Source organism: Ruminococcus sp. 1001136sp1_2201st1_G3_2201SCRN_220225 (genome assembly GCF_040924365.1).
Classification (GTDB): Bacteria; Bacillota; Clostridia; order Lachnospirales; family Lachnospiraceae; genus Blautia_A; species Blautia_A faecis.
In genome coordinates this window covers 26,663-84,333 of sequence record NZ_JBCOME010000002.1, presented here as the reverse complement: position 1 = coordinate 84,333, position 57,671 = coordinate 26,663, and the positions used below count along the sequence as shown (strand labels likewise).

Genomic DNA, 57,671 nt, shown 5'->3' with positions numbered 1-57,671 from the left:
GGACCGAAGACAGAGGTCTGGACAGGATATATTTTCGCAGCAATGTCGGTTGCTGCTTTTTATGCAACATACCGGTTGAAGGTACACACCAGTGTGCTTGTCTGCAGTGGTCTGCAGCTGGCATGGGTGATTGTGTTTGTTATTCTCTATGGATGGGACTGCGGTATTCAGCATCTGATGTTTGAGATGCTGGTACTGGTATATTTTGCTGTCTACAATTCTCTTGTGTATAAGATCAGCTATACAGTAGTTCTGTTTGCAGTACGATTCAGTCTGTTTTTGTACTGCAGGGTAAATATTTCTGTTTTTGCCCTGACAGAAACGGCTACAGTTGTATTACAGATCATAAATACCATTGTGACGTTTGTGCTTATGGCTGTAGCGTGCAGTATGTTCAGCTCCAATGTGGAATCTGCGGAGAAGAAGCTGGTGTTGTATAATGAGCAGCTGAAGAAACAGGCAGGGACCGATCCGCTGACAGGTTTGTGGAACCGCCGTCAGATGATGCAGTATATTACGGAGAAGCACAGGAAAGAGCCTGCTATGGCGTTTACCATTGGTATGGGCGATATTGATTTCTTTAAGAGGATCAATGACCACTGGGGACATGACTGCGGAGATGCGGTACTGGTATGGATCACACAGCATATGAGCCGGGAATTGGGTGAGCATGCCAAATTGTGCCGCTGGGGAGGCGAAGAATTCATCTTCTTTTTCCCGGACATGAACGGAGACGAAGTATGCCTTATGCTCAACACTCTTCGCATGAAGCTGGACAATGATCAGTTTGACTGGAGGGGAGAATGGATTCCGGTTACCATGACGTTTGGAGTGGAAGAGAATGATTTCAAGTCCAATATAGACACCTTGCTGAAAAATGTGGATGCGAAACTTTATATGGGCAAAGAACAGGGAAGAGACCGGGTGATCTATTAAACTCACCGGGTCTTTTGTCGAATTAACAACAGTAATAAGCAGGAGAATAAAACTTGTATGTATACAGTTGAAGAAATAAAAAATAAAGTAAAAACAGGAACCTGGACAAAAGAGGATGTGGCACGCTGTGTGGAGGAGCTGAAGCAGATATCGGATTTTACTGTTTATACAGAAGAAATCTATTATATAAGTTATGGGATTTTTGCCTATAATTTTCGGGAATATGCTTATCCTCTGATCGAAATCTGCCGGGAGGCCGGAGTTCACATGGAGCGTTCCAAGGAGAAATCCAGACTTTATCTTGCCCTGGTAAGACTTTATTTCTGCCTTGGTTTTCCCCCGAAGATTGTGGAATATGGCCTGAAATATGCCAATTCCGGATTTACCTTAAGATCCCCTCTGAAATCCGTTTATAACACTATCGTAGCCGCTTTTTCAGACTGTGGGCTGTTTTTGGAGGCAGATTTTTATCTGGAGAAAATGCTGGATATTTCCAGACTGGATCCCTGTGACAGCAGTGTGGATTTCTGGAATTCGGATACTTTAAATGAGCTGGTCTATTATGACAGCAAGGTTTACGTGAAGCTGGGCATGGGAGATGTTGCAGGCGCGGAGCAGGCGGCAGTGGATATGCAGGCGATTCTTACAGAACGGGAGATTCCTGAAGATGGCAGAGCCTTTTTCCTGCTTCAGAAGGAATTTACGGACTTGTATCTTCGCCTTTACCAGCAAAAAGACAAGGCGGTCATTGCGGAAGAATTTAACAGCTATATGAAGAAAATGGAAGCCGGGGAGGGTGCCAGGGATACCTTAAGCTTCTGCGTCTGCTATTTCGGAGAGTTCCTTCAGGTAATGGCGGAGGAAGAACGCTGGGACGACATTATACGTATTGGAAACTACATTAAAAATGCCCGGAATTTCAGCGGAAGCTTCTGCCCGGTTTACAAGCTTATGCGCACTGCTGCATGCAGAAGTGACCGGGAAGAGCTTCGGAGACAGATACCGGAATTCGAGAGAATGTATCTGGAGGCTCTGGAGAAGGAGAAGGAGAATTACGACCAGATGGTACGTCTCCTTACCAGGGAGGAGCTTCGGATTGAACGCCTGAAAGAGTCCATGGAGAAGGACGCCCTTACCGGATGTCTGAACCGTGCGGCTTTTGACCGCAACAGCAAGCGCTTTATGAAGAATCATAAGAAGGGCAGCCTTGTATTTATCGACCTGGATTATCTGAAGCTGATCAATGACTGTTATGGTCATGAAAACGGAGACCGTTACCTGGTGTGCTTTGCAGAGAATATGAAGTGTGCTATGGACAGGCAGGATCTTCTGTACCGGTATGCAGGAGATGAGTTCCTTATTTTGTCTGCACTGGAGCCGGAGCAGATCCAGGAACGGTTAAACGAAATTCTGGAAAAGAGCCCGATCCATTTTGATATTAACGGAGAAAGCCGCAACATCAGCTTTTCCTATGGCGTTGTGGCATTTGAGGAAAAAAAGGGAAAAATCGCAGATCTGGTGAAGGAAGCGGATCAAAGAATGTATCAGTGCAAGAGCCGGAATCATGAGCGTATTTCCAAAAGAGGTGCGGCGGAATGATCACGCGGGAAAATATTATTCATTTTTACACCAAATACAAAGAAAATCTGAAGACGGAAGATCAGATTCAGGAGAATCTGCTGAAGGCAGAAGACCAGGAGGCGTGGATCGAAAATCTGAAGAACAAATCCAGAATGATGCGCAGGCTTTACATTGAGAATGAGGTACTTCTGAATCTGTATATCCGCCCCTTCCTTGACGGGGAGGCGAGCCTGAACGAGGAACTGGCGAGAGAATTTCTACATCAGATCCGCATGGCTGATGATGAGGGTTATGAGGATAACCTTGCCATGTTGGAAATTCTGGAGCTTCTGGATGGATATTTTCAGAAAAGTGATGATCTGGATTCTTATATCTGGACCCTGAACCTTCTGGGAAATTTTTACAACCGTTCTTTCAGTGATGAAGATGGAAAGAAAGGAGCCATGTATTTTGACAGACTGCGGGCACTTTCTTCCAGATATTTTGAGATTGAGGATTTTGACGTAAGGAAGCGAATCCTTTTTTCTTATTATAATTTTCCGGTAGTGTTGATGAACTTTAATTTTGACACGTCCAGGAAGCTTTTGCAGTACATTGATGAGGCACTGGAATTTTATAATGATGAGAAAGTTCGGGAATTAGACGAAGAGCGGTTTGATTTTGATGAACTGATCGAAGAACTGAATTATGATCTTCTTGGAAATTCAGTCCTGAGATTTACCGTGAGGGAGATTGATCCGGAGCTTCTTTCCAGAGCATCCCGGGTTCTGGAAGAATATTATCAGCGTGAGCTTGAGAAGAATCCGGAGCCCTACGAAATGCTGGATGAAATATACTGTAATTATAAGTCCTGTCTGTTCTATCAGGGTAAGATAACCTGCACAGAGCTTCTGGAGGATTACCGGAAATTCTGTGAACACAGTATGGAGCATGACGATCTGGACAGCCAGGAGGGAGTGCCTTTTTCTGACAGCCGCTATTTTCAGGTTGCGATCAACCATCTGCCGACGATTTTGGAATTGTTGGAGAAATATGCGGATGAATATCACGGAGCACCAGATCTCCGTGATTTTTGTGTATCCAATTATGTGCATGCTATTCGCAGGCTGTCCAGGACAGAAAACGATACCTTTGTGAATGATGTAGTATGGCGTTCTCTCAGGGATGTGTTGAAATATATTACCGGAGATGAAATAAACACCCTGGTTCTTATGCAGATCATGGTAAGCCGGGATGAAGGCACTGCCATGCACAGTGCAATGGTGGAGCAGATTGCCAGGCGAATTCTGAATGTAGTGATGAAAAAGCGGCCGGAGCTTCTGATTGGAACATTTGGTTATGAGAATGTGGTGGAAGTGCTGGAAAATCAGGAGACGATTCTGGACTATGTTTCCCAGTCTGCACAGCTTCTGGATATTGGAATGATCAGACTTGCATCTATTGTGAACAAGCAGTCACGGCAGCTGACACAAAGGGAAAAGAATGGTATTCTCAGCCATCCCTGTGAAGGGGCTAAATTCGTCGAGGAGATTCCGGCTCTTCGCAAATATCGGGATGCTGTTCTGGGACATCACAAATCCTGGGATGGGAAAATAGGATATCCGGCAGATTTTGACAATACCAGGTCAAATGTGCGTTTCCTTATTGAAATACTGCATATCAGCGATTGTCTGGATGCAGCCACTGACTTTTTGGGACGAAGCTATAAGAATGCCAAGAAGCTGGAACAGGTAGCGGAGGAGTTTTCCTGGGGAAAGGGTTCTGTTTATTGTCCGGAGCTGGTGGAGCTTCTGGAAGAGGATAAAGAACTGCAGGCAGATCTCAGATATCTGCTGGGAGCGGGACGCATCCGTACTTGTTATTCGATATATGGCAAGGCAGTAGATCAAAATGAAATAGAAGAAAGCAGGTTGTTCACAGATATTGAAAACTGGGAAGCCAGCAGCCGGAAGCAAAGTGATGAAGAGGGGGATACGATTCTCGATTTCCTTCACAAAAGCGGAAACGAGAGCCGTCAGCTTCTTGGAGCACTGGCAAGGAATTCTCTGATCATTTTGTATGTGGATATGATGTCCGGCGAATATAAGGTATACTACCGCGGAAACCAGAGACTTCTGGATAAAAAGATTCCGGACGGTTATTACGGAGACTTCCTGAAAAAATATCTGGCGCCAAACTGCGAACCGGGTGATTGGGAAAAAGTACGACTGAAAATCAGACTGTCAGAGCTTTCCCATATATTTCTGGAGCAGGAGGGCAGCTATGAGTGTGAAGCCCGGATCCGGGCAAAAGATGCTTACCGCTGGGTGCGGTTCCAGTTTATCTGCCTGGACGAGGAAAATGTTATGCCAGGCATGATGACTCTGATCGCAACAGACGTTCAGGAAAGCCACAGCAGAAATGAACAGCTGATGAACAGTCTGAAGGAGGCATATCAGTCTGCAGAAGAGGCAAACAAGGCAAAAAGCGTTTTTCTCAGCAGTATGTCCCATGACATCCGCACTCCTATGAATGGAATCCTTGGTATGACCCAGATCGCCATGAACCATCTGAACGATCCGGCACGTATTCTGGATTGTCTTCAGAAGATTGACGATTCTTCCAGACACCTTCTTGAGCTGATCAATGAGGTTCTGGATATGTCGAAAATTGAGAGTGGAGATACGACGTTTCATGAGGAACCACTGTACCTGAGCAAAACCATGAAAATTGTGGATGGAGTATGCCGTCAGGCAGCTGTTGACAAACACCAGATTTTTGATCTGGATATAGAAGAAATCCGGGACGATCATGTGCTGGCAGATCCGGTAAGACTCAGGCGGGTTTTGATCAATCTGATTTCCAATGGAGTGAAGTACACGCCTGAGCATGGATGTGTGCAGGTAAAGGTTACCCAGGGCAATAGCTTTGCAGAGGGAAAAGCAAGCTATTCTTTTGTGGTGAAGGACAACGGAATCGGAATGTCGGAAGAATTTCAGAAGAAGCTGTTTGAGCCTTTTTCACGCGAAGATAACAGTATGACAAATGCTACCCAGGGAACAGGACTGGGACTTTCTATTGCCAAGTCTATCATTGCGCAGATGGGTGGAAGTATTGAGGTAAAGAGCATTCAGGGAGAAGGTACGACTTTTTTTGTGCGGCTGGACCTGAAGCTTGTGGAAGAAGAGAAGGAGGCTGATCAGGCCTTACTGGCAGCAGAGGCTGGTGAAGAGAAGGAAAAGGATCCGGGCTTTTTGAAGGGACGCAGGATCATGCTGGTGGAGGACAATGAGCTGAACCGGGAGATTGCGTACGAGCTTTTGTCCGAATCCGGTCTGATCGTGGATGTGGCAGAGAATGGGCAGGAGGCGATCAAGCTTCTTGGAATCAGGCCGGAGAATTATTATGAACTGATCTTCATGGATATTCAGATGCCGGTGATGAATGGGTATGAGGCCACGGCAAATATCCGTGCAGGAGAGAGTGACTACTGGAAAACTATTCCGGTGATCGCCATGACCGCAAATGTGTTCCAGGAGGATGAGAGCCGGGCGGCAGAGTGTGGAATGAGTGATTATGTGACTAAGCCAATTGACATGAATGTGATTTATTCTGTCCTTGAAAAATGGCTTCGAGGACAGAAAGGATGATGTGAGCCAGTACCTGCCAGAGCTTTTTATATACTCTGGCGGCAGACCGGAAGGGGCTTCCGGTGGTGCTGGCATATGGATGAGGGAGCGATAGAGTTGAGTAAGAATAAGTACGAAATAGATATGTGTAACGGAACCATTATGGACAAGCTGGTTTCTTTTGCCATTCCGCTGATGGTTTCCGGAATTCTGCAGCTGATGTTCAATGCTGTGGATATTATTGTGGTGGGACGGTTTTCCGGCAGCCAGGCCCTGGCAGCAGTTGGATCTACTACCGCTTTGATCAATGTGTTTACCAATCTTTTTATTGGTGTTTCACTGGGAGCTAATGTACTGGCTGCCAGGTTCTATGCGGCAGGTAAGGCGAAGGAGATGTCGGAAACGGTACATACGTCTGTTACACTGGCTTTGGTCAGTGGTGTGGCGATGGCTGCTGTAGGACTTGTTTTTTCAAGATGGGCACTGGAGATTATGGGAACCCCTGCTGATGTTATTGACCAGTCCACCCTGTATATGAGGATTTATTTCCTGGGAATGCCGTTTTTTATGCTTTATAACTATGGCGCAGCTATTCTGCGTGCGGTAGGGGATACCAGACGTCCGCTGCTGTTCCTGGTTGTGGCTGGTGTGACCAACGCGGTGCTGAATATGATTCTGGTGATCGTGTTTCATCTGGGTGTTGCAGGTGTTGCCATTGCGACCATTATTTCCCAGCTGATTTCCTGTATTCTGGTTCTTAGATGTCTGTATATGACGGACAGCAGTTATCAGCTTCGGTTTTCCAGATTGTGTATGAAGAAATTTTATCTGGTACAGATTTTTCAGGTGGGAATACCGGCAGGAGTGCAGAGTACGGTTATTAACATTTCCAATGCGCTTTTGCAGTCTTCTGTAAATTCCTTTGGTTCCACTGCCATGGCTGGTTATACGGCGGCGAATAATATTCTGGGATTTTTATATGCGTCTGTAAATGCGGTCACTCAGGCCTGTATGAGCTTTACCAGCCAGAATTATGGCGTTGGGAAATATAAACGTATGGACAGAGTGCTGCTGGACTGCGGAATCCTGTCTTTTGTGATTGCCCTTGTGCTGGGATGCGGCTCTTACATGTGTGGCGGTGAGATCCTGAAGGTTTACACAGAGGATCCGGAGGTTATCCGATGCGGTGTGGAGATTCTTTCCATCACCACAGTGCCTTATTTCTTATGTGGAATCATGGATCTTTTTCCTGGCGCTCTCCGGGGAATGGGACATTCCGGTGTGCCTATGATCCTTTCTATTATCGGTACGGTTGGTACTAGAATTGTGTGGATCTTCTGGATATTCCCACAGCACAGAAGCCTGTACACCTTGTTTATTTCCTATCCGGCATCCTGGTTCATTACCATTGTGCTGCAGGTGATCTGCTTTGTGTTTGTGAGACAGACGGTGCATGGACAGCTGAAAGGTACCGGGAAAGCGGCGTGATGGAAAGAAAGAAGAGAAATGTTATAATATGTTTCTGAAACGGGTAAGAGCCAGGGAAAGCGAAACGCTTCCCTGGCTCGTTTTTAGCTTCCGTTCCCTCTGAGCTTCACGAAAGATAATAATGGAAAATGACATAATTGGGTAAGTGTGAATGATTTAATAATTCGGCTGGGCTAACTTCCTCCCATTAAAGTTAGTGCAGGCGATTATTTGTGTGGGCATTTGGCGTAAGTTGTTGTGCTTACGTAGTCCATGATGACAAGATGATTGCATTTTTGACAAATTTTTGCAGTATAGCGTTTTACTTCACAACCACCATTACTTTTGGGATAATGTCTATCCGCGTATCCCTCTTTAAAATCATGTGTGCATATAAGGGCACGTGTTTCTAAATCGGAAGAAGTAACTGGAACTGAAAAATGATCTTCTGTTTCAAAATATATATCTGAGTTTGAAAACTGAGAATCTAAAGTGTTCACTTCTTCAAAAGAAATAGAGGATTCAGTAATTGGAGAAAATACTGGTGCTTCCGTTGTCTGCATCGGCGCATACCCAAACACCGTAGTCCCGCTCAAAAATACAGATGCCAATATCGCAGCAGCAGTACCAATTTTACTGGCTTTCTTATTCTTCATCATAATAAATTCCACTCTCCTTTTCATCGTATGTTTGGCCCCCAATAAGTTGTTTTTCCAGACTACAGGAACCTGTCTGTTTCTTGCGGAAAGAGTTACGAGAGCAATTGCGTAGGCTTTTTTCTCCTCCGTGGTGAAACCTTCGGTGGCGGCTTGATCTGCAATGTTTTCGGAAAAGCTGGTGTAAAGCAGAAGCGTAAGCAATGTTAACGGGTTATAAAAATGAAGGCAAATGGCTAACAGGCAGAGCAGCTTTACAGCTGAGTCATGACGGCGCAGGTGTGAATATTCATGCCGCATAATCATTTCTGACAATCTGGAATCCTCAAGGCTCTCCGGCGCGACAATGAAAGGCTTCAGGAAACCTATAGTATAGGGAGAACCAATAAGGGGAGAAATACGGTATTCTACATCCCCGATTCCAGGTAAGAAACAAGTTCTTTTCTCAGTAATCTTTTTCAGCTTTCGCGTGAGCCGGTGATACTTTATGATTTCGTAAACACTGAAGCCTGAGATTAAAAATAGCCAGCATAATCCAATCATAAGAATCCAGTCGGACATCCATAATGAAATTCCGTGATAAGAAATTGCTCCTTTGTCGTCAAAATTGATGTAATAAGAGATGTTTGCAAGAGCGTCTGTTCTTATCAAAACATCTGTTGGCATCAGATATTTAACCACCTGAAACGGTATCAAATACCCCGCCAGACTCAGAAACACCAGGTTCCGGCCAAGCCGGTATGAAAATTTTTTCCTTTGGAGAAGCAATAGCAGGAGACAGATGATCAGTGGCACTGTTCCTGCTATGCTCATACAGATTAAAAGCATGCAAGTCCCTCACTTAAAATTTGTCAATAAAATCCAGCAAGTCCTTCTGATCTTCTTCGCTGAGATCGGAATCTTCGGCAAAGGCACAGAACAGACAGGTAAGTGAATTTTTAAAGCTCTGGAAATCAGAATCTCCAGAATCCCTGCAGCTGGTCTGGCGATTTTTTATCAGCTCCTTCATCGCATTCCGGAACAACAGGTTCTTCTTATCAAGCTTTCGTCTAAGCTGCAAACAGTGTACGAAGAGACCTAAGGTTACCAGAGGAAGGCTAAAGGATAACAGAATTGCTTTCGCCAGGTAAAAGGCAGCAGCCGGCTGATCCAAATTCGGAATTCCGTTCATCATGCAGATCAGCAGCGAGCATCCGGTGACGATCACAAAGAGAACGCCGGATAAGGTTAAAATTATTTTTTTCATTGAGTACCTCCTCATTCTACGTAGAGCGGGAATTCAGAAATAATTTTGTTTTCTGCTCCCTTCACTATATATACGAAAACCAGAGAAAGAAATAACACGAAATCTGAAAAAATTTTTGGAAATTTTTCAGATAAGATAAATTTATGGTATACTTACAGAGAGATTGAGAAAAATTACAGGTCTGATATCATATCAGATATTGAAAAGACACTTCCTGACAGTGTGTAAAAATCAACGCTTCGTTAGGAAACTGTCAAATAATCATAGAAGGAGAACAATTATGCCCAAATTTCTGATCATCGACGGCTCCTCCATGCTGTCCACATCCTATTACGGAAATCTTCCCAAATCTATCCTTTTCGCAAAGACAGACGAGGAAAAAGAGAGACACTATCCGGAAATCCTGCACACCTCCGATGGAAAATACACAAATGCCATGTTCACCATGCTTCGCACCCTTCTGGCTGTCTATAAGAAGGTAAAGCCGGAATACGTGGCATTTACCTTTGACATGACAAGAGATACTTTCCGCCGCACCCAGCTTGGCGCCGATTTTTACAAAGCCAATCGCAAGGAGACTGCCCAGCCATTAAAAGAACAGTTTATCCAGATGGAAGAGCTTCTGAAAGCAATCGGCTGTCCGGTATTTATGAGCCAGGACTATGAGGCTGACGATTATGCGGCATCTCTTGTGGAGAAATTCCAGGGCCCGGATCTGCAGACTTATGTGCTTACCAAGGATCACGATTATTTTCAGCTGGTAAGCGAATATACCCGCATGTGGCGTGTTGTTACGAAGGATAAGCTGGAGAATTTAAAGGATGCATATGGCCTGTTTGGAAAAGAGGCTTACGAGGAACTCCCTTCTAATGTATTTGAATATACACCGGAAATTGTCTGTTCTGAGGAAGGGGTATATCCGGAACAGATTCCTGTGCTTCTGGCGATCACTGGAGATCCAGGCGATGGAATTCCAGGCTGTAAGGGCGTTTCCTCAGCAGCAGCGCCGCTTGTAGCAGAATATAAAACCCTGGACGCGATCTATGAAGCAATTGAGGACTGCGAAGACGTGGCAAAGAAAGAAAAGGAACTGAATACTTTCTGGAAAGAAAACCTTGGAATAGGCAGAAGCCCTCTGAAAGCACTGAAAACAAATAAAGAGATGGTATACTTAAGCGAACAGCTGGCAACTATGAAACATGACATTGAGATAAAAGAAAGCCTGGAAGATATGCGGCTTCATATTAATGCAGAAGAACTGATCAGACAGTTAAAGCGCTACGAAATGAACAGTATTTTGACGGAATATGAAAAAACACTAAAATTGTCAAAATATAAAGAAAACACTTAATTGTCAGAAAAAAGAGAAAATATCAGAAAAAATACAAATGGGTGTGGGTAATGTGTGCTTATTTGCACAAAATACATAAATTATTCACAAAACACTTGCCTAAAACGGAGTAATACGCTATAATTTCCCCATACTACTTATTGATCAATTTCAATAAATTTAATTCATGGAGGGAAATGTATGAAGAAAGATTTGAAAACACTCAATAAGTCTGTTGCCATTGCAATTGCAGCGGCAATGACCGCAACTTCCGCACCGACACCACTTCTGGCGTCAGATTTTACAGATGGAGGAGATTTCGTATCTGAGTCTCCGGCAGCGGAAGCGGACACCACAGAGGAAGCTGCTGTAGAGGCAGATGGCTTCGGAGATGAAGCCGCAGTGGCAGCTGTTACAGAGGATGGCTTCGGTGACAGTGAGGCAGTTGCAGACGCAGAAGAGAGCGGAAGCACCGACGAGGTTGCTGCTTTTGATGCAGAGGCACCTGGCAAGATCGGACATGTTGCATTTGATGAGGAGGATAAGAATGTTCTTACCTGGTATGCAGACCAGAAGGCAGATGAATACCAGATCCGTGTAACAGACGGAGAGTACACTTACCGCTACTATTATAATGCAAGCGAGCCAGAGACCGGTTATCCGTCCATAGTCAACTTAAGCTATAGTCTTACAAATCTTACCATGCAGCCGTTCAAGGTTGACGCAGAAGGAAACCTTGTATACAAACCAGATGGTAAAAACGGATATATTGCAGGTCTTGAGAATGGCAAGACATACAAGGTTTCCGTTCGCGCCGTAAACCGTAACAGCGCAGATGGAACTGTTGCATATGGTGAATGGTCTGACGCTGTAGATTATACCTACGCAAAGAAGGTCGCTGAGCCGAAGAGTGTGACAATTTATGCAGCTGAAAGAAAGAATCAGATTCAGGTATCCGGCGAGAACCAGAACCTCGAGGTTTCCATTAAGGATGAAGCTGGAAATGAATATTATTCTTATGCATACGGAGCAAAGGAACCCTCCTATGTAACTACTTCAGGTAACTGGCTCAATTTCTATGAGAATTACGGTTATCTGCTTAAAAAGAACGACACCACAGGTCTTTATGAAGTCGCTTCTGATGCAGACGGAAAATATATCGGTGCTTTCCAGAAAGGCAAGAAATATACCGTTAAAGTCCGTGCATATACAGGCTCCGGCGATGAGAAGAAGGTAGGCGACTGGTCCAATGAACTGGTTGTAGAAGCAGACGACAGCGGCAGTCTTGTACCAGAGAAGACCGGTAATTTCAAATACAACGATGAATATGAATATGTAAGCTGGAACCGTATCCAGAATACATATGTATCCCAGTACGAAGTTGAAGTAGATGGAAAAGTTGCCTTTACAACAGATTCCAATTATTCCTATCCAAACTTCTATTTAGGAAGAACCTACGGAGAGTTCAAATTTGAAAGAGGTAAAACCTATACCATCCGTGTCCGCGGAATTAATTACAGATATGAGAATGGTGCAAACAAGAAGCAGGAAGGTGAATGGTCTGACGCTTATACAGTAACTTATAAAGCTGTAGATACAAGCCTGAAGAAAATCTCCGGTGTAACAGCATCTTCTTATGTTCTCAGCTGGAATCCGGATAAGAATGCAGACAGCTATGAGATTAAGATTACAGACGAAGCTGGACGTGAGTACTTTGAGTCACTGGCATCCGATCGGAAGAGTGGCAGGTATACCAGAGTAAGCGGCACCAGATATTCCTTTGATGAGTCTGATTATAGAACTTATACAAGCGTAGACGGAGTTCTGGAACCTGTTATTTATCCGGCTACCGGTCAGCCTGTTTATGCATTTGAAGACGGAAAGACCTATAATCTTTCTGTTCGTGCCGTTAAGATCGGAGAGGATGGTAAGGAAGTATACGGAGACTGGTCCAATGCATTTGCATACAAAGTAACCGCTTCAGATGCAGGTACCAGTGAGAAGCCTGCAGCTGTTTCCGGTGTAAATGTAAACACAGAGGCTAGTGAGCCAACCTTGCGTTGGAACGCACTTGACAATGTAAACCGCTATGAAATCCTTGTAAAAGATTCTGCCGGCCGTGAATACGTGAGCTCAGCTTCTCTGAAGGATGACGGAACTGTTGATAAGACCTACTACAGCGTCGGACGCGGTAATTTCCCAAGTGTTTCCCTGTCAGAGCTTAAAGATGAAGATCTGTATACATATACAACAGATCCTAAGGTTTCATTTGACCGTGTAAGAGATGAGAATGGCGATCCGATCAAGGCAATGGCTCCTGGAGAATCCTATACTTTCCAGGTACGTGCAGTACGCACTTATACCGTTGATATAGACGGAAAGAAAGTCACAAAGACCGTAGAAGGCGACTGGTCAGCACCGTCCGCTGCATTTACAGTAGATGCTCTTCAGCCGATCACAGATCTTCAGTATGTGAAAGCTGACGACAATTACTATTATTTCACATACAGTGCAAAGGTTGATTTAGACAGCGTATGGTATCAGATCGCAACAGGCACAGAATTTACTACTGCAACTATGGTAAGTGACTGGAGCAGCTTCTATTATGATGGCTCAGCTGGTTCCGCGAAACTGAAGATCAGCAAAAACAACAGTAATCTGGAAGCAGGAAAAACCTATTATGTTCGTGCAGTGAGCAGTGCAGACAGACCGGAAGAGGAAGAGGTTGCAAAACTGAAACCTGCAGCAGTCTCCTTCACTACAGATGCAGAAAAGGCACCTAAGAATGTAACTGGCTTAGAGATGTATAAAGAATCTGAAAACAGCTTCGAATTCCGTTTTGATGCTGTTCTGGAAGATGGCGACTCTTATGAGCTCCAGTACACTGATAAGGCACAGCCTTCCGAAGAGGACTGGGTAACAGCTTCTTCCAGTGGTTACTATGATGAAGATGAAGATGAGTACTATGAGGATGATGATGCACTTACATTGAGAAAATCCTTATTAAAAGAAGGAGCAACCTATGTAAGAGTTGTCGCTTATGTAAAAGACAAGAGCGGAAACAAGAAATACGGTACTCCTTCCAATGTAGTAGCTGTCAATGTCTCCAAAGCCACTTCAGCGATCAGCAACCTGAAGCTGGTTGAGAAAACACCGGATGGTTATGTATTCTCCTATGACGGAACTGTAAGAAAAGAAGAAGATGTAGAATTCTGGTATTCCGAATCACCTGAATTTGTAAATGATTACAAGGTTACAGATTGTATTTCTGGTGAGAATAATAAGGCAACACTTTACTTTGAATCACTTACACCAGGCAAGACCTATTATGTGCGTGCCCGTGTAAAAAATGATAAGGCAGCTACACTTGCACAGAAATACAGTGCATACACAAATACAGCATCATTTAACGCTGGTATGCCGAATATATCTGTAACAAATGTTATCACAGCTAAGACCGTTACCTTAAAGATGAGCGCTGAAAGCGGATCAGAAAGCTGGCTTACCGGCTATCAGATCCAGAGAAAGAATGGCAAGAAATATAAAACAATTGCCAAAACTACAGACAGCGTTTATAAGAACACCAAACTGAAAGCAGATACTACCTATACTTACAGAGTAAGACCATATTATTATGATTCCGAAACAGGCAAGACCACTTATGGAGCATGGGCTTATAATAAGGTTACTACCTGGGGCGGTGCGCTGAAGCTGAAAGCAACACCTAAGAGCACAACTTCTGTAAAACTGTCCTGGACCAAGATCAAAGGTGCTAAGGGATATGAGATTTACAGATGTGAAGGATCTTCTATTGGAGATACTGTAGCAGCTGGCATGACCAACAATTTTGCTAAGTATAAACTGATCAAGACTACAAGTGCAAAGGCTTCCAGTTATACAGACAAGAAGCTTCAGAGCGGTATGGATTATTACTATCTTGTAAGAGCATACAAGACTGTAGGAAACAGCAAGTATTACATTGATGAAGGTGTATATGCAAATCTTAGCTTCGAGATGACTACCGTTAACAGAATTTCTTATGCAAACGGTAAGATGAAGTTAAGCTGGCAGCCGGTATATGCAGGAAAGGGTTATCTGGTTGAGAAGAGAAATGAAGAGACTGGTGCATGGGAAACCTATAAGACACTGAAAGCTTCCACATCTTCCATTACATTCCCGGCAGCAGATACGGAAACAACCTATCGTGTACGTGCATACAGAGGACAGGAATACAGCAATGAAATCAGAGCAACAGTTAATCCTGTTTTAGCAACTCCTGGCAATGTAAAAGCTGTTGCAAACAAAGCAGATGGAAGTATTACTGTAACATGGAATCCGGTAGCAGGTGCTGATTACTATCGTGTATACAGAACCACCTCTTCCTGGAACAGATATAACAAAGACAGCAATTCTTACAGCTATAGTTACGGTTCCAGTGCAACTGTCCCGAATTATGTTGCTGATTCCACAACAGTCAGCGGATACAAATTCGTTAGTGAACTGAAGGAAACGACTATTACAGATCGCGAGATCAAGTACACCTATAATGGTGCAACAAGCACAGAGTACAAAGGACCGAAAGCAGGAGTAAAATATTACTATTATGTAATTGCTTACAAGAATGGTAAGTCCTATGAGTACAAAGATTCTGCTGATGAAACATATACAAGTGGTGCAAGCAAATCTGCAAGTGCTATAGTTTCCACAGCAAAGATCGCGAAGCCAACCAGTCCAAAAGCGAAAGCAACAAAGGGCAAGATTACTGTCAGCTGGAAGAAAGTAACAGGAGCTACCGGATATCAGGTATACCGTTCCACTAAGAAAGGTTCCGGATACAAACTGGTAGGAACTATTACAAAAGGCTCCAAAGTGAAATATGTTGACAAGAGCTCCAAGAAAGCTGGAACCAAGTATTATTACAAAGTACGCGCCGTTGGAAACAACGAAGCAGGTGTTCCAATCTATTCTTCTTACAGCACACCAAAATATGCGAAAGCAAAATAAATAAAGTGTAATAAAATCCCCCTCCTGTTAGACAGGAGGGGGATTTTTGGTTACCCAGATGTAAAAACTTATGCAACTATTTGAATGCAGATATAAGAAAAGAAGACCCGTATCACAGGCCTTCTTTAATAAGCTTACCATCTTTTAAATGCAGAATTCGCTGATTGCTGCTCCCTCTGAACTGAAGGGAGAGGTTTTTCAATTCCTGAATAAACTCTCCGTCTACCAGAACGTCGATGCAGGAAAGCATCCGGTCTGTAAAAGGAGTGTAGATCTTACCTCCGGGAACCATATCTTTGTCAAAAAGATATCCACTGTAACACCAGATGGATTTATCCGGAAAGGTACGCCTGATCTCTTCCAGAAGCTCTGTCAGAACAGGCTGATTCTCTGGCTCGAATGGCTCGCCGCCGAGTAGGGAGAAGCCCTCTATATAAGACGGAGCAAGCAGCTCCAGGAGCTTATCCTGAGTCTCCCGGGTAAATGGCTTACCGTAGTTAAAATCCCACGTAGGTGCGTTAAAACAGCCCTTACAGTGGTGCCTGCAGCCAGATACGAACAGGCTTACACGCACGCCTGTGCCGTCTGCTATGTCGTAGGATTTAATGTTTCCGTAGTTCATAACTGATTCCTCTTTTCCTTCTGTGCTTGATAATCAAATGCACACATCTTGCAGAAAGCCTTTTTCAAACACGATTCAGGACTTTCATAGTAAAATACCATTATGCAAAAAAATCCGGACAGAAATCAAAATTATGAAATTCAGAAAACTGTCCGGAGTGTTATGTTCAGTGGTAACCTTATATAAGGTTCTGTAAACGTAGTTCACAGAAAACCCGGGAACCATTACTTATTACAGATGTAATACACGATCCTTGATCTCCTGGGTACGTCCCTGGTTCCAGAACTGGGTACCGATGTATCCGCAGGTTCTTCTGGCAACGCTCATCTTGTCCTGATTGCGGTTACCGCAGTTCGGGCATTCCCAGATCAGCTTGCCGTTCTCGTCTTCTTTGATCTGGATCTCTCCGTCATATCCGCAGACATCACAGAAATCACTCTTGGTATTCAGCTCTGCATACATGATGTTATCATAGATAAACTTCATAACAGAGAGAACTGCCGGAATATTCTGCTTCATATTCGGAACTTCCACGTAGCTGATGGCTCCTCCTGGAGAAAGCTTCTGGAATTCAGACTCGAATTTCAGCTTGGAGAATGCGTCGATCTCCTCAGTAACGTGAACGTGATAGCTGTTTGTAATATAATTCTTATCCGTAACTCCTGGAATGATGCCAAAACGCTTCTGGAGACATTTGGAAAACTTGTATGTGGTGGATTCCATCGGAGTGCCATATACAGAGTAGCTGATGTTCTCAGCTGCCTTCCACTGGGCACATTTGTCATTGAGGCGCTGCATAACCTTCAGCGCAAACGGACGAACCTCAGGGTCTGTATGAGGCTTTCCGTACATTCTCATGCACATCTCATGGAGACCTGCATATCCAAGTGAGATCGTAGAATAGCCGTCATAAAGAAGCTTGTCAATGGTCTCACCCTTCTTAAGCCGTGCAAGAGCACCATACTGCCACAGGATCGGGGCAACATCGGAAACTGTGCCAAGAAGACGCTCATGTCTGCAGCGGAGTGCTCTGTGGCAAAGCTCCAGGCGCTCCTCCAGAATCTCCCAGAACTTATCAAAATCGCCGTCTGAGGAGCAGGCTACATCTACAAGGTTAATGGTAACAACACCCTGGTTAAAACGACCGTAGAACTTGTAGGAACCGTCCGGGTTCTTCTGTTTCTCCTCAACGGTAAGGAAGGAACGGCATCCCATGCAGGTGTAAACATTGCCGTTTTTTAACTGGCGCATGATCTTGGCTGAGATGTAATCCGGAACCATACGCTTGGCAGTACATTTCGCTGCAAGCTCTGTGAGGTACCAATATTTGGAATCCTCGTGGATGTTATCCTCATCCAGCACATAGATCAGCTTCGGGAATGCAGGTGTGATCCACGCACCGCGCTCGTTCTTAACACCCTGCATACGCTGCTTCATAACTTCCTCGATGATCAGTGCAAGGTCATCACGGGTGCGTCCCTCCGGAACTTCATCAAGATACATGAAAATCGTTACAAATGGTGCCTGTCCGTTACAGGTCATAAGAGTGATCAGCTGGTACTGGATCGTCTGGATACCACTCTGGATCTCATCCTTCAGTCTGCGTTCCGATACCTTCTGGATGATCTCATCATCAAGAGGCTCACCGCAAGCCTTACGTTCCTCGATTACCTTGTTACGGATCTTCTGGCGGCTGATGTCTACAAAAGGAGCCAGATGGGCGAGAGAGAAGGACTGTCCGCCGTACTGATTGCTGGCTACCTGTGCGACGATCTGTGTGGTAACGTTACATGCGGTAAAGAAGCTGTGAGGCTTCTCAATCAGTGTCTGGCTGATAACCGTGCCGTTCTGGAGCATATCCTGCAGATTGATCAGGTCACAGTTATGCTCACGCTGTGCGTAGTAATCGGAATCATGGAAATGAATGATTCCCTCGTCGTGAGCCTTTACGATCTCCTCAGGAAGAAGAACACGCATGGTCAGGTCCTTGCTGACCTCGCCTGCCATGTAATCACGCTGGGTAGAGTTAATAGTAGGGTTCTTATTGGAGTTCTCCTGCTTGGCATTCTCATTAATCTGGTCAAGAAGAGCAAGGATGCTGTCGTCTGTGGTATTGGACTTGCGGGTAAGCTCTCTCTTGTAGCGATAGCGCACATACTTCTGTGCAACCTCATAACCGCGCATCTCCATAATGCCGGTCTCTACCATATCCTGAATATCTTCCACATTGACAGCGTGGGAGGATTCAAGGGCACGGGTGGCAATCATATCAGCAAGCGCTGTGATCTGGTAATGACTCAGCCTGTGAAGCTTAGAAACCTCCTCATTCGCTTTTTCAACGGCGTTGATGATCTTCGCCTTATCAAAAATAACTTCCACGCCATTTCGTTTAATGACGTTTGCATTGACCTCAGTACTCATTCTTTCAAATCCCTCCATATATTGTGCTTAAATCTTTGATTACATACTAGATGTTGTGCACTATCAATATTACAGTATTCTACAGAAAAGTCAAGGTCAAAACCATTGATTTTAAAAATCTGTGAAATGTGCTGAATTTTCGTCAGCAGGACAGAAGAATCATTCGGTGATCTCCGGTATAGAGTTCCTGAAATGTGCGGAATCATCGGGGTTATTCCGTATGTGAAATTTTACCGTACACAATAAAACAGTTACTGGATGACCAGTAACATGCTTTGTATGATTTCGCGCCGCAGCTGTGAACAATGTTCACAAAAACACCTGGCGGAATACTGCCTTCTGAATAGTTATGGGGCATGAACAAAGGGCTGCCCTGGGCAACCCTTTCTCGCGTCCGCATCTTCCTCTATTATACTTGGAAAAAAATAAAAATCAACCCTTGACACCACCAGAAGTGAGTCCTCCAACCAGATTTTTTTCGATTCCGACGAACAGAATCACAACTGGAACAATTGCATAGAGGGAAGCAGCAAACAGATACTGCCACTCGATCATATTGTAACCGTTGAAAATATTGATACCAACGGTGAGAGGCTTGAAGGTATCAGTGGAGATCAGTGTCAGTGCCACTGTATATTCGTTCCAGGCGTTGATAAATACGAAAATAAGCGCTGTAACGATACCAGGTGCAGCAACAGGCAGAAGGATCCTTAAAAGGGCATGTACGCGGTTACAGCCGTCAATAGTGGCAGCCTGCTCCATCTCAGGGGAGATGCTCAGGAAAGTACCGCGGAGCAGCCAGATAGCAAATGCCTGGTTAAATGCTGCGTTGATAAAGATCAGGCCGATAATGCTGTTGGTAAGATGGAACGCCATCATAACCTTGTAGATACCGATGAGAAGTACAACCGGTGCGAACATCTGGGAGACAATAACAAATCCCAGAAAAGCAGTCTGGCCTTTGAATTTCATTCTGGACAGGGCATAAGCAGCTGGGATACCGCAGACCATAGCCAGAAGAGTGGAGCCTCCTGCGATCACAATGGAGTTCATCATGTAATTGCTCATGGGAGCCAGCTTCCATACGTCTGTGAAGTTGGACCAGATGGCCTCAACAGGGAAAATAGTTCCATTCATGGAAAAGATTTCCGCGCGGCTTTTAAGAGCAGTACATACAGTTACAAAATATGGGTATAAAGTTATCAGACAGATGGCGATGATCACTACATAGAGCAATACACGTAAAACTGTGTTTCTGGTATTTTTTTTCTTAACTGAAGCATTGGTGTTTGCCATATTATTCGTCTCCTTTCTTCAGTACGGAAACCATGTACAGGCTGGCGCAGAAAAGAAGAATCAGGAAGCCGATAACAGATACGGCTGCTGCCTGTCCCTGTTTGCCGTTGTAGAAGGCCAGTTTGTACAGATAGGTAACCAGGGTGTCGGTACGGTTAGCAGGGTCACCCTTGGTTATGGTCCATATGATCGGAAAAGAGTTAAATACGTAGATAATGTTCAGGATGGTACTGATGGTAAGATTCGGACGTACCAGCGGGATGGTGATCTGGAACATTTTCTGCCAGTAACTGGCTCCGTCTACGGCTGCTGCCTCATAGTAGCTGGCATCAATACTCTGCAGACCGGAAAGTACGGTAAAGGTTACAAATGGAATGGTAACAAAAATACCGCAGGCAATTTCCCAGGCGAAATAAGCACCGGCAGTAGGAGTCCAGTTCACAGCGTGGTCAATAATGCCAAGCTTCATCAACAGTGTATTTAAGGTACCGTAATCTGTGTCGATGATGAATTTCCAGATACTTGCCTGAACGATCAGGGTTGTGGCCCATGGGAAAACAACAACGGCACGTGCAAGCTTACGGCCTTTAAATTCATTGTTGAGGAGGATCGCAAGGATAAATCCAAGGAGTGTGGAGATGCCGACTACGGCAACGGTCCACACAAGGGTGTTTTTCAGCACCATGGCAAAAACAGGGCTGCTTGTTACCTTGCGGAAATTTTCAAATCCGGCGAAGCCTTTGATCAGACCAGCTTTGCTGACGTCGCTTAAGGCCATACGGAATACAAAGATAATAGGAACCAGGATGAAAATTGCCATGAGAAGGACACTTGGCAGGATCCATACATATGGTTCCACTTTTTTGAATTTTTTCTTCACAGGGATACCTCTCTTTTTATAAAAATAGCGTTGACGCTGCGCAGACAAGCACAGAAAACGGCGTTTGTTACGCAGAAAAACAGAACCTTCTTGTGACAAATACAAGAAGCAGCGTTTGCTTCGCAAAAAGGTGGAACCTTCTTGTGCCTGGCACAAGAAGTAGCGTTTGCTTCGCAAACTTAAAAATGGACCGGACCCGTAAGTCCGGCCCATTATCTTCCTCGTAATGGGAAAAACAGTGGATTAAGATCAGCCAGCGATTTCTGCCTGAAGGTCATCCAGTAATTCCTGAACGTCGCCGCCAAGAAGAGCATTCTGCTCTACGTTGATAACGCCCTGTTTTACATCTGCCCATTCTGCTTTCGCTGTTGGATAGAATTTACAGCTGTCTAAGATATCAATCCAGCTTGCCATATCTTCGTTAGCTGCTGCGAGAGCCTCGCCGCCGGACTTGGTTGCCGGAAGGAATCCCTCCATGTCAACCCACTCTGTATAACGGGCATCATCATAGAAATAATCAAAGAATGTGGAGATAGCAGCTTTCTCATCATCTGAGTAGTCGTTATCGAAGCACATGAAGCGGTCCATAACACCTGCAGATACAGACTCGCCTGTATTGGAAGGAATGGAAGCAACGCCGTAGTTTACTTCATTTCCGCCTGTAGCAATGTAGGTAGGTAAGCTGTTCGGTGCGATGAGCATAGCAACCTTACCTGCGCCGAACATATCCTGCAGATCGTAACGGGTATCGTTAGCAGGATCGGTGTTTGTGTAACCGGAATTTACAAGATCGATTGCGTACTGGATTGCTTCAACGTTCTGCTCACTGTTCAGTGTCCAGTTACCTTCATCGTCAACAAATCCGCCGCCGTTGTTCCAGGTGTAGTATGCGAATGCTGCCTGACCTTCGTCAGTAGTCATATCGATACCCCATGGATAAATGCTGTCATCATAAGCCTTAAGAGCTTCACAAGCAGCTTTCAGCTCATCCCATGTAGTAGGAACTTCTACGCCTGCTGCATCAAGGATGTCTTTGTTATAGTACATAGCACGTGCAGATGCAAGATCCGGGATAGCCCATACAGTTCCGTCTACTTCAGACTGTGCAAGGAATGCATCGTACATCTTGCTGTAGGTCTCTTCAGAAACAACGTCCTGGATCGGAAGAAGGAGATCATCTGCCTGATAATCTGCGAATACGTCGATATTCAGGACATCAGGAGCTTCGCCATTGGCGATACGGGTATTTACTACGGTGTAGATATCGTTCCAGGAAACAACCTCTACGTTCAGGTTAATGTCCGGGTTTGCTTCATTAAATTCTGTCACGAAGTTCGCCCACCAGTCAGCAGTCTGCTGGCCATACTGTGCAGCAATGACGTTTATGTCTACTTTGTCTGCGGCGGATGCGGTGACCGGAGCCATGGAGAGAGCCATTGATAAAGCTGCGCCTGTTGCTAAAACCTGTTTCATTTTCATAAGTATTACCTCCCTTTAGATACGAGTTGAGGCATTCCATAGATACATCCTTGTACCAAATGGAGTGCCTCTCTGTAGAAAATAGCATACAACAAAAACAGTCAGATGTCAACAGAAATTGGTGAAAAAAACAATGAAAAATATCAAAAACAAAGAAAAACACAACGAAATACACAAAAGAAAAAACAAAAAACCACAAAAGCCATGGAAAAAATGTAGAGAGCAGAATAAAATAACAGATAAGTTATAAAATAATATACAAAATACGAGAAGTATGGTACGAAATCATACAAATCAGGATTTCTTTGATCACGAAGAAATTACGATAACCAGAACGTGTTTGAAAAATCATTCCCGCAATCTGCACGCCCCACGTTGTGGGAGATTTTGTAGAAAGTCTTTTTCAAACACGCTCTGGTTCGTGACAGGTAAGCAGGATTTGGTTAAAATGTGGTTTGACATTTCAGGGGCGGATATTATACAATCATATTTAATCGAAAAAAATTCAGGAAAGGAGTATGCGGCAGTCAAAAAGAACTGAGAGGGTAAGCCCTGATGGCATGCACTGCTGCAGAACATAAAATGGAAGAATTATACGCTGCAATTGAGAAAAAAATCAAAGCTTCCGGTTATCCGCGTGAGATTTCCGGTGCAGATGTGTATGATGATATCTGCGACCAGATCGAGGGAAAAGAGAACGGAAGCTATATTCTGCTGTCCAAGTTTGAGGATGATGTAATCTTTGAGTATCATATCACGGTAATGGATGATGATTTTAATCTCGGGGTTCTTACCATGCGTACGCCTGAGGGAGTATTTGAGACCGATTTTGATGAATAAAAGAACTATTCAGACACGCTCTGGCAGAAGAGTTTGCCATACGAAATATCCTGTAAGGTAAGAAATCAGGAAGAGTCTGGATTAAGAAATACCAAAATACAATATTAAGAAATACATAGAAAGTGTGCATAGAATGAAAGTATTGGAAATTATTTTGCCCGTACTGGTGATGATTCTTCTGGGCATGGCCTGCAAGCGGCTGAAACTGCTGGATCAGAATGGAATTAACAATATGAAGCTTCTGGTGACCCAGATCATGCTTCCTGTGGCAATTTTCCATGCCCTTGCTACGTCAGAATATAATAAAGAAACCGGAATTCTGGTTGGAATCATGTTTGTAATGCTGGTTGTTTCCTTTAGCATCGGTTTTTTACTCCGCCCGCTTATGCCGGCAGAGCGTTACCAGAAATATCTGCCCTTTATGGTCAGTGTATACGAAGGCGGTTCCATGGCCTATCCTTTATATACCAGCCTTTGCGGAGCGGAGAATCTTTCCCAGATCGCTGTGCTGGATATTGCAGGTCTTCTGTTTGGCTTTAGTGTCTATATGGGAATGCTCGGACAGGTGGAAAACGGGGAAAAGATCGATCCGGGAAAACTGTTTTCCAGTGCAATACGTACACCGGCGTTTATTGCAAGTGTGCTGGGAATCATTGCCGGACTTACCGGTGTGGTGCAGAAGCTTCTTGCCGGACCGTTTGCAGGTACCTATACAAGTGTGGAGAACATTCTCACCACTTCCATAACCTCAGTTATTCTGCTGGTGGTAGGATTCAGCATTGAATTTGATAAGAAACTTCTTTCCCCATGTATCAGGACCATTGTACTTCGTATTCTTCTTCAGGCAGTCATGATCGGGGGAGTGCTGCTGGCAATACATTACATAGTGGGGGATCATCTGCTTTTGAACCTTGCAGTGATCAGCTACATGTCCGCTCCAGCCACATTCAGTATGCAGACCTTCCTGAAGAGTGAGGATGGAAGCGCTTATGTTTCCACCACCAATTCTCTGTATTGCCTGATATCCATACTGGTGTATGTGGTCATGGCATTTGTAGTTTATTGATGCAGAAAAAGAAAGCTTCAGACAGTATCATTTCTGATATTGTTCTGCAGCTTTCTTTTTTTGTTGGATTCGGGGAAAATATACCGCAAAGTGGGGCGTGCAGATTGCGGGAATGATTTTTTCGACACGTTCCAGAGCGTGTCTGCATGAAACCTCTCTGCTTTGGTTATGGATGGGAAACGGCTGTTTTCTGTATGCGCAGCATAATTTTTGCAGTAAAAACACCATTTTCATAAGTGAAGCTGCTGTCTCCTCCGTTTTTTTCTGCAATGTGGCGGACAGACTGGATTCCCACTCCGTTTCCGGGACGCTTGGACGACTGGAAAATATGATTTTTCTCCTGTATTTTTCCTTCAAAGGTATTTTCCACCTGGATCAGGAGAAGGTGCTTATGATGAAGGTAAACCTCTGCATGGATTCTCCTGTTGGAAGACTTTGCTTTCAGACTGGCTTCCAGAGCATTTTCCAGAAGGTTGGAGAGAACCAAGCACATATCAATCTGGTCTATGGAAATGTGGGCTGGCAGATCGGCCTTTGCCCGGAAAGGAATGTTCTCCCGTTTTGCCAGAGCGGCATAATGGCTGATCACGCTGTCAGCCGCCTGGTTTTCACAAAAATGCAGGTCGTAGTCTGGAATTTTACTGTTTGCATTGGAAAGGTATTCTTTTATTTTTTCCAGATCTCCCTTTTCCGCAAGGGAAGAAAGCTGCAAAAAGTGATGGCGGATATCGTGTCGTGCCTGCCTTGCCTCCTCTATGGCAGAGCAAAGGTTCTCATATCGTGCCTGCTGAAGGGAGAGAAAATGATTTTCCTGCTGAAGCCTTGCATTTTTATTCAGGCTGTTGGCCATCATAAGAAACATTGTGTAAAACAGCATGAGAATTACAAGAAGCATCAGGCTGATCACAATGTAGCCCTGCAAAATACGTCCAGTATACAGAGTTCCCTCATATTTGGGAATCATAAAGAGATTCAGACCTATAAAAATCAGTGGCAGTATCCAGAAAACATACCAGGTCTGGGCTAAATTTTCGTCATCGATCATAGTGCGGGCTGCATGGGAGGCCGGGTACCAGGCGGCAGCAACGAACAGCAGACATATTACATTGTAAAAAATACCGGCACTGGTGTGAAACCAGATCTCTGTTTCCGGAAGTCCAAGTCTTTCTGCCACAATGGCATTCACTGCTCTGGAAAGGCTGTTTACACAGGCAAAGACCCCACATACTGCCAGAAAAATGCTGCCGGATTTCCAGATAGAGATAGTCAGGCTTTTGTGATAGATCAGCATCAGTACCAGCAGAGTGGGAAAAAGCACTGAGCTGGTAGGAATGTTAAGAAAGTAACAAAATCCTCCTTCCAGGAGACAGATTCCTGCCAGAAGAGGTGCAAGCCATGCAGCCAGTCTGCCGGGCGGTTGTTTCAGATAGGTCTGTACCGGCAGATAGGCAAGGAACAGACCGGAAATCATTACCGTAAGCTCCAGAACAGGTCTTAATATAGTATTCATATTCAATGTCCCCTTTGAAACAGAAAATCCATAAAAGTCTGTCTTGCATTTTTGACCAGCTTCCGGCTGACGGAAATCCGGGTTTCATCGTCCAGGATAAACAGGGCTCCATCAAAATCAACAGCATGCTCCAGATTGATCACAACGCCTCTGCTGCAAAGATAAAATCTTGGATCCATTTTTAGGGATGTAGTAAAGGCTTCGAAGGACTGGCGGGTGATCAGCTCTTTGCCGCCAGTGGTGTGAATATGGATCATATGGGAAAAATGTTCTGCGTATATAATATGTCGAAACGGAACCTGCACATTGCTTCCGTTTACTTTTATATCTATGTATTTTCCAGAATCCGGGATCCGGGAAAGAACCTCATCGATCAGGTCTGAAATCTCATTTTCGGGATATGGCTTCACAAGGTAGTGCATGGCACGGACCTTGAACCCATCCAGAGCATGATCCGTAGAAGTGGTAGTAAAAATTAAAAGTGCATCTGAGTCAAATATCCGAAGCTCTCTGGCAGTCTCGATCCCATTTGCACCACTCATGTAGATGTCCAGAAAAACGACGGTGAAAGGACGTTCCTTTGCCGCAATAAGAAAATCTTCTCCATTTTCAAATTCAAATAAATTTACGTGAATCCCACGTCTGGAAAGCTGTTTCGTCAGTACGTCTGCGAGCTTGTCACGCTCTTCTTTAATGTCATCAACAATTGCAATTCTCATAATGGTTTCCTTTGTTTTGTGATAGGTTTATTATAATACCATTCGTGCCATTTTCCAACACTTCGTGACAGAATTATTGAAATAGGATGTGGTTTAATTATAATAAACCTATGACTATTAAATCTGGTACCATTTAATTTCGTTTGCATCCATATGAAGCGGGAAGCTGCTGCCATCTCCTTTATAGACAACTGTATCCTGTGGCTCGTAAGTATTGTTTACGACACAGTACTTGCCATTCTTTACATAAGCGTGGACTTCTACATTATAATTGGTGGAATACCATCGGTTCAGTTCGTCCTCGGCAGATGCAGACCAGAGAACCGCACGGTAGAGTACACGGCTGTTTCTGAAGCTGTATGGAAGTCCGCTGATGTAAACACCGCGGCCTTTTCCAAAGGTTTTTACTGCCATCTGAACCTCATGGTCATTCTGGATCAGGATCTGGGTTTCCGGAAGCGCAAAAATATTCTTTTTGCCCTCACCGAAGTCCACATCACCTTCTACATCAGCCAGAATAAAGTGGTCTCTGTGTTCCTCCCAGTTGTATTTATCGGTATTTAAATTGAAGCCTCTTTCTTCTTCCACACCCAGTACATCATCCAGCTGGAAGAATTTTCCCTGCCACTGATGGGCTGCAGGCTCGCCAACTCCGATGAAACCGCCACCATTGTAAACGAACTCCTTTACAGCAGTAATAATGGTTTCATTTACCCAGTACTCGCCGCCGCTTTGCGCAGTATCCGCATCCCCTACATTGATCACAACATCAAATTTTTTCAGCAGATCCTTATCTGCCAGAATATCATCAAAACTGATAAAGGATACATCAAAGGGTGCACCGCTTAATGCCTCAATAATGCCAAAATAAGAGTAATTCTGTTTGTAATAGATTGCGTGATGTACCATATGATTGCCCCAGGAACGCATGCGGCCCCAGCAGTTTAACACAGCAACACGTTTCACGCAGTAAGGAGTCACACCCTGGATATTATCATAAAGGGTACGGAATTCCTGGCAGACCTCTTTAATATACTGGACAAAATCTGGGAACTGAAGAGCCAGCTTCAGATATCCGCCATAACCAATTCTCTGGATGGGGCTTCTGAGAATGGCACGCCTTGCAGTTACCCAGTTTACCTTCGCCTCTTTCACCGGGTCTCCACCTTCGTGGAAGGTGTCCGGGAAAAAGTATGGAAGAAATCGTCCTTCCGTGTATTTTACATTTTTAATATCGCTGAACAGACGCAGGGTTGCACCATTTCCCACACTTCCAACCACAGCATCAAGACCGATGGAAGCAAACTCATCCATAAATGGCTCCATGCCGATCCAGTGGTCACCCATGAACATCATGGCTTCTTTGCCATATTCATGGACAATGTCTACCATCTCCTTTGCAAGCTTCGCAACCTCGCGACGCTGGAATGCCTGGAAGTCCTTGAATTCCTTAGATGGAATGCGATAGGTATTGTTCATGTAGCCCTGGTCGATAATGTATTCCGGGCGGAATGGATAGCCGACCTCTTTTTCGAACTGCTCCAGCACATATGGACTGACAGATGCGGAATAACCGAACCAGTCCACATATTTTTCCCTTGCCAGCTCATCAAAGATCAGGGTGAACTGATGGAAAAAGGTGGTGAAGCGTACCACATCCACATACTGATGGGTGTCAAGGAATCTGCGGAGGCGCTCCAGGGAATGAGCTCTTGTTTTTGGCTGGCGCACATCAAATGTGATCTGCGGCTCTACATCTTTCCAGTCGTTTACCACTGCATTGTACATATGCACCGGATCCCACATAATATAAGCCAGGAAACTGACGGTATACTCATGGAACGGTTTTACAGGTGTAATTACCACATTTCCGCTCGCTTCTTCATAATGCCACTGACTTGCCGGAACCACTTCTCCTGTGGTGCGGTCGATCACTTCCCACCACTTTGTGATATCATCGCGTGTGTTCACCTTCAGCATATCCGGGTACAGGTGATCCATAAGGTGGATCTCCAGTTTGTCTGATGTTGCAGTGTGGAAAGAACTCATAATGTACATTTGCTGGATCTCATCCGGATTAGCCTTTGCCCAGGCATTGTCCTTTCGGGTGGTATAGTAGGTAGCGTAGATTTTCGCACCGGTGTCCTTCAGCTCCTGTGGGAATTCGGTTCCATCACAGTCACGGATGGCATCTGCGCCCCACTCATTCATAATATCCAGTGTTTCCTTTACCACATCCAGGTTGGTAGGAATGGTAACTCTGCCTTTTTTCTGTTCCATTTTGCGACCTCGCTTTTCTCTTTTTTATTTACAAAGGTTGTTAATATTGTTTGATGGTTGTTTTTCCTATAATATAAGAATACGTTTTTGACAGCTGTTTTTCAACAGAGTTGTTGCTATGGTTTTTAGAAATCTTGCTGTATTTTCCGTTTCATGGTACTCTAAGTGTGCGAGCTTTTTTCATTGCTGCTTGCAGACACTGTATTCGAAATATCGGGAGCTGACAGCGCAGACAACAAACTATAGTTTATGATACGTAAGGAGAATCTATGAGTACACGTTCCTTTTCTTTTTCCAATGATAATCCACTTTCTACAGAAGCAGTTCTGGTGAATGCCTCATCCTCCAGATACGAAGAGGACTGGCCCAGCATTCCTCATACCCATGCTTTTACGGAGCTTTTTTATGTTTCCAGAGGAAGCGGCGAATTTCTTATAGAAAATCAGCGCTTTTCCATTGCCAGGGATGATCTGGTCATTATCAATCCACATATCCTGCACACGGAAGCTTCTCAGAGCGCTGCGCCCCTTTCTTATTATACTGTAGGAGTGGATGGAATCAGTTTTTCTTTCCGGGATCAGAAGGAATTCCAGATTTTCAACTGCCGGAAGATTAATACAGATCTTTTGTTTTATTTTCACTCCCTTTTTCAGGAATTAGATGAAAAAAAAGAGGGTTATGAAGAGATTTGCAGACACACGCTTTCCATTCTTATTGCCCAGCTTCGCAGGATTACAGATTCCGGCTTTCAGCTGGTGCCTTCTTTTCATCCAAGTAAAGAGTGTGCACAGATCAAGCGCTATCTGGATTCTAACTATGGGGAGGACATCAATCTGGATCAGCTGGCTGCATTAAGTCATCTGAACAAGTATTATCTAAGCCACGAGTTTACCCGATATTATGGGATTTCTCCCATTAACTATCTGAACCGGCGCAGGATTGAGGTTTGCAAAAATCTTCTGGAAAATACAGATCACGATATTTCTGACATTGCCCATCTTGCAGGCTTTTCTTCCCAGAGCTATCTGGCGCAGAGTTTTCGGAAATCTTGCGGTATGACGGCTATGGAGTACAGACGAAGCAGGCGTGAATAAACAGAGATATTATTTCCGCGAGGCGTTTTTTGTGAACAAGGTTCACAGAAAACCCGAGAATTGCGGCACGAAATCATCCTGCGTCAATATAGCAGATACTTAATTTTCGATGTACTAGTCACGGAGTGACCAGTAACGTTTTGGCTAAAATGCCAAAAAACAGTTGAAGACACAAGTAAAAACTTGTATAATTACTATAGTAAAAAGTGAAATCATATTAAAATCATATACAGGAGGAAACTATTATGAAAGAAGTGAATGACAAAAAAGAGAGCATGAAGCCTATGAGTCAGGCAGCTGTTGAGCTGGATGATGAAGCGTTGGATCAGGTCAGCGGAGGCCTGAAGAGGCTGGACAGCGATTGGAAGCCGGAAATAACAGAGATTTGCAAGTTATGCGGCTCCACCAGAAACGTCCGTGGTGGTTTATGCCTGGCATGCAAAAACAAATGTTAACAGCAAAAGAAAGGATAAATTTAAAACGGTATTATGCTTTCACGAGAAAAAACAAAGACAGACGATCAAAGGCAGGATGTAAATGATTATCCGGTGAAAGAACAATATGTTTTAAGCAGATTATTGCCCGAGTATGTATCTTTATACCGGATAGATCTTAATTCCGGCAAATATGAAATACTGAGACTGGATGCGAATACCAATGCCAGGCAGCTGGCGGAGAAAGATCCCCATCCGCCTGAAAATTTTGATGAATATGTGAGAAGATATGCAGACAATTTTATTCTGGATGAAGAGAAAGAAGAGTTTATAGACTGGCATCTTTGCGCAAATATGAAAAGAAGGCTTTTACATGAAGAGAAGTTTACTTACCATTACCACAGTGTTTCAAAGGAAGGGAAAGATAGCTATTATGAAGCCTATGTAGTGAAGGGAAAGACAGATGATGAGACCTTTGATGCTTTTCTTGGATATCGCAATATAGACAGTATCCTTTACAAAGAAAAGGAAATCCAGGAGAAACTGCAAAAAGCATTGAATGAGGCCAGATTAGGAAATGAGATCATTTCCTCCATTGCCAGAACGTACCAATATATTTCCAGAATTGATATCCAGGCGGATTATTTTGAGGAAATTTCCAACAGGGATGTGGAGCATCTGAAATATATTCATTCAGGTACTCTGTCTGAAAACAACAAAAGAGTTTGCCGTGGACTGGTGGCAGAAGAGTATCAGGATGCTTTTGAAAAATTTACAGATATCTCTACACTGCCGGAACGAATGAAAGACGAAGAATCCGTCGTTATGGAATACCGGATGAAGGATGGAAGCTGGCATAGTCTGCGCTTTATTGAGAAGAAAAGGGATGAGACTGGCCGCCTGACCCATGTTCTTTGTGCGATTCGAAGTATCAGTGATGCGAAGAGAAGGGAGCAGACTCTTATATACCAGGTTGCAGAAGCAAAGAAGGATGCGGCGGTTAAAACCAGGTTTCTGTCTAATATGAGCCATGATATCCGAACTCCTATGAATGGGATCATAGGCATGGTTGAACTGGCAAACCGTTATCCCAATGACCCTGAAATACAACAAAAATGCAGGGATAAGATTATGGATTCCTCCAGATATCTGGTTTCCCTTGTAAACGATATACTGGATATGAATAAACTGGAGTCGGGAGATATTGTTGATCAGGAGCTTACTTTTGATCTGACAGAAATCCTGAGCAGGATCAACACAGAAAAGCAGCTTCAGGCAGCTGAGAAAAATATAGAATGCATTGTGGATTGGGAAAAATCAGAGCTAAGTCATATATTATTAACCGGAAATTCTGTTTATTTGGAACGGCTTCTGAATGCGATTTCTGATAATGCGGTGAAATTTACAGAACCAGGCGGAAGAATCCATGTATGGTGTAAAGAGAAGTTTGCAGATGAAAAGCGGGTAGTGTATGAATTTGGCTGTGCAGATAATGGTCCTGGTATGAGCCAGGAGTTTGTGGCACATGCGTTTGACCTTTTTGCCCAGGAGAAGGAAACCAGCCGGTCGAAATATGAAGGCACCGGACTGGGACTTCCCATTGCAAAGAAGCTGGCAGACAGAATGGGCGGCACGATCCGGATCGAAAGTAAAGAGGGAACCGGCACAACTGTGATCATGACAATTCCGTTCAAAATCGGAGAAGCAGAAAAAGCCCGGAAACTGGAAGATTTTGTAAAGGACCAGAATACGATTTCCCTTGAAGGTCTCCGGGCATTAGTAGTTGATGATAATGAGCTGAACAGGGAAATCGCCAGCTTTATCCTGGAAGATAACGGGCTTCTTGTGGATTGCGCCAAAGACGGACTGGAGGCAATTGGGAAATTTGAAAAGTCCGAGCCAGGGTATTATGACGTGATTTTAATGGATATCATGATGCCAAACTTAAACGGCTGGGATACTGCCCGGAGAATTCGTTCCATGAAAAGATCAGATGCAGAGCGCGTACCGGTTATTGCCATGAGTGCCAATGCATTTGCAGAAGACATTATAAACAGCCGGATATCTGGCATGGATGAGCATCTTACCAAACCCCTTGAACCGGCAAGGCTTGTAAATGTACTTAAGGATTGTATCTGGAGGAGAAAACATAAGCTGTAAACAGGCTGTTGATCAGTGGAGGAAGGATGCGTGCAATGAGCAACAGCTGCATCCTTGATCGTTGCAAAATCAGAAAAGAAGCTTGATATTGACAAATATATGAGTTAAAATCAGAAGACATAATTCGTTTATATTTTATTGGTTTATGTCAAAAAATTTGTCAGGAGAAAACAGATATGAGTAGTAAATCTAATACACAGGCAATGGAAACGGAAAAAATCCCACGTCTTTTGGCGCAGCTTGCAATTCCTGCTGTTGTGGCACAGATCATTAATCTTTTGTACAACATTGTAGACCGTATTTATATTGGACACATTCCCGGTGTTGGCGCGGCAGCATTAACCGGTGTGGGGTTATTTACGCCAATTCTTATGCTGATTAATGCCTTTGCCATGCTCGCAGGTTCAGGAGGTGCTCCCAGAGCTGCAATTTCCATGGGAAAAAAGGATAATGCGACAGCGGAAAAGATTCTTGGAAACTGTTTTTCGCTTCTTATTCTTATGGCTGTGGCCCTTACGGTGATTTTTTTCGCTTTCGCTCCACAGCTTCTGACAATGTTTGGTGCCAGTGATAAGACCCTTCCTTATGGAGTGTCATACGCAAGAATTTATATACTGGGAAGTATTTTTGTCCTGATCGTAATGGGAATGAATCCTTTTATCACCACACAGGGATTTGCAAAGATCAGTATGATGACTACTGTGATCGGTGCGGTGATCAACATTATTCTGGATCCTGTTTTTATTTTTGTATTTGACCTGGGCGTAAGCGGTGCTGCAATTGCTACTGTTTTGAGTCAGGCTGTTGGTGCTATCTGGATTCTTCGTTTCCTGTCAGGAAAAAAGACCATTCTCCATCTCAGGAAAGAGAATTTCAAATTACAAAAAAATATTATTTTACCATGCCTGGGGCTTGGAATATCCACTTTTGTCATGTTGTCCACAGAAAGTATTCTGTCCATCAGTTTCACCTCCAGCCTTTCAAGATATGGCGGAGATCTTGCGGTTGGAGCCATGACTATTATCACAAGTGTCAGCCAGCTTGCAACCTTACCGCTGCAGGGAATATGCCAGGGCGGACAGCCGATCATGAGTTATAATTTCGGTGCCGGCAATAAAGAGCGTGTTAAAAAAGCATTTTTTACGCAGTTTACAGTCTGCACGGTTTTTACCGGCTGCTTCTGGCTGATCATGCTTCTGTTTCCCAGGCTCTTTGCAGGTATTTTCTCTAATGATACGGATCTGATCACGTATACCGCATGGGCACTGAGAATCTATATGGCAGGTATTTTTTCACTGGGATTTCAGGTTTCCTGTCAGCAGAGCTTTATGGCACTGGGACAGGCGAAAGTCAGTCTGCTGCTTGCATGCTTAAGAAAACTGATCCTGTTGATTCCGCTGATCTTTATTCTGCCGCTTTTCATTCAGAATAAGGTATTTGCCGTTTTTCTGGCTGAACCAATCAGCGATATACTGGCAGCAATCATTACAACTTCAACTTTCTTCAGACGATTTGATAAAATACTGGATAGAAGATAAGAATAAAAGCCATTTGGTTGGATATGTTTCTGACTGAATGGCTTATTTTTTTGCTACGGCAACCGAATTCAGGCTGAATATGGCGGAAACACATCTTTATACAATCTTAATACAGAATCAGATACTCTTATACCATCTTTAAAGGCAATTATATATAATGGGTGCAACAAAAAAGTAATCATTCGTAAGGAGTTTTGATCATTTATGCCGGAAAAATCATATAAGAAAAAACATCTGACATCTTTTCAGCTAATAATTCTGGGATTTGCAGGAGTGATCCTTTTGGGAAGCATTCTTTTAATGCTTCCATTTTCATCTGTAGATAGAATACCAACTCCGTTTCATGAGGCTCTTTTTACAGCCACTTCGGCGGTATGTGTAACCGGGCTTGTAGTAAAGGATACCGGAAGCTACTGGTCTCTGGCAGGACAGACGATTATTCTTATACTCATACAAATAGGCGGTCTGGGAGTGGTAACGGTGGCTGCATCTGTTTCCCTTCTTTCCGGTAAAAAAATATCCCTTATGCAGAGAAGTACCATGCAGGATGCGATTTCCGCGCCTAAGGTTGGCGGAATCGTCAGATTGACAAGGTTTATTTTAAAGGGGACATTTTTGATTGAAGCTGCAGGGGCAGTGTTACTGCTGCCGGTTTTTTTATGGGATTACAAGGGAAAGGGAATCTGGCTGTCAGTCTTTCATTCTATTTCCGCTTTTTGTAATGCAGGATTTGATATTCTGGGAACATCTGCAAATCCTTTTCCCTCTCTGACCGGGTATTCTGCAAATGTTCTTGTAAATGTAGTGATTATGCTTCTGATCATCATAGGGGGAATCGGTTTTCTCACCTGGGACGATATTTATACCAACAAAATGAAGTTTAAACGTTATCGCATGCAAAGCAAGATTATCCTTGTGACTACTGCATGCTTGATTTTAATTCCGATCATTTTTTTCTTCACCTGTGATTTGAAAAATCTATCCGCAGGGAATCGCTTATTAGCTGCGGCGTTCCAATCGGTAACTACAAGAACTGCCGGATTTAACACGATTGATATTTCAAAGATGAGTGAAGCCTCAAAAGCTGTTATGATATTGTTAATGCTGATTGGCGGTTCACCTGGTTCTACAGCTGGTGGAATGAAAACCACAACGTTTACAGTTCTTTTGTTAAATGCAATTGCCACATTCCGAAGCCAGGAAAATGCAGGGGCTTTTGGCAGGAGGCTGGAATACCATGTGATAAAAAATGCGGCGACAATAGCCATGCTTTATTTTACGTTATTTTTTTGCGGCGGACTTGCAATCAGTGTATATGAAGAGCTTCCTCTTTTAGACTGCCTGTATGAAGCTGCTTCAGCTGTGGGAACAGTAGGACTCACACTGGGAATTACACCGAAGCTTCATATGTTTTCGCAAATTGTGCTGATTATACTGATGTATCTGGGGCGTGTAGGTGGTCTGACTCTGATTTATGCGGTGCTTTCAAGAAGAAACAGGGGAAATGCAAAACTGCCTCTGGAGAAAATAACAGTTGGATAAGAAGGAGAAAATATAATTATGAAAAATGTATTGCTTATTGGACTTGGAAGATTTGGAAGACATATTGCTAAGCAGCTGAATCAGCTGGGACATGAAATTATGGCAGTTGACTGGAATGAGGAGAGAGTAGATAAAGCATTACCATTTGTGACCAATGCGCAGATTGGTGACAGTACCAATGCTGAATTTTTACGTTCCCTTGGAATAGGAAATTACGATATCTGTTTTGTAACCATTGGAGGAAGCTTTCAGAATTCTCTTGAAACAACTTCTCTTCTGAAAGAACTGGGAGCGAAACTGGTGATATCCAGGGCTGAGCGTGATGTTCAGGAAAAATTCCTTTTGCGTAATGGTGCGGATAAAGTGGTTTACCCGGAAAAGCAGGTTGCAAAGTGGGCCTCGATCCGTTACACAGATGATCACATCCTCGACTATATGGAGGTGGATGCATCCCATGCGATTTTTGAAGTGGAAGTGCCGGAAGAATGGGTTGGAAAAACAGTAGGAGAACTGGATATCAGAAAACGCTACAATATTAATATTCTGGCAGTAAAAAATGAAGGAGAATTTGGTATTGCAATTTCACCGGATACGTATTTTGAAGAGAATCATAAATTACTGGTGTTAGGAGAATACAGAGCCCTTCAGAAATGTTTCAGAATATAGTCATTTGTTATGGAGAGGCTGCTATAGAGGTGAAGACAATGGCAGAAGGAATATTGGCAGTTACTGTATTTTGTATGTTTGGACTTGGATTTTATATTGCAAATAAAGCAGATCAGTTTTGGGGCGAAATTCAGGAAAATATGGAAGAAAAACAGCAGTCATCGAAGACATTGTTTTTGAATACTCTTTCAGATGAAGAATTGTTAAGAGAGATTCATGAGTGTAAAATTGAATATAAGGAAGCTGAAATTATAATTTTTGATGGACAGTCCGGGTATGAAAAAAAGAATTTTGACCATAATACAGTCGCATGATATAATTGCAAAAAAGGCAGAAAAAGGGGACTGGCAGGATGAGTCTGGGAATTGAAGAGGATAATAAAAAAACAGACGAACCGGATATTGATATCCATATTATTCCGGATACGGTCAAAACAGGAAACTACCAGAAACGGTCATTTACATGGTATATGGAAAAACCGTCTGCAAAGGATTATTTTCTGACAGTTTTTATATTTGCAGTATGTACTTTGATTGGTCTGCTGTTTCAGAAGCTGGATTTCACGGACACGAATATTGTAACCATATACATTCTGGGGGTTTTGCTTACTTCCATTGTGACAGATGGTTATCTATGCAGTGTAGCCGGTTCTTTCTTAAGTGTCTTTTTATTTTGCTTTTTTCTGACAGAACCAAGGATGTCTTTTCAGACCTATGCAGTGGGTTATCCGGTGACCTTTCTCATAATGCTAATTTCATCCGTACTTACAGGGGCACTTGCGGCAAAGCTGAAAACACATGCAAAGCTTTCTGCACAGCTTGCTTTTCGTACACAGATTTTGTTTGATACAGACCGTTTGCTGCAGAAAGCAAAAGGAGAGATAGAGATTCTTGATGTTACCTGTACACAGCTCCTTCGCCTGCTGAATCGTAATATTACAGCATATGTAGTAGAAAATGGAGCATTATCAGAAGGGAAGCTTTTCTCTGGAGAGGAAAAAGAGGACGCGGAAGATTTTTTAACACCTGAAGAACTGAAGATAGCCAGATGGGCCTATGAAAACAGACAGCGTGCCGGTGCATCCACACATCATTTTCCACAGGCCAAATGCTTATATCTGGCAATCCGGAGCGGGAACAATGTTTATGGAGTAATAGGAATACCGCTGCAGAAAGAAACACTGGACTCTTTTGAATACAGTATCCTGCTGTCCGTGATAAATGAATGTGCACTTGCAATGGAAAACGCACAAAATGCCATGGAAAAAGAGAAAAATGCAGTGATAGCAAAAAACGAACAGTTGCGGGCAGATCTTCTTCGGGCAATTTCCCATGATCTTCGAACTCCCCTTTGCTCCATTTCAGGCAATGCAGACATGCTTCTTAGCAACAGTGAACGGCTGGATGAAGCTACAAAGCATCAGATCTATACGGACATTTATGATGATTCTGAATGGCTGATCGGAGTTGTGGAGAATCTGCTTTCCATTACCAGGCTAAATGATGGAAGACTGAAATTCAAATTTACAGATCAGCTGCTTGATGAGGTGATCGCAGAGGCTCTGCGGCATATCAGCCGGAAGCATGACGATTATAAAATCGTAACTGACTGTGAAGAACTTGTTCTTGCACGTATGGATGTCCGCCTTATTATACAGGTTCTGGTAAATTTAATTGACAATGCCATAAAATATACGCCGCCAGGTACTGTAATCAGCATCCGGGGAACTAAAACAGATGGAAAAGCGCAGATAAGCGTGGAGGATAATGGACCTGGGATTCCGGAAGAAATGAAGCCGCATATTTTCCAGATGTTTTATACCGGCAAAACAACAGTTGCGGATAGTCACCGAAGTCTGGGACTGGGGCTGGCGCTTTGTCACTCTATTATAGAATCCCATGACGGAACCCTGATTCTGACGGACCATGATCCCCATGGATGTAATTTTACTTTTACTTTACCTTTAAGTGAGGTGACATTGAATGAATAAAACATTAATTCTGGTGGTTGAGGATGACAGACCTATAAGAAATCTGATCATTACGACGCTAAAAACACATGACTATAAATATCTGGCAGCAGAGAATGGTTCTTCGGCCATTCTGGAAGCTTCCTCTCATCATCCGGATATTGTTCTTCTTGATCTCGGGCTTCCAGATATGGAAGGGGTAGAGGTAATAAAGAAAATCCGTACCTGGTCGAACATGCCGATTATTGTGATCAGTGCCAGAAGTGAGGATACAGATAAAATTGAAGCACTGGACGCTGGTGCAGATGATTATATTACAAAACCGTTTTCCGTGGAGGAATTGCTTGCGCGTATTCGTGTTACGCAAAGGAGACTTGCAATAACGCAGACCGGAGAACAGCAGGAAACCTCTGTTTTTAAAAATGGTGAATTAGAGATCGATTATTCGGCTGGCTGTGCATATCTGAAGGGTGAAGAATTACATCTGACTCCTATTGAGTATAAGCTGCTCTGCCTTTTATCCCGTAATGTGGGAAAAGTATTGACACATACATTTATTACCCAGCAGATCTGGGGACAGTGTTCTGAAAATGATATTGCTTCCCTCCGCGTTTTTATGGCAACACTTCGAAAAAAACTGGAACCAGAAAAAAATGGTGTGCAATATATCCAGACGCATATTGGAATCGGATATCGTATGATCAGAATTGAAAGCAATAGTCTGGCCAGGTAATTATTTCCTTAAAAATCATTCTTGAATTACCTTCCTGTTTGTGATAAAATGCCTATTTGCATAAAAACGGGAGGTGCTATATGACATTTTATCAGGAACTTCAGTTGAATCAGGCAGGTTCAAAAGACCTGCTGAAAAAAAGTGAGACCGCAAAAGAAAAAATCTATCATCTGTTTGTATATATGGCGAAGGTAGCGGTCACAATGGCGTTTTGTTTTTTATTTGTTACTATTTTCAGCATTCTGCTTGGAAATGAGAACAGTATTGTAGGTGTCGTTGTCTTATTATGTCTTATGGTATTTCGAAATGCCGATCTCGGAATCCATACCGGACAGTCTACCATACTTCTGGCTTTGTTTTTCGCAGTTATGACTGTGTGTCCACATCTGGCAAATCAGCTTTCCCCGGTACCGGGAATGCTGTTAAATATTGCTGCATTGGCAGTGCTGATTCTGTTCGGCTGTCATAATCCATTTATGTTTAATCAGTCCACACTCGTTCTTGGATATCTGTTGCTGTATGGATATGACGTAACAGGGAAAAGCTATGAGATGAGACTGGTGGGAATGGCAGCAGGAGCTGTACTTACCTGTCTGGTATTTTATCGGAATCACAGAAACCGGGTTTATAAAAGAAAGATACAGGATGTACTGCAGGAATTTGATCTCTCTTCTTCCAGGACAAAATGGCAGTTATGCCAGATCCTGTGTGTACCGGCTGTACTTTGTATTGCAGAGCTTTTTAAAATGCCACGTGCAATGTGGGCAGGTATTGCAGCTATGTCAGCGATCTTACCGTTTATGGAAGACATGCAGTACAGAGTGAAGAAAAGAATTGTGGGAAATATTGCAGGAGTTCTTTGTTTTACAGCATTGTATTTCCTGCTTCCGTCATCCATCTATGCATACATAGGAATCCTTGGTGGAATCGGTGTGGGATTTTCTGCAAAATATGGCTGGCAGGCTGTATTTAATACATTTGGCGCTTTGGCTATCGCTGCAGAGAGTTATGGATTAAAGGGTGCAGTCAGCCTCAGAGTGATTCAGAATGTATTTGGTGTTGTTTTTGCTCTGGTATTTTGCGCTGTGTTTTATTGGGGTATGTCAAAAAAAATGGCAGGAGAAAACTGATATAAGTAGCCATTTGGTTGGATGCAATTCTGACTGAATGGCTTATTTTTATGCAATAGAAAATATAAAATTTCAAAAATATATACGCTGAAATCAGCCTATTGCAGTATACGAAATCTCAATAACGTGGTATAGTTAGCTTAAATAGGCTTTTTAGAAAACATGCCGTATTTCATATGGCTTCCTGTAGAGCATTGCATCCGCGGTACCTATGGTTGGGAAATCAGGGAGGAGATTGCAGAGCTTCTGGAATCTGGTCCCATTGATAAACCTACCTTTGGAAGCCATTTTTGCCGGAAGTGCCAATCATTGTAGATTCGCTCTGTTGCGCAGGAGTAACGCCAGAGAGTCATGAACTGGCTCTGGAAGCCATGAAAGCGTGTCAGATCAAGGTTATTTAAGCAATCATGATATCTGGGAAAGGTGATATTATGCATTATATTAGAATTACAAAAGAAAACATTGACAAGGAACATATCTGCTGTGCTATGTCAGGAAAAAACAGTATCGTAAAAAAAGAGTGGTTAAAACAGCGTTTTGAAGAAGGACTGGTTTTTTATCGGAGTGCAGAGCGCGGAAAGTGTTTTATTGAATATATTCCTGCAGAAAATGCATGGGTGCCCATTGATGCAGACGGATATATATATATTAACTGCTTATGGGTTTCCGGTTCCATGAAGGGACACGGCTATTCCAATGATTTGCTGAATGAATGCATTCGTGATGCAAAAGAACAAGGGAAAAAGGGAATCTGTATTCTGTCTTCAGAAGGGCGAAAGAAAGAATTTCTGGCAGACCCGAAGTATTTAAAATTTAAGGGATTTTCTGTTGCAGATACTTCGGACTGCGGAATCACTCTTATGTATTTACCATTTGACACAGATACTGAGCCGCCAAAATTCAAAGAATGTGCAAGACACCCGAAAGTAGAAGAGGAAGGATTTGTTCTTTACTATACAGATCAATGTCCCTTTACCTGTTACTGGGTGCCCCGTGTGGCGGAAGTGGCAAAAGAACACAATATTTCTTTCAGGGTAATTCATGTTACAAGCAGAGAAGCCGCACAGAACGTTCCTGCACCGGTGACAACGTATGCACTATTCAGAGATGGAAGATTTCTGACACAGGGAATACAGTCTGATAAAAAATTTCTGGCTCTTGTAGGCCGGGAATCTGATAGAAAATGAATCGGGATTATTAAGGAGAGAAAAAATATGGTAAAAATTATTTCAGACAGTACCTGCGACCTTTCGCAGGAATTATTGAGAAAATATGATATTGACATTCTTCCGCTTCATATTCTTCTGGGTGATAAGGAATATGAGGATGGAAAAAACATTACCCCGGATCAGATTTATACCTGGTCTGACGCAAATAAGACAACGCCTAAAACTTCTGCTCCTGCCCTGGCAGATGCCATGGAACTTTTCCGCCCATATGCAGAGGCTGGAAGGGAAATTGTCTGCTTTTCTATTTCAGCAGGTATGTCCACCTCTGGAAATGTGATGCGCCTTGCTGCTGAAGAGCTGGGGGCTTCTGACAGGATAAAGGTAATCGATTCTGCAAATCTTTCTACAGGTATCGGTCTTCTTGTAATAGAGGCTGCAATTATGGCAAAGAATAACCGGACAGCTTCCCAGATTGTTTCTGAGATAGAGAGGCTAAAGCCAAATGTGCGAGCAAGCTTTGTGGTTGATACCCTCACCTATTTATACCGCGGTGGACGCTGCAATGCAGTAGCGGCTATGGCCGGAGGTATTTTAAAACTGCATCCCAGGATTGTAGTAGAAAATGGCGCCATGAATGCTTCTAAGAAATACCGGGGGAAAATTAATTCTGTTATCATGGACTATGTTAAAGATATGGAAAAAGATTTAAAAAATGCGAGACCAGAACGTGTATTCATAACACATTCTGGCTGTAAACAGGAAACTGTAGAGAAAGTGCGGGCTTATCTGGAAGAGCTTGGCGTTTTTGATGAGATATTGGAAACCAGGGCAGGTGGTGTTATATCAAGTCATTGTGGACCTGGCACATTAGGTGTGTTGTATATTGCAAAATCGTAAAGCATGCCCCCCTTTTTATAAAACTGCACAGTATAGTTTTTCATTTGGCTTTGTAATTGTTATTCATCCCTGACACACTTCCATAAATTGCTCAGCTCGCTTTTTTCCTGGCTTTTGATAAATTCATCAACCCCAATCATGGCAGTATCACCAAAATCATCAAAAGCGCTTGCAGGAGTCTTACAGAAAACAAATCGGATACTTGAAACATCGTAATTTGGTGATTCGTCGAAGTGCAATGCAACATCCTTTGCTCGCCGAAGGCTGTTGATTGCTTCTTCTTTTTTACACAGCGACAGCAGAACATCCGCTCGCAGTGCCCAAAGAAATGCTTCGCTTTTGTCCATATATCCCTGTTTTTCGGGATCTTTTAGCCCGGGATAAAAGGCAAGAGCCCAATCCACAAGAGCTAGAGCATTTGCATAATCTTTTGTCTTACAGAAAACATTCATATATCCCACCACAATTTCAAAGTGCGTCACAGTTAAATCTAATAATGCCCTCGATAAAAAGGGAAGTGCTCCCTCCGGATCATTGCAAGAGGACGCAAGCACCATTCCAATCGAAGAGTGATTCAGCCGACATGGATTGTTCTCTTTCAATAATGCAATTCCTTTGTCATATTCCCCAAGCGCAAAATGGATTTCAGCCATTTCCCTGCGAACAGAAACATCACTTATCTCCGGATCTTTGTTTTGTCCGATCAGTATACATGCACGTTCACAAAGGGAAAGCGCCTTTTTTGAATAAGCAGCATTCTTTTGCGTCAGTCCTCTTAAACGGTAGATTCTGGCACTGTAATAAACAACATCAAAACAATTCGGATAACACTGTAATGCCTTTTCAACATCAGAAAAAACATCCTCAGTATCTCTGTCGTGAGAATACTGCTTCAGCCTTGTAATTACAGTTTCTCTGTTATTGTTTCTAAACTGGTATCCGATAAGCGCATCGATAGACACCTCAAACAGATCTGCCATCTCCGCAATCAGGTTTAATTCCGGCGTCGCCACACCCCGTTCCCATTTTGAGACAGATGCAAAGGTAACGCCTAAAGCTTCCGCTAACTGCTCCTGTGTCATAGCGTGTTCTTTTCGCAACTTGCTTATATTTGCAGAAAGTGATAATTTCATCTTTGGTACCTCCCTTTTTCTTTATATCTATATTTTACTGCAAATTTGCAAATAAGGAAGGTATCAAGAGTACAATTAGTTTAGTTTTTTTTGGACTGTTAGTTTAGCATTTGCATAGTCAGCTTATCATAATTATTTATGCGAAAATGAATTATTGGGGGATATTTTTGTTTTCTATGCGTCTAATAGATGTAAAGAAAAAGCTGGCCGGCATGAAAAAGAGGTGGTATTTAAATGACAAAAGAACAACTGGGAAATCTGATCCTGGATTCGGAAAGACAATTATACTCAACTGCAAAAACAATCTTATTCAGTGACCAGGACTGTGCAGATGCTATCCAGGAGACAATTGTAAAAGCTTTTTCCAAAATAGACACATTAAAAAACGATAAATATGCCCGTACCTGGTTGATCCGAATTTTGATCAACGAATGTTACAACCTCGTACGTAAGTCCAGTAAGTTTATTTCGTTTGAAGATCTGGAGGACAGACTGGAAATGGAATCAGAAAAGTCAAAGGATTACAGCGAATTGTATGCCGCTGTAAATTCCTTAAAAGAGGAGCTGCGTTTGCCCGTTATTTTGTATTACATAGAAGATTTCAGCGTAAGAGAAATCGCCCAGATCCTTGAAATATCGGAAGGTGCTGTTCAGAAGAGACTTGCAAGGGCAAGGGGAAAATTAAGGCAGGAATTGCAGGAGGTGCTGGTATGAGATTAGAAGATATGAAAAGCGATATTCCCGAAACACCGGATTTTATCCATAAAATGATTCAAAATGAGGTTGCAAAGCAGATACAGGATACAAAGGTGATGAATCTTCAAAGAAGAAAAACATGGACGATTCCCAAAATCGCAGCTGTAGCAGCTGCTTGTACGCTGGCAGTTTCCACAGCAGCATATGCAGGTGTAAATCTGTATCACTGGTTTCTGGAGAAGCAGGGCGCTTATGGTGTAGCGGTTAAAATTGATGCCGATAGCATGGCAAAGGAAACCATGCTTCCAGATGAGGTTCCAGAGGTAAATCTGTTTGCCAGATACATTCCAAAAGGCATGAGCTGGAATGACGAGTATCATCTTCAGTATCCGGAACATGAACAGACCGGCGGGTTTAGCTTTGCATCTGTTCTGTTGGATAAAAATGATCTGGGACAGGTTGTGCAGGATCAGAATGTTATTGATAGCGAGGAGCGTACATTTGGAGAATATCAGGGAGTATACCTAAAGTATAATAGCATCGCCAAAAGTGGAACTTTTAACCAGAGAATTTACCTTGTCTGCCCGGATTTATACCGTGTGATTATGATCTACATAGGAGATGACGTATCAAAAGAGGATGCCATAAAGGTGGCTGAGAATCTGGTGATTACGGGAAACACAACTATGGTAAAAACTGCCGGGATGCCTACCTGGAGTGAAGACATGATAGCTGAAAAGATAGAAAATGATGATGATGAAATAATCACTTCTGTAAATGAGAAGGAGCTGCCTGTTTACCAGATCGGTGACACCTTTGATCTGAATGCGACTGGGGAAGACACAAATGGTGAGTATCTGACGAAAACCATTTCTGCAAAGGTGGATTCCATCCAGATCGCAGATGACCTTCAGCTTCTTGAGCCTGACAAAATACCGGAGGAATGGACAGAAGCAATTGGGGCTGATGGAAAACTGTCTGCAAATACATTGAATTATGTAAAATCTGGTGATGGAATCAATTCCCTGGATGAGATTGTGAAGTCAGAAGCTGTGAACCAGAAACTGGTTTATGCCACAGTGACCTATACAAACAATTCAGATGAGGAAATCGACCATATGCTTTATCTTGGTGCTTTGCTAACCATGACAAAGGAAAATGGAAGAGTACAGATTTACGTTCCAACGGAACAGTCCGGCGATGGCTATGACCGCATCACCTGGGATGGCATGGCAAAGACCGGAGAAATGGTTTATTATAATGTCTCTGAAAATTATGGCAATGGCGGAAACTACATTTCCTCTATAAAGCCAGATGAAAGCGTGCAGCTGAACATGGCCTGGATCGTAAATGAAAATGACCTGGAAAATCTGTATCTTAATGTAACCGGTGATGGAGCCTCGTATGAGTTTTCTGAAAATATACTAAAAAATGGACTTGTAGATATTCGCAAATAATAGTTTAAATATGTAAAAAACGAAGCAAATTAACCATTTCCGGCAGTCAACAGCTGTCGTGTTAAAAGTCCCGGAATGTCAGTAATGTGGATTCCGGGACTTTTGGATAAAAACTAAAAAATGGTTGTCTCACGTTTAATTAGAGTGGGTAGTACTGTTTTGTGAATGGGGGTCTCCATAATAGCTGGGCGACGCTTTTTACGGTTTTTCATCTGCATGACGAGGATATCCATGGCTTCTTTAGTAAGAACATCGATTTGCTGATGTATCGTGCTGAATGGTATAAGGTATTCTGACGCAATCGGTGAATCGTCAAAACCAACAACCTGATAGGTTGGAGGTAATTCTCCGTATTTCTTTAGAACCAAATTTAAAAAAATAGATGCCAAAGGATCCTGACGCAGGACTTTCACTTATTCGAATCTATGATCAACTGGAAAATTATATTGGAAAAGAACTTTACTTTGTGATAGAAAACGGAAATGAAACAGGCTTTTCTTTTATCAATGTGGATGATTTCAGGACTTCTATGACGGAAAAAGAAGTGATTGCTCTTCAGAATGAAACAATGGCTGCGCTTATAACAATGGAGGATCCGTATAAGGAATACATTGTTTCCAGCTATAAAGAAGAGGAAATCATACCTTTCGGAAGAACGATTTGTTTTGATCTTAACGGTGGGGAGGGAATATGCCCTGCTCCGATACGAAGTTATGATGCCAAAGCAATCAGGCTACCGGATGGGACAAGTATGAATCGAGCAAATCATATATTGCTGGGCTGGGCAGAAACACGAAATACCAATGTAATTGATCCTGCCACCAATGAAGATGCTTACGCACAAATAATTTATATGCCAGGTAGTTCATATCCGATTCAGGATAAAGATGTTACATTGTATGCAGTTTAGGCACAAAACAGTGGAACGCTGATGGAAGATATTACGATTGCGGTAAGAAATGATGGCAAGGTACCCTCAGAACCCGCCATTTAAATAGCGTTTTTCGAAATCAGAAATGAAATCGAGAAACGCTTCTTATTTCCGCAATTTTGCTTCGTCCTGTAAATTTCAGTGTACCTATTCTTTTGGGTCAGATCATATCGTAAAGGAAAATTATTGGATTAAACATAATTTTACTGGCTGTAATGATAGTGACAATGAAATTCTTTTACTATATTCTGATAATGTAAAGATTGCATAATATTGATTGTGGAAAGGGGGCAGCAGAATGAAGAAAAGGATATTGACTGTGGTGATTGCAATCGCAATACTGGCAGGAATTGCGGTACCGGTAAGGGCAGAAGAAACTGTTCCGGAAGAAGCCGTGGAGTGCCTGACAGAGATGCCTTATGAAGCATTACCGGAAGAAGAGTTTGAGTTTGATGAAGCAAGCAGAACGATTACTGCGTATATCGGAACATCTGTGGATGTTATTATACCGCGTACGATTGGTGGTGTGCCGGTAGAAAATATTTCTTATAATGCTTTTGAATGTGCAAGAGATTATGTGCATTCGGATATGGCAACCAATCAGAAAGAAGGCGAGTGGCTGCCAATGCGCTGTCTGATTCTGCCGGAGACATTGAAGTCTATAGAGGACAGTGCTTTTACCCACTGCCATGATCTGGAAACTGTGATTTGTTATGCACCTCTGGAAAATACGAATAAAGGTTTATTTGAGGAATGTAAGGGATTGAAAACAGTGATTTTTGTGAACGGGGTTGGAGAGATGGACAATTACCTGTTTAATTACTGTAAGAATTTGAAGACCGTATGGTGGAAGGGAAAGGTAAACAGAATCGGGGTACAGTGTTTTGGAGCTACAGGTTTGGAGCAGTTCTGTGTGAATGCGAAGAATATTGACAGTTGTGCATTTATCGGATGTGAAGATTTGAAGGAAATACACATTCGCAGCGGAGTTGAGAATCTTAATATGACAGCATTTGCAATGCTGACAGGAATCGAAACAATTTGTCTGGAAGGGATTGATCCAGATGTAATGGAAGCAGACTGGGTGAACTTACAGAACAGCACAGTTACTATCATGGTGCCAGAGGATACTACTGATGAACAGCTGCAGCTTGTGATTCAGAAGTTTGCCAGTGCATATATAATTGTAAATAAATCCCAGGTACAGAAGGACAGCTGCCAGCTGTCGGATGATCCAATGCCGGATATTGATGGCATAGTTGGTGAATATGGTATTTAACCGAATCAAGTAGCGAAGCGGACCTGGAATATCCGCTTGACAGGAAAATCTGATTAACCGTCAAGGTACATTGATATTGTATGCATGAAAAGATCCCAGTAAAGTGGAGGCGTTTTAGCCATTCGCTTTGCAAAGGGATCTTTTTCTGATTTGCATACTCAAATGTCTGCAAAAACAGGTTATTTTGATCCGAAGAATATAGAATAGTTAAGCTATATATGATAATATAAAGACATCATACACATAGGAGCTTCGATAATTTGAACACAGGTCACGAAGCGACTGCGTTCATGAGCAAGTAACAAAGCGGACCTGGAATGTCCGCTTTACTTTATCAGAAAGGAAAACAAATGAGAAAAGCAATCGTATATGCATCTGTGCATCATGGAAATACAGAAAAATTAGTAAAGCGCATAGCAGACGAGTGTCAGTTCAGTTTAATTGATGCTGTAAAGCAGCCAAATGCAGATCTGAGCAGCTATGATATGATTGGTTTTGCATCGGGAATCTATTTTTCGAAATTTCATCAATCATTATTGGGATTTGCGGAGAAAAACTTACCAGACAACAAAAAGGTATTCCTGATTTGTACTTATGGTGGAAATGCAAACTATAAATCCATAGAGCAGATTTTGAGTAAGAAGCATTCTAAGGTGATCGGAAAATTCGGATGCAAGGGTTATGACACATTTGGTCCATTTAAACTGGTTGGTGGAATTGCAAAAGGGCATCCAGATGATGAAGATATTAAAAATGCAGTTGAGTTTGTAAGAGGATGCCAGATAAAACATTGTTGATGGTATCTCCTTATTTTGGAAATAGAAATATTGTGATTGGCGAGGGAAAATGCGGATAAATCAATCTGTTAAAAGGAGAGCGAAAATGATGATCAGAGACGCAAAAGAAAAAGACATTCCGAGAATTCTAGAGTTATTAAAACAGGTGCTGCAAATTCATGCAGATATAAGACCTGATATTTTTATTCCGGGTACAACAAAATATACCATAGACGAATTGAGAGAGATTTTGAAGAATAAAGAAACACCAATATATGTTGCAGTAAATGAGGCTGATGTTTGCGTAGGGTATGCATTTTGTCAATTACGGGAGCAGCCTTTTTCAAACAATATGGTTCCATTTAAATCTCTTTTTATTGATGATCTGTGTATTGATCAGGAAGCACGAGGTCAGCATATTGGTGAAAGCCTGTTTGAATATGTAAAAAACGAAGCAAAGCAGCTGGGCTGCTATGAAGTGACATTGAATGTATGGACAGGAAATACTTCAGCAGAAAAGTTTTATGAGAAAATGGGGATGCGAACAAAAGAAAGACAAATGGAATACATATTATAAGTCCTGTTTTTATGGTATTATTAAAAAACAATGTGGACTGGATATCAGATGGAGGGACCTATGACAGATTTTGTAAAACACAAACAGCACCAGTTATCATTGGAAATAATGTATGGATTGGTGGCGGAGCTATTATTTTACCGGGCGTTACCATCGGGAATAATGTTGTGATTGGAGCAGGCAGTGTTGTAACAAAAAATATTCCCGACAATGTGATTGCTGTAGGCAGTCCTTGCAGAGTGGTCCGTAGAAATCAGTAACTAACATATTTTATCCAGATAAGTATACAAGCGAGAGGTTATTATATGTGTGAAATACAGAAGAAAATTGAATTACTACAGAAAATTGCACATCGATTTAATGAGGCGAATATAGAGTGGGCTTTAGGCGCATCTATGCTGCTGTACTTTAAAGGGATTCTTTCAGAATTTCATGATATTGATTTAATGGTCTCTGTTCATGATGCTGAACAGGTCCGGATGATTTTATCAGAAATGGGAGAACTTCACGCACCGATTTGATTTCCGGTATTATTGCAGTTATATCGGTATTGGTAGGAACTTATATGACGTCAAGTGGAATCAAAAACTGTAAATAAAAGATTTTAGGGTTAGGAGGGATTAATAGAACTATGAGCAAAAGATTGCTGGTAGAGCAGAAGCATACAAAAGCGGGAATAGAGTTTATCAAAGAAGGTCTGGAAGAGTTTGGCATAGAGAAAAAGCAGACCATAAAGACAATGCTTTTAGTAGAGGAAGTATTGGTGAAATTAAGGGAGCATGCCAAAGACCCTGATGAAAATATCTGCATTATTTTGAATAAAAGGTTTGGCAGGGTATATGTGAATCTGTCACTCCGTGGTGAGAAATTCCAGTTTATTTATGGTCATACCATAGAAGAAGTACTGGACCAGGAAAATGATGATCTTCAGAGCGCACAGGAAAAAGAAGAAAAAATAATCCGGGATGTCCTTCTCAAGGCGAATGAAGAAAGACTGCGCTATAAAAACAAGAACAACATGAACCTGGTAGAAATTACAGTACAGAAAAATCCCCATGCCATGGTATTACATACAATGCTGGCTTTAATAGCTGCAATCGTAATAGGTGTATTGATGAAAGTGTTTGTACCTTCAGGCGTGAACGAAGCACTGAACAATACTATTTTTACATCTATCAGCACAATGTTCCTGAATGCTTTGAAGATGATTGTAGGCCCGGTAGTATTTTTCTCCATAGCATGCTGCATTTCCCAATTTGGAGATCTGAAAGAAGCCGGACGTATTGGTGGAAAAATCATGGGCTTTTACCTGCTTACCACGGTTCTGGCAATTCTTACGGCAACAGGTGTGTTTGAATTATTGAAGCCAGGTAATCCAGAGCTTGCGGCAAAACTGGCTGGAGATGCAGCTGCGGTGTCGGTTTCGGATGTAAGTATTTCAATCAAGGATACAATTGTAGGAATCATTCCGGCAAACTTTGTAAAACCGTTTTTAGATTCCAACATGATGCAGCTCATCTTTTTGGCAGTTCTGATTGGAATTGCATTAGAGAAGATCGGGGAGCATTCCAGATTATTAAAGGATATATTCGAAGCATGCAATGACCTGTTCCTAAAGATTACAGTGATGCTGGTACGTTTCATACCTGTTGCAACCTTTTGCTCCATTGTATCGGTTGTATTAAAGACAGGACCGGATGTGCTGTTGTCCATGCTGGCCATGCTGGGAACTTTTGCAGTAGGAATCGTGGCGATGATCACTGTATATTGTATATTACTTGGAGTAATCGGCCGTTTGAATCCGATTCCCTTTTTGAAAAAATACAGTCCCACAATGCTTCAGGTGTTCGGCATGGCTTCCAGTAATGCGGCGATCATTGTGAACATGGATGCCTGCGAGAATAAACTTGGTATATCAAAGAAAATCTATTCCCTGTCTATTCCCCTGGGGGCAACGGTAAATATGGACGGAACCTGTATATATCTGGTGATATTTGGCATGGCACTGGCAAGAGTTTTCGGTGTTGATATCAACGGTGGAATGATGCTGTCTATGTTTTTCTCCGTGTTTGTTCTTTCTGTAGGTGCGCCAGGAGTTCCAGGAGCGGGGCTTGTATGCCTGTCTGTACTTCTGACACAGTTGAATGTTCCGCTTGCAGGAATCGGACTGGTCATGGGACTGGACTCCCTGCTTGGAATGATGCGTGCAATGAGCAACAGCCTGGGCGATGTGACAGCATCCCTAATTGTTGCAAAATCAGAAAAGAAGCTTGATATGGAAAAATATATGAGTTAGATTGAAGAAACTATAAAAAATAGGTATTAAGCTTTCGTATAGAAGCTACATGCCAATCCATGGTTTATGTCAGGTACATGCACTTGCTTATAATATATTTAATTAGTTTAGATGATTGGCGTTATCTGCAAATATGAGAAAACAACGCATAGAATTTCTCCAATTTTTAAATTTTCGACGACGGTTAGGACGGTGATTTATACTACAAATACCATTGAATCCCTGAATTCTACCTACCGGAAACTGAATCGCCAGAGAAGCGTATTTCCAAGCGATACAGCTCTATTAAAGGCACTGTATCTTGCCACATTTGAAGTTACCAAGAGATGGACCAGTACGATCCGGAACTGGGCACAGGTGTATGGTGAACTGAGTATTATGTACGAAGGGCGCCTTCCAGAGTAACGAATAAACAGGCGAATAAGACGGGCGGAAAACCGTCTGCTCTCACAAAGTTCTTCCTCAGCTTAGCATCCCATTTCCTTCGTATGCCACGCCCCCACGCAGTGAATAGCCCCTCACGTCCCCTTTTCCGACGCGGAGACGTAAAGTGGTGTCATGAGCAGGAGTTAAGGTGTAGGTGACATTCTTCCCCTTCCATTTAAGATCCACGCGGATGTTTCCGCGGGCAATGAACCCCGTGGCTTCCCCATTTCTCCAGGAGGGTGGGAGCGCAGGGAGAAGGACAAGCTCTTCTCCCTGGCTTTGAACCAGGATCTCGGCAACCGCAGCACTGTAACCTAAATTTCCATCAATCTGGAACGGTGGGTGGGCACAAAATAAATTGGGATAGAGGCCACCTCTTCGTATTCCCATTTCTTCCATTGGATCTACTACATAAAACAGGTTTTTCATAATTTTCTCCACATGAGCGCCATCTTCCATACGGGCCCACATCAAAACCTTCCAAGCCAGACTCCATCCGGTTCCCTCATCCCCCCGAAGTTCAAGACTCTTTCTCACTGCTTTATATAATTCCGGTGTTTGTGGAGTAATGCCGCAGCCAGGATGAAGCTCATAAAGATGAGAAACATGGCGATGATGCACATCCTGTTCTGGAAATTCCTGGTTCCATTCCAGAATCTGTCCCTTGCTTCCAACAGCAGTAGGTACCATGCGCTCCAGCGCTTCCAGTACATCACACATTATCTGATTCTGCAAGCCAAACACTTCACAGCCCTTCACATAATCCCGAAACAGATTTCTTGCAATGGCTAGGGTATTTTCGCTGTATTCTGCCACGGAACAATCCTCATAAAACAGATTTTCCGGTGAGGTAGCGGGACAGATGGCAAGTCCCTGATCTGTTTCCTGAAGCTGAGCCAGACAGAACCGCACATTTTCCTCAAGTATAGGCATGATTTCTTTCAAATACTCTTTATCTTCTGTAAATAAGTACTGGTCGAACAGATTTCGGCAGAGCCAAGCCTCACCAAATGGCCAGAACGCCCACACCGCCTTTCCTGTTGCAGGAGAGGTTTTACCCCAGATATCCGTGTTGTGAAAGCAGGCAGTTCCTTCACAGTTAAGCAGTTCTCTGGCGGTTTTCTGTCCATTTTTAACCAGCGTTTTGCAAAGATTTAACAGTGGTTCCTGCATTTGGGCAAGATTCAGTGGTCCTGTCATCCAGTAATTCATTTCGGTATTGATATTTACGGTGAAATCACTGAACCATGGTGGAATAATATCATTGCTCCAGATTCCCTGCAGATTGGCAGCCTGGGTCCCTGGTCTGGAAGATGAGATGAGCAAATATTTTCCGAAAGCAAACAGGATTGCATAAAGCTCCGGGTCAGATGCGCCCTCATGAAATGTTGCAAGACGCTCCCGCAGATCATACTGAGAAGTTTCAGCAGAAATCTTCGGTACATCATCCCACAGTCTCAATGAAGTTCTCCCATAAAAAGACCTGTATTCCTCTACGTGCTCGTTCAGCAGCTCTTCAAATGGTTTTGAAAGTTTTTCTAAATCGGCAGCCAGCATATGATGAATTTGGGCATCGGAATATTGCTCAGTATATGCTTTGTCAAATCCCCGGAAGCTGGTACGGATTGCCATACGGATTTCCACTCCAGTTACATGCTCCAATAGAATTCCATCAGCAGATCCAGTAGCTCTTCCACCTTCTGCAGTTACGCACCCTTCTCCTATAAAGTGTACACCCTGAAGCTCTGGTTCGTCCGGGAAAAGGAACTCTTCCGGTTTATTTTCCTTAATAACCTTCAGTCCGCTTCTTCCCGGACAGATTCCGGTAAGCGTGAAATGATTTTCCTTATAATCTTTCTCACGGATAAAGGCTCCGTCACAGTGGACCAAAATAGAAAATGGCCGGCTGCTATTAATCTGATACACAAGTCCTTGAGCCGGTGCGCTGATAAAGCAGGTACGTGTAAACTTAGCTCCATTTCTCACATAGCACTCAGACGCCACAGCCCTGTCTAAATCCAAATGTCTCTCATAATCTGTCACAGCTGTATCTGAATCTGGCGAAGCACCTGCAACTGTATCTCCATCAGCACCATAATTATCCTCCACAAAATCCAGAAGCAGATCTCCAAAGGGCAGATAAACCTGTACATCCTCAGCTTCTTCCAGCTTCTTTTCCATAACCTGTTTTGCTTCTTCATATTTCCCTGCTTTTGCAAGCTCCCTGGCCTGCTTCACTACTTCAGGGGAAAGTCCGGTCTGTCCGCTGTAAGGGGAGCCTGACCATAAGGTGTCTTCATTTAACTGTAACACCTCATGATCCAAAGCTCCGTGAATAACCGCTCCCATTCGTCCATTTCCCAGTGGAAATCCCTCCAGCCAGCATTTTGCCGGATTTTTAAAATACAATTCCATATATTTATTCCTTTCATTATGATTTGCCTACTGATGATACTTCTTTCCATATTCTGATGGCGAAATTCCCATGCATTTCTTAAACAGCCTGCTGAAATAAAGCTGATCATCAATTCCTACCATGGAAGAAATCTCTTTCATGGACATGGTATTCTCCTTGATCAAGGTTGCAGCCTTGCGTATCCGCAAATTATTCAGATAGTTGGTAATGCTTGTGCCAACCTCAGATTTAAAAATCCTGCACAGATAACTGGAGCTTAAATTTACGTTTGCAGAAATAGAAGACAAGGTCAGCCTGTACATGTAATTTTTCTCCATGTACTCCAGGGTCTTCGCAACATCAGTTTTATAGTGTCCCTCATTAGAGGAAAATTCCCGGAACACACTTCGCGCTTCTTCGTAATTTTTCAGCATCTCCTGATAGGGCATATCCGGTGCAAAGGACTGGTACATGGTAAAACGATTGTATAGCTTTTTTACCAACTGTTCCACCTTAATTTCACTGTCGGACAGCTCCGTCTGGGAAAAAACAACCAGTGCACTATAATCGTTCAGCACCAGAATATAGGGTTGCAACACTCCTTGAACCGCATCCAGGATCATATCCCGCAGAAGATTCCCGGAGATGGAAAATGCTTCATTAGATAAAAACTTCTCAAAGGTTACATAGCAGACGGCACAGGAGTCTTCCATAAATGCAAGTCTGGTTTTAGCATGCTGTCCCATAAAATCTGAAAGCTTTACATCCTTCTGGAAAAATTCCAGCAGCAGCTTTGATATATTCTCTTCCTGATCCTTTTTTTCAGTTTCCCAATGCCTGGGCGCTCTGTCCTTTAATTTTTCTACCGTTTTATTCAGACAGGCAAGAAGGGTATCTGGCTGGATCTTAATTTTCAGCAAATAATCTGCCGCACCAAGCAGCAGTGCACTTCGCACAGAATCAAAATCCTCGTAATTGCTAAGCACCAGAATTTCTCCCGGACAATTCTTTTCCTTTAAAGTCCGAATCAGCTCCAGCCCGTCCATCTTAGGCATTTTCAGGTCTGTGATGATCACATCCGGATGATGCTGTTCGATCAAAGACAGAGCCTCAAGTCCATTTGATGCTGTTCCGCAAATAGAAAAGCCATGCTCCTCCCAGGGCAGGATGGAACGAAGCGCAATTTTTACAATGGGCTCATCATCCACAATCAGTATACTGTACATGTATCGTCCTTTCTGACCAGAGCGTGTTTGAAAAAGGCTCTAGTTGTGTATTTTATGAAAGCGTGTCCGCATAAAGCTCCGGCAGGGTCAGGGTACAAGTAGTTCCTTTTCCCGGCTGGCTGTTAATTTTCAGCCCGTATTTTCGTCCGAAATTCAGCTGGATCCGGTCATTTACATTGGCGACGCCAATTCTTTTCCGTTCCGGGTGAGGTGCCAGGGCGTCATCTGTTACCTCAAAGCCTTTGCCGTCATCAGACAGTTCGATAATTACATCCTCATTTTCCCGCCAGCAGGTAATCTGAATCTCCATCACCGTGCCATTATCTGACGAACCGTGCATCACCGAGTTTTCTGCCAGAGGCTGCAGAATCAGCTTTGGAACCAGGCAGGAGAGCAGTTCATCCTCCTCCACATGGAAAGAATACTCAAAGCTTCCTGCATACCGGATCCTAAGAATGGAAAAATAATTTTCCAGATTTTCCAGTTCCTCCTGAATCGTAATATATTCATTCTTATTGGTAAGGGTATTCTGTAAAAGACTGCTTAGCGCCTGGATTCCGTCGCTTACAATCTGATCCTTATGCATGGCAGCCACAAACCGAAGACTGTTCAGAGTATTGAAAAGGAAATGAGGATTCAGCTGATACTGAAGCATCTGCAGCTCCAGCTCTCTTTTTTTCTTTTCCTGAGTCTTCTGCTGATCCATCAGATGTTCAATGGTATCTGCCATATGATCCATGCTTCCGGAAAGCCGGGAAAGTTCATCCTTATGCTTGTCCTGAATACGCACAGATAATTTTCCTCCGGAAATCTCACGGCAGAATTCCAGCATTCTTTTAATAGGAGACATAATTCCCTGATATACCATGGCTACAATTACGATGCATAGTAAAACCAGAAACACTACCACCACAAGAATATGTTTCAGCATGGCATAAACTTCTGAATTGATATAGTGGTAAGGCATGGTATATACAAACAGCTGATTCAGATTTTTATTAAAAATATAGGTCACCAGCTGTTCCTCCCCATTCTCATGGATACTAAAGGAATCGGTTTTCTTTGGAAGCCTTTCCTGGATTTTTTTCAGAAGCTCATCATCCGTTTTCTCCCCCAGGGCTATACTTCGGTTCCAGGAAGAGAGCACCGTTCCATCCAGATTCATATACATAATATTGGAAGAATCTGACAGTCCCACAGGCTCCAGTACTGTCTTGGAAAAGATTTTTTCTTCAATAGAAATCAGAGTGTAGCCGATTACCCGGCTTTTGGAATACTGCTCGTAAATCCTTCTTCCAAGAACCAGAATATTTCTGTCACGGTAAGTATGTGCATAAGCCCACACATCCTGGTCCTGCTCCTCAAGCTGCGATAGGATTCGGTCCACATCCTTCTGATAGAACCCGTCATAGCCCAGATCATAAAAAATATTTCCATCTGTATCATAAACAGTAATGTTTTTCGCCTGGGCAGGGTAAATGATCTTGCTCCGGATCATCTTCTGGATTTCGGTAATTGCCTGATTCTTTTCCATATCAGTCATATTTTTTTTCAGAAGACCTTCCTTGATTTCCTGGCTGATACAGATGGAACCACACAAATACTGATATTTCTCGACTTCACTTACCATATTCAGATTGATCATGGACAGGGTTTGGGAAATAGATGCAGAAAGCTTCTCCTGAAGTGCCGCGGAAAATATATGAAAAGAATAGCCGCTGATTCCTGCTAATGGGATAATAGAAATCATCAGAAGGGCAAGTACAAGTCTTGTTTTGATGCTGAATTTACGAAATCCCTGAAAATGGTGTTTTTTTTCCATGGAGGCTCCTCCTGTTGCTGGTCACTGACTGGTATCTGTCAAAATATTATTTTCATTCATTATACAGGAAAAAAACAGAATAATCTATGTAAAAGCAAAAGATGAAAAAATAATACATATATGCCGCAAGAAAATCCATATCAGATATTATTTACAAGAAAATGTTCCATAATGAGAATTGTTTTGTCAATTTACGACAAAAGATTTTTGCAATATAATAGCATCATCAGGCAAACGTAATAAAAGCCAACCAGAAGGAGGAAACAACCTATGAAAAAAAGATTTGCAGCATCCGCAATGATTCTTGCCATGAGCGCAGCTACTGTACTTTCCCCGCTCACAGCATTTGCGGAAACAGAAGAACAGGAACTGAACATTGCCATT

At 42.9% G+C, this 57,671-nt stretch carries 45 protein-coding genes and 4 pseudogenes (1 of these 49 cut by a window edge); 32 read left to right on the top strand and 17 right to left on the bottom strand.

Annotated elements, in window-relative coordinates; translation table 11 throughout:
- From AB5642_RS01405 to AB5642_RS01390, 4 genes are all read left to right on the top strand, one after another.
- Positions 1-936: the 3' portion of a GGDEF domain-containing protein gene (locus tag AB5642_RS01405; protein WP_148462007.1), read on the top strand. The gene continues 153 nt to the left of window position 1, outside the view; 936 of the gene's 1,089 nt are visible here — the last part of the coding sequence; its start codon lies beyond the left edge, outside the window; the stop codon is at positions 934-936.
- 57 nt (positions 937-993) lie between these two features.
- A complete protein-coding gene (locus AB5642_RS01400; RefSeq protein ID WP_173771398.1) occupies positions 994-2,535 on the top strand; it encodes a GGDEF domain-containing protein in 1,542 nt (513 codons plus the stop codon).
- The gene (locus AB5642_RS01395; RefSeq protein ID WP_173735577.1) at positions 2,532-6,146 is read left to right on the top strand and encodes an ATP-binding protein; all 3,615 of its coding nucleotides are present in this window, start codon (positions 2,532-2,534) and stop codon (positions 6,144-6,146) included. Before AB5642_RS01400 ends, AB5642_RS01395 begins: the two co-directional genes overlap by 4 nt.
- Positions 6,147-6,242: 96 nt before the next feature.
- Positions 6,243-7,613, top strand: a complete 1,371-nt coding sequence (locus tag AB5642_RS01390) for an MATE family efflux transporter (protein WP_330604850.1) — start codon at positions 6,243-6,245, stop codon at positions 7,611-7,613.
- 206 nt (positions 7,614-7,819) lie between these two features.
- Here the strand turns inward: AB5642_RS01390 and AB5642_RS01385 are convergent, their stop codons facing one another.
- Both AB5642_RS01385 and AB5642_RS01380 read right to left on the bottom strand, forming a co-directional pair.
- Entirely contained in the window at positions 7,820-9,061 is a 1,242-nt protein-coding gene (locus tag AB5642_RS01385) for a M56 family metallopeptidase (RefSeq protein WP_243249480.1), read from the bottom strand.
- 28 nt (positions 9,062-9,089) lie between these two features.
- Complete coding sequence (locus AB5642_RS01380) at positions 9,090-9,494, bottom strand: hypothetical protein (protein ID WP_173715990.1); 405 nt, start codon at positions 9,492-9,494, stop codon at positions 9,090-9,092.
- A 280-nt stretch (positions 9,495-9,774) separates the two neighbouring features.
- Between AB5642_RS01380 and AB5642_RS01375 the strand changes: the two genes are divergently transcribed.
- On the top strand, positions 9,775-10,845 hold the full coding sequence (locus tag AB5642_RS01375) for a 5'-3' exonuclease H3TH domain-containing protein (RefSeq protein ID WP_195379719.1): 1,071 nt from the start codon (positions 9,775-9,777) through the stop codon (positions 10,843-10,845).
- A 180-nt stretch (positions 10,846-11,025) separates the two neighbouring features.
- Positions 11,026-15,828: a hypothetical protein gene (locus AB5642_RS01370; protein WP_368371417.1), complete on the top strand. Its 4,803-nt coding sequence runs from the start codon at positions 11,026-11,028 to the stop codon at positions 15,826-15,828.
- Positions 15,829-15,940: 112 nt separating this feature from the next.
- On the opposite strand, the gene nrdG is transcribed toward AB5642_RS01370, so the two are convergent.
- From nrdG to AB5642_RS01340, 6 genes and pseudogenes are all read right to left on the bottom strand, one after another.
- Complete coding sequence (nrdG, locus tag AB5642_RS01365) at positions 15,941-16,450, bottom strand: anaerobic ribonucleoside-triphosphate reductase activating protein (RefSeq protein ID WP_148462015.1); 510 nt, start codon at positions 16,448-16,450, stop codon at positions 15,941-15,943.
- Positions 16,451-16,681: 231 nt separating this feature from the next.
- Positions 16,682-18,871, bottom strand: coding sequence for an anaerobic ribonucleoside-triphosphate reductase (nrdD, locus tag AB5642_RS01360; RefSeq protein WP_118578071.1), 2,190 nt, complete (start codon positions 18,869-18,871; stop codon positions 16,682-16,684).
- A 432-nt stretch (positions 18,872-19,303) separates the two neighbouring features.
- Positions 19,304-20,167: a carbohydrate ABC transporter permease gene (locus AB5642_RS01355; RefSeq protein WP_118578072.1), complete on the bottom strand. Its 864-nt coding sequence runs from the start codon at positions 20,165-20,167 to the stop codon at positions 19,304-19,306.
- Between the two features lies 1 nt (position 20,168).
- Complete coding sequence (locus AB5642_RS01350; protein ID WP_330602358.1) at positions 20,169-21,047, bottom strand: sugar ABC transporter permease; 879 nt, start codon at positions 21,045-21,047, stop codon at positions 20,169-20,171.
- Positions 21,048-21,296: 249 nt separating this feature from the next.
- Positions 21,297-22,526, bottom strand: a complete 1,230-nt coding sequence (locus AB5642_RS01345) for an ABC transporter substrate-binding protein (protein WP_226815019.1) — start codon at positions 22,524-22,526, stop codon at positions 21,297-21,299.
- A 244-nt stretch (positions 22,527-22,770) separates the two neighbouring features.
- Positions 22,771-22,917: pseudogene (locus AB5642_RS01340) on the bottom strand (DUF6783 domain-containing protein); the annotation flags it as partial.
- Positions 22,918-23,108: 191 nt separating this feature from the next.
- Between AB5642_RS01340 and AB5642_RS01335 the strand changes: the two are divergent.
- Positions 23,109-23,366, top strand: a complete 258-nt coding sequence (locus tag AB5642_RS01335) for a hypothetical protein (protein WP_148462016.1) — start codon at positions 23,109-23,111, stop codon at positions 23,364-23,366.
- A gap of 133 nt (positions 23,367-23,499) precedes the next feature.
- Positions 23,500-24,432, top strand: a complete 933-nt coding sequence (locus AB5642_RS01330) for an AEC family transporter (protein WP_173717774.1) — start codon at positions 23,500-23,502, stop codon at positions 24,430-24,432.
- Here AB5642_RS01330 and AB5642_RS01325 read toward each other — a convergent pair.
- Complete coding sequence (locus tag AB5642_RS01325) at positions 24,410-24,535, bottom strand: hypothetical protein (protein WP_368356999.1); 126 nt, start codon at positions 24,533-24,535, stop codon at positions 24,410-24,412. The genes AB5642_RS01330 and AB5642_RS01325 overlap by 23 nt on opposite strands.
- On the opposite strand from AB5642_RS01325, the pseudogene AB5642_RS01320 reads away from it, so the two are divergent.
- Positions 24,500-24,574: pseudogene (locus AB5642_RS01320) on the top strand (DUF6783 domain-containing protein); the annotation flags it as partial. The gene AB5642_RS01325 and the pseudogene AB5642_RS01320 sit on opposite strands and share 36 nt — an antisense overlap.
- 24 nt (positions 24,575-24,598) lie before the next feature.
- On the opposite strand, the gene AB5642_RS01315 reads toward AB5642_RS01320, so the two are convergent.
- The 3 genes from AB5642_RS01315 to gnpA form a co-directional block, all read right to left on the bottom strand.
- Positions 24,599-25,942 (bottom strand): sensor histidine kinase, encoded by a 1,344-nt coding sequence (locus AB5642_RS01315; protein WP_173769053.1) that lies wholly within the window; start codon positions 25,940-25,942, stop codon positions 24,599-24,601.
- A 2-nt stretch (positions 25,943-25,944) separates the two neighbouring features.
- The gene (locus tag AB5642_RS01310) at positions 25,945-26,661 is read right to left on the bottom strand and encodes a LytTR family DNA-binding domain-containing protein (RefSeq protein WP_173717776.1); all 717 of its coding nucleotides are present in this window, start codon (positions 26,659-26,661) and stop codon (positions 25,945-25,947) included.
- Positions 26,662-26,778: 117 nt separating this feature from the next.
- The gene (gnpA, locus tag AB5642_RS01305; protein WP_173769052.1) at positions 26,779-28,941 is read right to left on the bottom strand and encodes a 1,3-beta-galactosyl-N-acetylhexosamine phosphorylase; all 2,163 of its coding nucleotides are present in this window, start codon (positions 28,939-28,941) and stop codon (positions 26,779-26,781) included.
- Positions 28,942-29,210: 269 nt separating this feature from the next.
- Here gnpA and AB5642_RS01300 point away from each other — a divergent pair, with 269 nt between their 5' ends.
- The 13 genes and pseudogenes from AB5642_RS01300 to AB5642_RS01240 all read left to right on the top strand — a co-directional run bounded on the left by AB5642_RS01300 (position 29,211) and on the right by AB5642_RS01240 (position 42,273).
- Complete coding sequence (locus AB5642_RS01300) at positions 29,211-30,035, top strand: AraC family transcriptional regulator (RefSeq protein WP_368371416.1); 825 nt, start codon at positions 29,211-29,213, stop codon at positions 30,033-30,035.
- Between the two features lie 245 nt (positions 30,036-30,280).
- The gene (locus tag AB5642_RS01295; protein WP_173716001.1) at positions 30,281-30,490 is read left to right on the top strand and encodes a hypothetical protein; all 210 of its coding nucleotides are present in this window, start codon (positions 30,281-30,283) and stop codon (positions 30,488-30,490) included.
- A gap of 33 nt (positions 30,491-30,523) precedes the next feature.
- Positions 30,524-32,629, top strand: a complete 2,106-nt coding sequence (locus AB5642_RS01290) for an ATP-binding protein (RefSeq protein ID WP_173735584.1) — start codon at positions 30,524-30,526, stop codon at positions 32,627-32,629.
- Between the two features lie 176 nt (positions 32,630-32,805).
- Positions 32,806-34,167 carry an MATE family efflux transporter gene (locus AB5642_RS01285; protein ID WP_173735585.1) on the top strand — a complete coding sequence of 454 codons (1,362 nt, stop codon included), beginning with the start codon at positions 32,806-32,808 and terminating at the stop codon, positions 34,165-34,167.
- A 204-nt stretch (positions 34,168-34,371) separates the two neighbouring features.
- Complete coding sequence (locus tag AB5642_RS01280; RefSeq protein WP_173735586.1) at positions 34,372-35,709, top strand: TrkH family potassium uptake protein; 1,338 nt, start codon at positions 34,372-34,374, stop codon at positions 35,707-35,709.
- Between the two features lie 18 nt (positions 35,710-35,727).
- Positions 35,728-36,375 (top strand): TrkA family potassium uptake protein, encoded by a 648-nt coding sequence (locus tag AB5642_RS01275; RefSeq protein ID WP_173735587.1) that lies wholly within the window; start codon positions 35,728-35,730, stop codon positions 36,373-36,375.
- Between the two features lie 38 nt (positions 36,376-36,413).
- Positions 36,414-36,689, top strand: coding sequence for a hypothetical protein (locus tag AB5642_RS01270; protein WP_173735588.1), 276 nt, complete (start codon positions 36,414-36,416; stop codon positions 36,687-36,689).
- 38 nt (positions 36,690-36,727) lie between these two features.
- Positions 36,728-38,365 (top strand): ATP-binding protein, encoded by a 1,638-nt coding sequence (locus AB5642_RS01265; protein ID WP_243879963.1) that lies wholly within the window; start codon positions 36,728-36,730, stop codon positions 38,363-38,365.
- Positions 38,358-39,077: a response regulator gene (locus AB5642_RS01260; protein WP_118578082.1), complete on the top strand. Its 720-nt coding sequence runs from the start codon at positions 38,358-38,360 to the stop codon at positions 39,075-39,077. The genes AB5642_RS01265 and AB5642_RS01260 overlap by 8 nt, the downstream gene beginning before the upstream one ends.
- 80 nt (positions 39,078-39,157) lie before the next feature.
- A complete protein-coding gene (locus AB5642_RS01255) occupies positions 39,158-40,207 on the top strand; it encodes an FUSC family protein (protein ID WP_173735589.1) in 1,050 nt (349 codons plus the stop codon).
- 180 nt (positions 40,208-40,387) lie between these two features.
- Positions 40,388-40,608 (top strand): annotated as a pseudogene (locus AB5642_RS01250) (amidase); the annotation flags it as partial.
- Between the two features lie 30 nt (positions 40,609-40,638).
- Positions 40,639-41,394, top strand: a complete 756-nt coding sequence (locus AB5642_RS01245) for an N-acetyltransferase (protein ID WP_148462030.1) — start codon at positions 40,639-40,641, stop codon at positions 41,392-41,394.
- Between the two features lie 27 nt (positions 41,395-41,421).
- The gene (locus tag AB5642_RS01240; RefSeq protein WP_173735590.1) at positions 41,422-42,273 is read left to right on the top strand and encodes a DegV family protein; all 852 of its coding nucleotides are present in this window, start codon (positions 41,422-41,424) and stop codon (positions 42,271-42,273) included.
- Positions 42,274-42,332: 59 nt separating this feature from the next.
- Here AB5642_RS01240 and AB5642_RS01235 read toward each other — a convergent pair whose 3' ends face one another.
- Positions 42,333-43,406: a helix-turn-helix transcriptional regulator gene (locus AB5642_RS01235; protein ID WP_148462032.1), complete on the bottom strand. Its 1,074-nt coding sequence runs from the start codon at positions 43,404-43,406 to the stop codon at positions 42,333-42,335.
- A gap of 234 nt (positions 43,407-43,640) precedes the next feature.
- Between AB5642_RS01235 and AB5642_RS01230 the strand changes: the two genes are divergently transcribed.
- Complete coding sequence (locus AB5642_RS01230; RefSeq protein ID WP_118578087.1) at positions 43,641-44,120, top strand: sigma-70 family RNA polymerase sigma factor; 480 nt, start codon at positions 43,641-43,643, stop codon at positions 44,118-44,120.
- On the top strand, positions 44,117-45,559 hold the full coding sequence (locus AB5642_RS01225; RefSeq protein WP_148462034.1) for a hypothetical protein: 1,443 nt from the start codon (positions 44,117-44,119) through the stop codon (positions 45,557-45,559). Before AB5642_RS01230 ends, AB5642_RS01225 begins: the two co-directional genes overlap by 4 nt.
- 113 nt (positions 45,560-45,672) lie before the next feature.
- Here the strand turns inward: AB5642_RS01225 and AB5642_RS01220 are convergent, their stop codons facing one another.
- Positions 45,673-45,972, bottom strand: coding sequence for a substrate-binding domain-containing protein (locus AB5642_RS01220; protein ID WP_148462035.1), 300 nt, complete (start codon positions 45,970-45,972; stop codon positions 45,673-45,675).
- Here AB5642_RS01220 and AB5642_RS01215 point away from each other — a divergent pair.
- The 8 genes and pseudogenes from AB5642_RS01215 (at position 45,942) to AB5642_RS01180 (ending at position 51,823) form a co-directional block, all read left to right on the top strand.
- Positions 45,942-46,469 carry a hypothetical protein gene (locus AB5642_RS01215; RefSeq protein ID WP_173735592.1) on the top strand — a complete coding sequence of 176 codons (528 nt, stop codon included), beginning with the start codon at positions 45,942-45,944 and terminating at the stop codon, positions 46,467-46,469. The two genes, AB5642_RS01220 and AB5642_RS01215, sit on opposite strands and share 31 nt — an antisense overlap.
- A 319-nt stretch (positions 46,470-46,788) precedes the next feature.
- On the top strand, positions 46,789-47,769 hold the full coding sequence (locus tag AB5642_RS01210) for a leucine-rich repeat domain-containing protein (protein WP_173771428.1): 981 nt from the start codon (positions 46,789-46,791) through the stop codon (positions 47,767-47,769).
- 350 nt (positions 47,770-48,119) lie between these two features.
- Entirely contained in the window at positions 48,120-48,566 is a 447-nt protein-coding gene (locus AB5642_RS01205; RefSeq protein ID WP_118578117.1) for a flavodoxin family protein, read from the top strand.
- 85 nt (positions 48,567-48,651) lie between these two features.
- Positions 48,652-49,122: a GNAT family N-acetyltransferase gene (locus AB5642_RS01200; RefSeq protein WP_148462037.1), complete on the top strand. Its 471-nt coding sequence runs from the start codon at positions 48,652-48,654 to the stop codon at positions 49,120-49,122.
- Between the two features lie 53 nt (positions 49,123-49,175).
- Positions 49,176-49,382: pseudogene (locus tag AB5642_RS01195) on the top strand (DapH/DapD/GlmU-related protein); the annotation flags it as partial.
- 45 nt (positions 49,383-49,427) lie between these two features.
- Positions 49,428-49,643, top strand: coding sequence for a hypothetical protein (locus AB5642_RS01190; RefSeq protein ID WP_368369048.1), 216 nt, complete (start codon positions 49,428-49,430; stop codon positions 49,641-49,643).
- Positions 49,644-49,753: 110 nt separating this feature from the next.
- On the top strand, positions 49,754-51,418 hold the full coding sequence (locus AB5642_RS01185) for a dicarboxylate/amino acid:cation symporter (protein WP_118578093.1): 1,665 nt from the start codon (positions 49,754-49,756) through the stop codon (positions 51,416-51,418).
- A 114-nt stretch (positions 51,419-51,532) separates the two neighbouring features.
- Positions 51,533-51,823 carry a transposase gene (locus AB5642_RS01180; protein WP_313718794.1) on the top strand — a complete coding sequence of 97 codons (291 nt, stop codon included), beginning with the start codon at positions 51,533-51,535 and terminating at the stop codon, positions 51,821-51,823.
- Positions 51,824-51,880: 57 nt separating this feature from the next.
- Here AB5642_RS01180 and AB5642_RS01175 read toward each other — a convergent pair whose 3' ends face one another.
- Genes AB5642_RS01175 through AB5642_RS01165 form a run of 3 tightly spaced genes read right to left on the bottom strand, consistent with a single transcriptional unit; the run spans position 51,881 to position 57,287 of the window.
- On the bottom strand, positions 51,881-54,259 hold the full coding sequence (locus AB5642_RS01175) for a glycoside hydrolase N-terminal domain-containing protein (RefSeq protein WP_148462039.1): 2,379 nt from the start codon (positions 54,257-54,259) through the stop codon (positions 51,881-51,883).
- Positions 54,260-54,286: 27 nt separating this feature from the next.
- Complete coding sequence (locus AB5642_RS01170) at positions 54,287-55,465, bottom strand: response regulator (protein WP_148462040.1); 1,179 nt, start codon at positions 55,463-55,465, stop codon at positions 54,287-54,289.
- A gap of 52 nt (positions 55,466-55,517) precedes the next feature.
- Positions 55,518-57,287 carry a sensor histidine kinase gene (locus AB5642_RS01165; RefSeq protein ID WP_148462041.1) on the bottom strand — a complete coding sequence of 590 codons (1,770 nt, stop codon included), beginning with the start codon at positions 57,285-57,287 and terminating at the stop codon, positions 55,518-55,520.
- Between the last annotated feature and the right edge of the window lie 384 nt (positions 57,288-57,671).

Bases quoted from the DNA above. Each gene is read 5' to 3' on its own strand.
- AB5642_RS01370 (WP_368371417.1), top strand. From the start codon at position 11,026: ATGAAGAAAGATTTGAAAACACTCAATAAGTCTGTTGCCATTGCAATT.
- AB5642_RS01375 (WP_195379719.1), top strand. From the start codon at position 9,775: ATGCCCAAATTTCTGATCATCGACGGCTCCTCCATGCTGTCCACATCC.
- AB5642_RS01280 (WP_173735586.1), top strand. From the start codon at position 34,372: ATGCCGGAAAAATCATATAAGAAAAAACATCTGACATCTTTTCAGCTA.
- AB5642_RS01285 (WP_173735585.1), top strand. From the start codon at position 32,806: ATGAGTAGTAAATCTAATACACAGGCAATGGAAACGGAAAAAATCCCA.
- AB5642_RS01205 (WP_118578117.1), top strand. From the start codon at position 48,120: ATGAGAAAAGCAATCGTATATGCATCTGTGCATCATGGAAATACAGAA.
- AB5642_RS01380 (WP_173715990.1), bottom strand. From the start codon at position 9,494: ATGAAAAAAATAATTTTAACCTTATCCGGCGTTCTCTTTGTGATCGTC.
- AB5642_RS01255 (WP_173735589.1), top strand. From the start codon at position 39,158: ATGACATTTTATCAGGAACTTCAGTTGAATCAGGCAGGTTCAAAAGAC.
- nrdG (WP_148462015.1), bottom strand. From the start codon at position 16,450: ATGAACTACGGAAACATTAAATCCTACGACATAGCAGACGGCACAGGC.
- AB5642_RS01345 (WP_226815019.1), bottom strand. From the start codon at position 22,526: ATGAAAATGAAACAGGTTTTAGCAACAGGCGCAGCTTTATCAATGGCT.
- AB5642_RS01290 (WP_173735584.1), top strand. From the start codon at position 30,524: ATGCTTTCACGAGAAAAAACAAAGACAGACGATCAAAGGCAGGATGTA.
- AB5642_RS01245 (WP_148462030.1), top strand. From the start codon at position 40,639: ATGCATTATATTAGAATTACAAAAGAAAACATTGACAAGGAACATATC.
- AB5642_RS01310 (WP_173717776.1), bottom strand. From the start codon at position 26,661: ATGAGAATTGCAATTGTTGATGACATTAAAGAAGAGCGTGACAAGCTC.
- AB5642_RS01175 (WP_148462039.1), bottom strand. From the start codon at position 54,259: ATGGAATTGTATTTTAAAAATCCGGCAAAATGCTGGCTGGAGGGATTT.
- AB5642_RS01185 (WP_118578093.1), top strand. From the start codon at position 49,754: ATGAGCAAAAGATTGCTGGTAGAGCAGAAGCATACAAAAGCGGGAATA.
- AB5642_RS01260 (WP_118578082.1), top strand. From the start codon at position 38,358: ATGAATAAAACATTAATTCTGGTGGTTGAGGATGACAGACCTATAAGA.
- AB5642_RS01165 (WP_148462041.1), bottom strand. From the start codon at position 57,287: ATGGAAAAAAAACACCATTTTCAGGGATTTCGTAAATTCAGCATCAAA.
- AB5642_RS01240 (WP_173735590.1), top strand. From the start codon at position 41,422: ATGGTAAAAATTATTTCAGACAGTACCTGCGACCTTTCGCAGGAATTA.
- AB5642_RS01385 (WP_243249480.1), bottom strand. From the start codon at position 9,061: ATGAGCATAGCAGGAACAGTGCCACTGATCATCTGTCTCCTGCTATTG.
- AB5642_RS01400 (WP_173771398.1), top strand. From the start codon at position 994: ATGTATACAGTTGAAGAAATAAAAAATAAAGTAAAAACAGGAACCTGG.
- AB5642_RS01210 (WP_173771428.1), top strand. From the start codon at position 46,789: ATGAAGAAAAGGATATTGACTGTGGTGATTGCAATCGCAATACTGGCA.
- AB5642_RS01200 (WP_148462037.1), top strand. From the start codon at position 48,652: ATGATGATCAGAGACGCAAAAGAAAAAGACATTCCGAGAATTCTAGAG.
- gnpA (WP_173769052.1), bottom strand. From the start codon at position 28,941: ATGGAACAGAAAAAAGGCAGAGTTACCATTCCTACCAACCTGGATGTG.
- AB5642_RS01395 (WP_173735577.1), top strand. From the start codon at position 2,532: ATGATCACGCGGGAAAATATTATTCATTTTTACACCAAATACAAAGAA.
- AB5642_RS01300 (WP_368371416.1), top strand. From the start codon at position 29,211: ATGAGTACACGTTCCTTTTCTTTTTCCAATGATAATCCACTTTCTACA.
- AB5642_RS01265 (WP_243879963.1), top strand. From the start codon at position 36,728: ATGAGTCTGGGAATTGAAGAGGATAATAAAAAAACAGACGAACCGGAT.
- AB5642_RS01270 (WP_173735588.1), top strand. From the start codon at position 36,414: ATGGCAGAAGGAATATTGGCAGTTACTGTATTTTGTATGTTTGGACTT.
- AB5642_RS01225 (WP_148462034.1), top strand. From the start codon at position 44,117: ATGAGATTAGAAGATATGAAAAGCGATATTCCCGAAACACCGGATTTT.
- AB5642_RS01230 (WP_118578087.1), top strand. From the start codon at position 43,641: ATGACAAAAGAACAACTGGGAAATCTGATCCTGGATTCGGAAAGACAA.
- AB5642_RS01295 (WP_173716001.1), top strand. From the start codon at position 30,281: ATGAAAGAAGTGAATGACAAAAAAGAGAGCATGAAGCCTATGAGTCAG.
- AB5642_RS01190 (WP_368369048.1), top strand. From the start codon at position 49,428: ATGTGTGAAATACAGAAGAAAATTGAATTACTACAGAAAATTGCACAT.
- AB5642_RS01335 (WP_148462016.1), top strand. From the start codon at position 23,109: ATGGAAGAATTATACGCTGCAATTGAGAAAAAAATCAAAGCTTCCGGT.
- AB5642_RS01315 (WP_173769053.1), bottom strand. From the start codon at position 25,942: ATGAATACTATATTAAGACCTGTTCTGGAGCTTACGGTAATGATTTCC.
- AB5642_RS01170 (WP_148462040.1), bottom strand. From the start codon at position 55,465: ATGTACAGTATACTGATTGTGGATGATGAGCCCATTGTAAAAATTGCG.
- AB5642_RS01275 (WP_173735587.1), top strand. From the start codon at position 35,728: ATGAAAAATGTATTGCTTATTGGACTTGGAAGATTTGGAAGACATATT.
- AB5642_RS01235 (WP_148462032.1), bottom strand. From the start codon at position 43,406: ATGAAATTATCACTTTCTGCAAATATAAGCAAGTTGCGAAAAGAACAC.
- AB5642_RS01355 (WP_118578072.1), bottom strand. From the start codon at position 20,167: ATGGCAAACACCAATGCTTCAGTTAAGAAAAAAAATACCAGAAACACA.
- AB5642_RS01330 (WP_173717774.1), top strand. From the start codon at position 23,500: ATGAAAGTATTGGAAATTATTTTGCCCGTACTGGTGATGATTCTTCTG.
- nrdD (WP_118578071.1), bottom strand. From the start codon at position 18,871: ATGAGTACTGAGGTCAATGCAAACGTCATTAAACGAAATGGCGTGGAA.
- AB5642_RS01215 (WP_173735592.1), top strand. From the start codon at position 45,942: ATGCCAAAGGATCCTGACGCAGGACTTTCACTTATTCGAATCTATGAT.